This window comes from Streptomyces sp. NPDC033178 (assembly GCF_055577685.1).
In genome coordinates this window covers 284,374-325,188 of the sequence record NZ_JBVIPT010000015.1, presented here as the reverse complement: position 1 = coordinate 325,188, position 40,815 = coordinate 284,374, and the positions used below count along the sequence as shown (strand labels likewise).

Sequence of the window (40,815 nt, the reverse complement as noted above, 5' to 3'; positions counted from 1 at the left end):
TCGGGGGTCCACTGCATGGGGGTGCGCACGGCGTCGCGGTCGCCGAGCCAGATGTTGTCGCCCATGCCGATCTCGTCGCCGTAGTAGAGGATCGGGCTGCCGGGCAGGGAGAGCAGCAGGGCGGTGAAGAGTTCGATCTGGTTGCGGTCGTTGTCCAGGAGGGTGGCCAGCCGCCGTCGGATGCCGATGTTGGCGCGCATGCGCGGGTCTTTGGCGTATTCCGCGTACATGTAGTCGCGTTCTTCGTCGGTGACCATTTCGAGGGTGAGTTCGTCGTGGTTGCGCAGGAAGATGCCCCACTGGCAGCCGGACGGGATCGCCGGGGTCTTCGCGAGGATTTCCGAGACGGGGTAGCGGGATTCGCGGCGCACGGCCATGAAGATGCGCGGCATGACGGGGAAGTGGAAGGCCATGTGGCATTCGTCGCCGCCGGCGCTGTAGTCGCCGAAGTAGTCGACGACGTCCTCGGGCCATTGGTTGGCCTCGGCGAGCAGGACGGTGTCGGGGTAGTGGGCGTCGATCTCGGCCCGCACCCGTTTGAGGACCTCGTGGGTGGCGGGGAGGTTCTCGCAGTCGGTGCCCTCCTCCGCGAACAGGTAGGGCACCGCATCCAGGCGGAAGCCGTCGATGCCCAGGTCGAGCCAGAACCGCAGCGCGGAGACGATCTCCTGCTGGACGGCGGGGTTCTCGAAGTTCAGATCCGGCTGGTGGGAGAAGAAGCGGTGCCAGTAGTACTGCTTGCGGACGGGGTCGAAGGTCCAGTTGGAGGCTTCGGTGTCGACGAAGATGATGCGGGCGTCGGGGTATTGCTTGTCGTCGTCGGCCCACATGTAGTAGTCGCCGTAGGGCCCGTCGGGGTCGGTGCGGGACTGCTGGAACCAGGGGTGCTGGTCGCTGGTGTGGTTCATGACGAAGTCGATGATGACGCGCATGCCGCGTTGGTGGGCGGCGTCGACGAATTCGACGAAGTCGGCGAGGTCACCGAATTCCGGCAATACCGCCGTGTAGTCGGAGACGTCGTAGCCACCGTCTTTCAGGGGGGATTTGAAGAAGGGGGGCAGCCAGAGGCAGTCGACGCCGAGCCATTGCAGGTAGTCGAGTTTGGCGGTGAGGCCTTTGAGGTCGCCGATGCCGTCGCCGTTGCTGTCCTGGAAGGAGCGGACGAGGACTTCGTAGAAGACGGCGCGTTTGAACCACTCCGGGTCCCGGTCTTTTTGCGGGGTGTCTTCGAAGGTGTCCGGGACGGGCTCGTTGACGATCATGGTGTGGGTGACCCTCCGGTTGGCGGTGAGGACGGTCGCAGGACGGTCAGTACGTGCGCGGGCCGGCGGCCGGGCGTAAGGCGTACGTAGTTGGTCCTGCCCCAGTGGTAGGTCTCGCCGGTGAGCTCGTCGCGCACCGGCATCGACTCGTGCCAGTCGAGGCCGAGTCGTGGCATGTCCAACGAGACCGTGGCCTCCTGGGTGTGGTGAGGGTCGAGGTTCACGACCACCAGAACCGTGTCGGACTCGTCGTGCTTGCTGTACGCGATCACCGCGGCGTTGTCGGTGCCGTGGAAGTGGAGATTCCTGAGCCGGCGCAGTGCGCTGTGCTGCCGTCTGACACGGTTCAGGGAACCGATGAGAGGTGCGATGGAGCGTCCGTCACGCTCGGCCGACTCCCAGTCCCGGGGCCGCAGCTGGTATTTCTCCGAGTCGAGATAGTCCTCGCCGCCCGCCCTGAACGGAGTGTTCTCGCACAGCTCGTATCCGGCGTACATGCCCCAGGCCGGCGAAAGGGTCGCCGCCAGAACGGCCCGTACTTCGAAAGCCGGCCGGCCTCCGTGCTGGAGATACCCGGGCAGGATGTCGGGGGTGTTCACAAAGAAGTTGGGACGCATGTACGCGGCGACGTCGTCACTGGAGAGTTCGGTGAGGTATTCGGTCAGTTCTTCCTTGGTGTTGCGCCACGTGAAATAGGTGTACGACTGCTGGAAACCGACGCGTGCCAGGGCATGCATGATCTCCGGGCGGGTGAACGCCTCGGCCAGGAAGATGACATCGGGGTCGGTGCGGTTGATGTCCGCGATCACCTGCTCCCAGAACAGCACCGGCTTTGTGTGTGGATTGTCCACACGGAAGATCCGTACACCATGGCTCATCCAGAACCGCAGAATGCGCCCGGTCTCCGCGACCAGCCCGGGCATGTCCTTGTCGAAGGCGATCGGATAGATGTCCTGGTACTTCTTCGGCGGGTTCTCCGCGTACGCGATCGTGCCGTCGGAACGGTGGTGGAACCACTCCGGGTGCTTCTCCACCCAGGGGTGGTCCGGTGAGCACTGGAGTGCGAAGTCCAGGGCGACTTCGAGATCCAGCTCCGCCGCGGTACGCACGAAGGCGTCGAAGTCGTCGATCGTGCCGAGGTCGGGGTGGACGGCGTCGTGCCCGCCCTCCGGCGAGCCGATCGCCCAGGGGACACCGACATCCTGACGGCCTGCCGACAGGTTGTTGTTGGGGCCCTTGCGGAAGGTCGTGCCGATGGGGTGGATCGGTGGCAGGTACACCACGTCGAAGCCCATCTCCGCGATCGCCGGCAGCCGTCGCGCCGCGGTCCGGAACGTGCCGGTGACCGGCGGCCTGCCGTCCTCGACCACCGCGCCCTCCGAGCGCGGGAAGAACTCGTACCAGGAGCCGTACAGCGCCCGCTCCCGCTCCACCAGCAAGGGCAGCGGGGCCGATCGGGAGACCCGTTCCCGCAGGGGGTGGTCCGCCAGCGCCGCGTCCACGTCCGGGGTCAGGGCGGCGGCCAGGCGGGCGATGGGCGGCCGGGACTCGTCGCGCAGAGCGTCCACGGCGGTCAGTACCGCCGCTCGGCCGGCCTCGTGCGGGACTCCGGAGGCGGCCCGTTCGTACAGTTCGGCGCCCTCCTCCAGAACCAGCCCGACATCGATGCCCGCCGGAATCTTGATGCCGGCGGCGTGGCGCCAGGTGGTCACGGGGTCGGACCAGGCCTCCACCCAGTAGACCCAGTCGCCCACCGCTCCGGGGGTGACGTCGGCGCCCCAGCGGTCGGTGCCGGGGGCCAGTTCGCGCATCGGGGTCCAGGGGCCCGTACGGCCGTCCGGATCGCGCAGGACGACGTTCGCGGCGACCGCGTCGTGACCCTCGCCGAAGACGGTGGCGGTGACCTGGAAGGTTTCGCCCGGGACCGCCTTCGCCGGGCGGGTGCCGCGGTCGACGGCCGGTCGGACATCCACCACAGGGACGCGGCCGATCGGGACGATGGGCACGCGGCCAACAGGGGGGACACGGCCGTCGGCCGGGTTGTCGGTCATGGATCTCACCTCCGTCGTCTTCTGCGTTTCCTTCGCTGTGCTTGCGTTCTTCGCCGTTCGCGCTGTTCTCGCCGCTCCCGCGCCCGGTCCGTGCCGGGCGGCGGCATTGTCGGAGGCCCCGTTACGCCACAGGGCTTGCCGCGAGACCGTCCGACCGGCCCGACCTGCCGGACCGTCTGCCGTCGGCAGGGCCGCCTTTGGCCCGGTCCCGGCGGCGTCCGACCGGCCCGACCGACAGGTAACGCTCGGCGGCGTGGACGGCCTCCCGCGCGCAGCGTTTGCCCATCAGCACGCACAGCGTGTAGCCCGTGTCCTCGAAATTGCCCCGCGCCGCACGGTCGGCGGGGGCCGCGAGCATCATGCGTTCCCAGGCTCGGTACAGCTCCAGATGCCTGGCGACCTCGGCTTTGGCAGGCAGCAGCATTTCACTGGTCACCTTCCACTCCCTCGAATGCGCACGGTTCGCCCGGATCGTGCGTGAAGCCCGTGCGCGGAGGGGCATCGACCGACTACAGCGGCCGACGCCCTTACCCATGGTGCACGTGGTAACACTCAACGTCCTGTTGTCGCTTCAACTACATCCGGCGCGCTCTCGTGTTGCACGAATGGAGTACCGCTCCCACTCTGGGACTGACTCAGAAGCGATCACTGCTCACGCTTCGTGTTCGGGGCTCGGCCCGCAGGGGCGAGGAGGAGCAAGAGCTTCGCCGGTGAGGAGCCAACGACGATGAAGACCGTAGTGCCCTGCTACTACCACCTCGACGTGGAAGTCAGTCCGGAGCGGGTCGACCAGGTCAGGCGCATTCTGGCCGCCCATCTCCGGTACTGGAACCTCGAGAACCTCGTCGAGCCCGTCTGTCACTGCGCCGAAGTGCTGCTCCGCTCGATCGGGGAGTACGCGGCCGACAAGAACACCACCATCGAGATGTGGTGGAACGGCCATCACCTCATCACCGCCGTCGCCGACAGCGACGGCGGGTTGCATCCGGAGTCCGCCACGCCCGGCTGCCTGGCCCGCATCGCCGCGCTGAGCGACGGATGGGGCTGTTGCGGCACGGACACCGGCGGAAAGATCGTCTGGTTCTCGCGCCGGGCCCGCGCCATCGAGCGCGCCCCGCTGGTCCCGGCCGGTCCCGCGCCCAGTCTGCGCGAGGCCCGGCGGACGCCCCGCGAGATGCCCGTACCGGCGATGGCGATTTCCATGCCCGTGGGCTCGATCGAGGCCGAGGTCGTCGCGGCGGCCTCCGGGTAGATCCGGCCCTTGCGGAGAACGCCGCACCGGCCCGCAACCGCTCAGGCGGTCGCGGGCCGGTGGCGTTCCTCACCAGGGCTCCCCGACAGAGCGTTGCTCACCAGAGCTCCCCGACAGGAGAGGGGAGCCCGGAGATCCGTCCAGGCAGGCCCGGTCCGTCTATGTCCTCGGGCAACTCCGTCTGTAGGCGACGTCCTGGACGTAGCGGTCCCAGTCGTCCCGCGAGAGCCCTGTGGTCACGCGGCGGCAGACGGTCCGTGCCGCACGGTCCGGGGTGATCTCGTACGTCTGCAAGGGGGCGTGGTCCCCGGCGGCGTAGAGCGTGCCGCCGTCGGGGCCGAACGCCAGCGCGCGGACGGTGTCGCCCGGTGTGACGAGCGGGGATCCGATCCGTCGGCGGGAGGAGACGTCCCAGAGCTGCAGGGTGCCCTCGTCACCCGCGACGGCGAGCGTCCGGCCGTCGGGGGAGAAGGCCAGGGCCGACACGTACTGGTAGGTGGTCGTGTCAGGGTCGGCGAGGACACCGAGCCGTCGGCCCAGCCGCCCGTCCCAGAGCACGACCCGGCCGGAGCCGTCACCGACGGCCAGATGATCCCCGTCGGGGCTGAACGCCAGAGCGGTGGACTTGCCGGGGCTTCTGACGGACGGCAGCAGGGTGCCCGCGGGCATGCGGTACGCCTGCCCGCGCGCGGTGACCAGCAGGTCGCCGTCGGGATGCGAGGTGACCGCGCCGACGGAGCCGGGGAGCGTGCCGACCGTGGTCCGGCGGCGCAGGTCCCGGATACGGGTGGACTCGGGTACGGACCCGGGCAGCGGGGAGAGGAGCAGCGACCGGCCCCCGGCGTCGAAGGCGATGTCCGACAGCGCTTCGACGCCGACCTCATCGGTGCCGAGGGTGGTGGTGACGCGCCGTCGCGGAATGTCGTAGAGGGACACCTTGGTCGTGGGGGGACCTGACACGAAGTTCACCACGCCGTAGGCGAGTTCCTTGCCGGTGGAATCGATGGCGAGCAGGGCGTCGCAGCCTCCGAACGCCGCATCTTCCGAGGGGGCCGGGCACGGCAGAGGCGGAGGTTCGGCCAGCAGCCGTCCCGTACGTCCGTCGAGCACGCGGAACCGAAGGTGCTTCCCGTCCTCGCCGACGTCGGCGACGGCAAGAGTCCTGCCGTCCGGGGCGAACTCGACGGCCAGGGCGGGGGAGGGCTCCCAGCGGGTGTTCACCGCGCTGCCCACGTTCAGCGTGTGGACGGCCGGCCCCCATGAGCCCTCAGGACCGCCGAGGTACCGGACGATGCCGGCCTCGGTGTCCACCCTGATCTCCTGGACGGTCTCACCGGCCAACTGGTGCCGTACGACGGGGAAGTCGGGTGAGTCCATCCGCCAGACCAGGATCTCCTCGCCGTCCGACGCCACCAAGAAGGCGCCGTCCGCACTGAGTTGAGCGATCTTCAGACCGGGGTACGCGACCGCGGGAAGCTCCTTGCCCGACGCGACGTCCCACGCCCGGAATCCGGTGGCGTCGATCAGTCCCAGATAGCGGCCGTCGGGCGTGAACCCGATCCGTTCCTTGACGCACTGCTCGATGGTGGCTTTCGGCAGCCAGGGCGCGGGTATCCGACGGTTCTCGGCGACATCCCACAACTCGAACCGCTCGCCCGGGAGGCACAGGGCCAGCAGACGGTCGTCCGCGCTGACCGTGGCATCCGTGAAGGCGGGGTCGTCCGTCAGAGCCGTACCCCGGCCGTCCTTCTGCTGCCGGTTCATGTGCGCCGTGAGCCTCGCCCACTCCACTTGGGCGCCGGTCGCAGCGTCCGCCTTCGCGTCCGTGTCGCGCGCGATTTCCAGGAGCTTCCGCCGGGACCGGGCGTCCCAGAGCTGCACCCGGCGCTCGGACCCCTCGGCGTGGTAGACGAGGAGGCTGCGACCGCTCGCCCCCATCTCGACGCCGCCGTCGGCGACGCCCAGCGGCTTCCCCTTGCGACGTCCGGTGGCGAGGTTTCGCAGCACGACCCTTCCCTTGTCGAACTCGGGGATCCACGACGCGTCCGCCCGGACGAACCCCACGTCCTTCGCCGCGTCGCCGAGCCCCGGCCAGGTGGCCTCACGCCGACGCGTCTCCACGTCCCACCGGGTCACCTGACCGCTGCCGACGCTGAGGAGAGTGCGGCCGTCGGCGCTGAGATGCCGCATGGTCCCGTCGGTGCCGTCGGGATCGGTGAACACGTCCTGGCTGCGCTGCGCCGCGGCGCCGAGCAGCGCGGAGCGGGTCTCGGGAAGGTCGGCGACGCGCCACGCGGCGAGGCTGAGCCGCATCGCCGTGGCCGGGTCGGACAGGCGCAGACCCTCCGCGACTCCGACGAGCCGACGGGCCTCCGCCTCGATCCGCCGCCGCTCGCCGGACTGGTTCTGCTGCCAGGCGACGAGTGCCGCGACGAGGCTGAGCACCACAAGGACGGACAGGACGACCGTACGGGTCCTGCGGCCCCGCAGCTCACCCCGGCGGGCGTCGAGGCCGGCGTCGAGGAACTCCCGCTCCAGCGGGGTGAGATCGTCCGTGGCGCCGAACTGCTCCTCGACGGTGGACAGTCGCACGCCCCGGTAGAGGGAGCCCGCGTCCCGCCCGAGGTCCCGCCAGGTGGCCGCCGCCTCGGTGAGCCGGTGCTGGGACCTGAGCCGCTCACGGTTTTCGTCGATCCAGGTACGTAGCCGGGGCCATGCGGTGAGGACTGCCTCGTGGGCCAGGTCGACGGTGTCCTCGTCGAGCGTGATGAGACGCGCGCGGGCGAGTCGTTCGAGTACGACATCCGTGTCGGCGTCCGCGTGGCCGCCCAGCGCGGTGAGCTCCGTGCGCCGGGTCGGACGGCGCGTGTCCGCAGTCCCCTGACCCGGGCTCACCAGGCGGAGCAGGATGCGACGGGCGGTGTCGGCCTGCCGGCCGGTGAGGCTCTCGTAGAGATCCTCGGCGGTGCGGGCTATCGCCCCGTGGATGCCGCCCGCGGCGTCGTACGCGGCCTCGCCCAGTGCTCTGCCCCGGCGTCTGCGCCAGGTTTCCAGCAGGGCGTGCGACATGAGGGGCAGGCCACCGGGCTCGTCCTGGATCTCGGCGATGATCCGTGAGGTCAGCGTCCGTTCGACGATCAGACCGCCCAGTGCGGCCGGTTTCACGATCGTCTCGCGCAGCTCTTCCGTGCTCATGGGAGCCACCAGGAGCGTCGCCTCCTGTGCGGCCTGCGCGAGTCGGCGGTACCGGGCGCAGTGGCCGTAGAAGTCGGCGCGGACCGCGACGACGACACGAATGCCGTGTTCGGGGCGGACGGCGGTGAACAGCAGGTCGAGGAAGCCTTTTCGCTCGGCTGGGTCGGCGCAGAGGGTGAAGACCTCCTCGAACTGGTCCACCACGATGACGGTCCCGGAGCGGGTGGTGCTCGGATCCAGGACGTCGGCGTGGGTGCGGGCCGGGTGCGTTCCCGGGGTGAGGATCCGGATCGTCGCGGGCCGGACACGCGGCGGGTCGGTCTTCCGGAGGCGCGGGATGAGGCCCGCGCGCAGCAGTGAGGATTTGCCGCTGCCCGACGGGCCCGTCAGGACGACGAAGTCCTTGTCCCGGACCAGGTCGACGAGTTGGCCGACGAGATGGTCGCGGCCGAAGAAGCGTTCGCTGTCGCTCGCGTCGAAGCGGGCCAGACCGGGGTAGGGCGCCTCCGCGTCGTCGTCGGCGGCACGGCTCTCCTCGGCCGTGTCCTGGGCGGCCCGGTGCCACCGTCGCTCCCACTCGTCGCGGTCCCCGCCGCACGCCTCGACATAGGCGAGGGCCACCGGCAGCGAGGCCAGCCGCTCTCCGGCCGCCGCCTGCGCGAGCGTGGCCGGGGAGTAGTGCGCCTGCCGAGCCATCGCGCGGTAGGTGATCCCGCCCGCCTCCCGACGCAACTTCCGCAGCTCGTAGGCGAATTGCGCGACAGGTCCCTCGGCCGGGTCCAGCGGCCGCTCACGACGTCCCATCGCATCCCCCGTCGCCGTGTGCGTCTGTCGACCCGCACGCTACGAATCCTGACGGCGCTGGGGAAAGGGGCACGGCGAGAACGCACCACTCGCGCCACGAAATTGTCTGAAGTGGCGACAGGGGTCTGCCGGACAATGCCCCGACCGTGAAAGCTGAGGTCATGGCGGGCCGGCGTGATCCACGTGGACGTACGGGGGAGCACGGGGGAGCGTTCCACGCTGCCGGCCCGCCGACGCCGGACGGCGGACAGCGCCGGGCGAGCGGGGTCCCGGGAGGCCGGGTCGGGGGAACTCCGGCCTCCCGGGACACCACGGCGAGCACCTAGAGCGCGAGCGGACCGACGCGAGCCTCTCCGTACGGCACGAGGCGTACCGGCCCCATCAGCCCGTACGCCTGCCGTGCCAGGCCGCCGTACACCCCGGGGTCGCTGACCCGCAGCCGGTTGGCGAGCGGGGTCGCCACCTCGACCTCGATGACGTTCTGCCCGCGGCGGAGGAGACCGCCGAGGTCCACCACCGGGTGGATCTGGTCGACCGGGTCGAGTCGGTGGCCGTTGACGGTGACCCGGCAGGTGTCGGTGACGGCGCCCAGTTCGAGGCGTGCGCCACGGCCGCCCGTCCAGGCGTCGCCGAGTGTGACCGTGGTGCGGTAGCGGCCGATGCCCGAGACGTCGGCGAGTCCCGGGATCTGTGACCAGGACACCAGGGCGTCCAGGGTCAGGTCGTGCTCGACGACGGTGGTCCTGGTCGCCGTGGCGCCGGGCCGCCAGTCCTGTACGCGCAGGCGCCAGGAGGTGAGTTCCGTCGGCTCGGGGATGCCCTTGAGGGACGTACGCACCGTGCGTCCGTGGGACAGCACGGTCCGGTACGTGCCCGCCGCCGTGGCGCGGACGGTGAGTCCGGCCTCCGTGAAGCGCACCTCGTCGGCCTCGCTGCCGACCGCGTGGGGGCGGTGGCCGTTGCGGTCGCCGAAGAGACCGGGGCGCCCGATCGCCACGACGAGGGTCTCCGCGGGCTGGAGGGCGACCCGCACGGTGACCGTGTCGCCGTCCTCGGTGTAGCGGGCGACGCGCTCGGCTCCGCCGGTCCACGGATCCAGCAGATACGGCACTCCCTCGGCCGTGGTGCGATGCAGGGTGACGTCGTGGTCGACGGCGGCTACCGGCGGTTTCACGGTCTCGGCGTGCTTGCCGTTGCAGAGGTAGTAGTAGTCGACGCCGTCGGCCACCCGGTGGGTGTTGAGGAGGGTGGAGGCGGACGCGTACCCGACGTCGGGCCATACGCCGAGTTCGGTGAGGGCGGCCGGCACCGCAATCTTGTCGGTGACGCGACGGACCCGCGGCTGGGCGAGCAACTCCGCGACGACCGAACGCAGTTCGTCGGTCTCGCCGCTGTCAGGGATGCCGGACGGTACGACGGTCTCCCACGCTCCGAGCAGCACGATCGGCAGTCCGGCGCGGGTGAGCCGCAGCAGGGCGCGGGCGTCCCGCAGGGCGAGGGTCGCCGTGGAGCCGTAGAAGAAGTCGCCCTCGATGAACAGAGCTTTGTAGGCCGGGCCGTCGGGTGCGAGCCGTCCCCCGCGCACGGTGGCGGAGGGCAGGTCGAGCAGCGGGCCGCTGAGGAACTGATGGGTCCAGCCCAGGGTGATGCCCGTGGCGGTGAACCAGGAGGCGCCGATGCCGGTGGCGGTGTAGCCGGTCTGCCGGAACACCGCCACATCGGCCCTGGCCCGGCCGCTCTGCAGCACCTGATGGACCCGCCCCAGGTAGCCGGAGACGTCCGGCACGTGCTTCCAGGTCGGATGACGGGGTCCCCAGGACTCGCCGTAGCCGGCCGTGCCCTTGTACGGGGTGAAGGCCGCGTATCCAGGCCAGTTGACGCCCGGCAGCTCGGCGTAGGAGAAGCCGTGTACGACGGTCTGGTTGACCCCGGCCGCGTAGGCGCCGCCCATCGTGCGCAGGAACCGCTGCCAGGTGGTGCTGTAGGCGCTGCCGGAGTAGGCGCCGGCCTCGCACGAGAGCACGGTGTGCCCGGCCATGTCACGGCCGCCGGCCAGACAGCGGTAGTCGTCGAGGTTCTTGAAGCCGAGGGACTCACCCTCGGCGATGTCCAGAATCGCGGCCGAGGCGATGGCGTCGGTCTGCAACCCGTAGGGCTGGGAGCGCAGTTGGAGGCCGAGCGAGTGGGCCCAGGTGCGCAGAGCCCCCACATGGTGTTTGTTGAACAGAGTTGAGACCGTCTCCCAGAAGTCGTGCCGGATCTGGCGGGTGGCGGCGGCCTCGAAGGCGAAGACCTGGTTGCTGTTGTCGAGGATCACGGCGGGCAGGAGCGGCAGCAGGGAGCGGCCGGTGTGCTCGCGGAACGCGTCGGGCAGGCCCGGCGTCCACTGGAGCCCGTCGGTCTCCAGCTCGATGGAGTCCTCGAAGAGCGCGCCGCCGGAGACCTTCAGCAGACGGCGGATCGCCGGTGTGAGGAGGTGGGCCTCCCAGAAGTCGGTCACCGCTCGGGTGCCGGCCGCGCCGAAGTGGTCGACGACGTAGGAGGGCGGGTCGGTGTGCGGGCCGGCCTCCGGTGTCTGGCCGGAGCCGCGCACCCAGTACGCGATCAGGACCCAGGTGCTGTCGTCGGGCGCGGTCCAGCCGAGCGTGCCGTCGGAGACGGTGGGGGTGAGGTCGCGGACCGAGTCCTGGTCGAGGCCGGTCTCCTTGCGGGTGGAGTTCGCGGTGTTCACCCGCGCGGCCTGAACCAGCAGCAGCCGTCGCTCGGTGACGCCGGACGCCGCCTCGTGGACGGGCTCGGGGACAGGGCCGGAGTAGGCGGTACCAGGGGCCAACGTGACGGCCCCGTGGGCGAGTTCCTTGACGGCGGCCTCGCTGTCCGGGGTGATGCCGGGAACCGCGGCGGGCCACGCGGGTCCGACGGTGAGATCGATGGTGAGGCCGCGACGGGCCGCCTGGCCCAGCGCCGCCTCGACACCGGCGACCCAGGAGGGGCTGCCCCAGCCGTGGCGCTCGGTGTCCAGCACCGACGGGTCGGCGACGCTGTGGTGGACGGCGGCTATCTCGGCGCCGCCGAAGCCCGCGTCGGCGATCTGGTCGACCTCCCGTCTGATCTCGTCGGGCCGCACCAGGCCGTCGGGCCACCACCAGCGGAACTTCGGCCGCACCGCGCGGCCCGGCTCGGCGAAACCCGAGAAGGCAGAGAAGGCAGAGGAGGCAGAGGAGGCGGAGGCGGCCCAAGCGGCCGCGGCGCTCCCGGGTAGTGCCCCGGTGAGAGCACCCGCCGCGGCCGTCGTCGCCGCGGCGGCGAGCAGCGTACGGCGCGGAATGCCCGTCCGGTGAACTGCGGTGAGGTCGTCCATGGTTCCTGTCACTCCCGGAGGGCAGCACGAAGAGACCCCCCTGAGGGGCCTGCTGGTTGAATCGTTTTAATCGCTGCGAAAGTAAGTCTCTCGATCAAGAGGCGTCAAGAAGCGTGCACGACGCAAATTCCTGAGGAGAGCCGCCGCTGAAGGGCGCCGGGACCTACCGGCGGGTCTCCTCCACCTCGCCGAAGCCGTCCGTCCGGCCCCAGCGCAGCCGGGTCAGCCACTCGGTCGAGTTGCGGCCGAAGGTCAGTTGCTCGTTGTCGGCCGACGCCTCGACCTTCTCCCAGCCGTCGAACTCCTTGGTGAGCTTCGTGTCCCACTTCGATAGGTTGTTGGTGCCGACCGCGGCGACGGACTCCATCGGCGGTTCACCGTCGGAGCAGTAGGGACCCCAGTTCGCGATGGCCGCGACCGTACCGCCGTCGAACGCCTTGAGCGTGATGCTCTGGCACGGATCGGACTTGGTCGCGTGGACCAGGCTGGGCTTGCTCCACGCCCCACCCGCGGTGTCCTGGTGCTGCTCCATGAGCCCGCGCTTCGCCGCGTAGTACATGCCCACGCGGCGCCCGTCGGCCCACTCGATCTCCTCGACGAAGCGAGCGTGCGACGGCGAGGAGCGGGAGGTGGGGGAGGCCTGGGCGGTGTCGGGGCCGGGTGAGGCGTCCCCGGCCCCCGCCTCAGTGCTCCCACAGGCCACGACGGCCCCCAGGAGGACCGTTGCGCCGGCCAACCGCGGCAGCCGGACCCCGTGTACTCGTCGCATGTCTGTCTCCCGGACCTGACCACGTCAGGCGTCGTACGAATGGCTCAGCTGAACCCGGTGGCTCACCTGAAGACATTGTCCGCGTCGTCCCAGCTGTAGGGATCGGCGGTCGAGAGACTACGGGGGACTCGCGACGACGATTGGTACATGGCCTCGATCTCGGCGGCGTAGCGCTGCGCGATGGCGTCCCTGCGCAGCTTCATCGAGGGGGTGAGCATGCCGTTGGCGAGGTCGAACGCCTCGGGGAGCACGCGGTACACGCGGATCGACTCCGAGCGCGACACGGTGCTGTTGGCCGCGGCGACGGCACGCTTGACCTCTTCGCGCAGGGCGTTCTCCTCGCGCATCTCGCGGTCGTGCACCTCGCCCGGTATGGCGAGGACCGAGCGCCAGTGCGCCAGGAAATCCGGATCGAGGGTGATCAGAGCTCCCACACAGGGCTGGTTGTCGCCCACGACGACCGCCTGATGGATGAGCGGATGGACCCGCAGACGCTCTTCGAGGGCAGCGGGAGCCACGCTCTTGCCGCTGCTCGTGATGACGATGTCCTTCTTCCGCCCGGTGATGCTCAGATAGCCCTCGCTGTCGATCCGGCCGATGTCGCCTGTGGCCAGCCAGCCGTTGTGCAGTGCGGCCCGGGTGCTCGCCTCGTCGTTGATGTAGCCCTGGAAGACCGCGGGGCCCCGCACCAGGATCTCCCCGTCCTCGGCGACGTGGACCTCCATGTCGGGCAGGGGGCGTCCGACGGTTCCGAATTTCTCCCGGCCCACGGGTTGGGCCGTAATTCCTCCGCTGGTTTCCGTGAGCCCGTATCCGTCGTGGACGAAAATGCCGATTCCCGAGTAGAAGAGGGCGAGTTCACGGTTGAGGGGCGAGCCGCCCGACACAGCGCCGCGGACTCTTCCGCCCAGCGCCGCACGCAGCTTCCGGTACACCGTCTTTTCATAGAGGGCGTGTTGAAGGCGCAGATCGAAACCGGGGCCCGGACCCGTTCCCAGCCGGTGCCGCTCGGAGGCCGCTGCGAAGTCCTGCGCCGTGCGGACCGCACGCTCGAACAGGGCGCCGCGGCCCGCCTCCTGAGCCTTGCGCAGGAAGTTCTTGTAGATCTTCTCGAAGACGGACGGGACGGCGTAGAGGAACGTGGGGCGGAAGGACAGCAGGGCGGCGGACAGCGTCTCGTCGCGCAGATCGGGCACGTGCCCCATCAGCATCCCGCCGCGCATGCACAGCCCCTGGATCATGAGGCCGTACACGTGCGAGAAGGGCAGGAAGGCGAGGATGGCCGGCTGCTGCCCGGGAGGCGCCACCGTGTGGCCCCAGCCGGCCAGCAGGGTGTCGCAGGAACTCGCCAGGCTGCGATGGCTCAGGGCGCATCCCTTGGGAGGTCCCGTCGTACCCGAGGTGTAGGCGATGACCGCGGTCGAGTCGGGCAGCACGATCCGGCGCATCGACTCGACGGTGGTGACGGGCACCGACCGGCCCTGCTCCATCAGGTCGGTGAGGGCTCCGGAGTCCAGCTGCCAGACGTGCTGCAGGGTCGGCAGCGAGGCGCACACGGAGCCGACCGTCATGATGCCCTGCTCGTCCTCCACCACGACCGCGACGCAGCCGGCGTCCTTGAGGATCCAGCCGACCTGCTCGTGCGACGACGTCGGGTAGATCGGCACGATCTCGGCGCCCACCGACCAGAGCGCGTAGCTCAGCACGGTCCACTCGTAGCGGGTGCGCGCCATGACGGCCACGCGGTGGCCCGGGAAGATCCCGGCCGCGATGAAGCCCCGGGCCACGTCCACGACTTCGTCCCGCAGCTCGATCGCGGCCACCGGTTCCCAGGCCCCCGGAGCGGCGTCCGAACGGCGGGCCAGCTGGGACAGGGTGGGATCGCGTTCAGCCGTCTCGAAGAGACTGTCCGCGAGCCCTCCCTGCATCAATGGCGGAGCCGTTCTGACAACTTCCAAGGGGTGCATGTGCCGCTCCAGTAATTCCGCGCAGAGCGCCCCTCCGATGGAGTCCGGAATCGAGGCGTTCGAAATCTAGCCCACGGCGGCGGTGGGTGTAGCACGAACCGTCGAACGCCTGGCTTGATGTCCTTTCGGGAAAGGATGGTTCAGGTGGTGCCGAGCCACTTCAGTCCGTCGAGCAGGAAACGGTTCTGGGTCGCACTTGCGAACGTGGAGGACAGCGGGGTGTTGGACGCGTAGTCCATCGCATTGTGACCGAAGTTCGCATACAGCATGCGGTACTTCGCGTTCGTCCACAGGATCGGGTGGTACCCGCTGTACCAGGTCTGGTTGGGATCAGTGCCCAGCGGGAAACTGCTTGCGTCGACGGAGGCCAGGATCTTGATGTCCGGATTCCGCCGTAGGTCGTTGGACCAGCTGTACCACTCGCTGACCGACGAGGTGAAGGTGGCAGGAAGGTTCCTGGTCGAGGCGTGCGTGCGGTCCTCGGTCCGCAGGACGGCGGTCGTCGGACCCCAGGTGTTGGACCTGAAGTTCCCGCTGCCGAGGAACTGCTGGTGGTACCAGGGCCACTTCTGCGCCTCGGTCGTGAACGCCGAGACGTGGAAGCCCAGCCAGCCGCCGCCCCCGCGCATGTACCGCTCGAAGCCCGCCCGCTGGTTGGCGGTCTGTGGCAGTTCGTCGAGGAACAGCACGACCTGGTACGCGTTCACGCCTCCGTTGGCCAGCAGGTTCCAGTCGGTGCTCGCCGTGTAGGTGAAGCCGTTCTCGGCGGCCCGGGCGGGGAACCACTGGTTGGCCTCGCGGACGAAGCTGATGTGCGCGGCGTCCCACGTACCGCTGTAGAGGGCGAGCACCTTGAACGGGGCCGCCGTGGAGGCCGCCTGGGCGGGTGGCGCGGCGAGGCCCAGCAGAGTGGCCAGCAGTACGAGGACCCGAAGGGCGAGGACCCGCAGAGTGACGCGCGCCGGACCGGAGGACCTGATTCCGAGCATGGAACGTCCCTTCCTGTTCGCGATCAGTTCATGAGTGTGAACGTTGAGCGCATGGGTGGAACCTCGGCGATCGGTGAACCTAAAGGTCTGAACCAAGCTCGTCAAGATCTGAAGCGAAGACAGCAAGAAATCGCCCCACGCCCGAAAGGAGTTGAAGACGGCACGCCCGGAGGAGCCGCCGAGAAGCAGCCCGAGGGCGCCGCAGGGAAGAAACTGGAAAGCAGTCGGGAGAGCGGCGGACCGTCCAGCCGTGGACGGGCGGTCCGCCGCACCCGTCATTACGATGAAAGAGATCGTGGCGCCGCCCCGCGCGTCCGCGTGCGAGGGGGCCGACCGACGTCAGGAGGGCCGCCGTGAGCACGATCGCGGTGAAGTCCGCCCAGCTGCGGAGCGGGCCCGCGCTCCCCTATGCCGAGGCGGGCTATCCGGAGGGCCTTCCCGTGGTCTTCGTGCACGGCCTCGCGGACTCCTGGTGGACGTTCGAACCGCTGCTCAGGCAGCTCCCCGCCGCGGTGCACGGATACGCCCCCACGCAGCGGGGCCACGGCGACGCCGAACGGCCCGCCGACGGCTACCGGCCGGAGGACTTCGCCAACGACCTGGTGGAATTCCTCGACGCGGCAGGCATCCCTCGTGCCGTCCTGGTCGGGGCGTCGAGCGGAGGGGTGGCCGCCCGGATGGTCGCAGGCAGCCATCCCGACCGGGTCGCGGGCCTCGTCCTGGTGGGCGTCCCGGCGACGCTCGCCGACAAGCCCGGCATCACCGCCCTGTGGGAGAGGATCCAGGCGCTCGAAGACCCCGTGCCGCGCGCCTTCGTGGAGGACCTGCTCGGCGACCTCGCGTCCCGGCCGCTGGGCCGCGGGCTCCTGGCGACGATGGCCGAGGAGAACCTCAAGGTGCCCGCACGGGTGTGGCGGGAGACCATGAGCGGCCTGCTGGAGGCCGACCTCGCCGCGACACTGCGGGGAATCCTCGTACCCACGCTCGTGCTCTGGGGCGACGCGGACGGCGTGCTGCCGCGCGCCGACCAGCAGCGGATCCTCGACGCGATCCACGGCTCGGCCCTCGTCGTGTACGAGGGCGCCGGGCACCTTCTGTACTGGGAGGAGCCGGAGCGGGTCGTCCAGGACGTCGTCGGCTTCGCCGCCCGGGTCCTGCCGGCCCGCCCCGACGGCGACGCTCCCGGCAGGGCCGGGAGGTCGCCGTCCCCGGGTGACGGGGGCGGGCCTTCCGTGTGACGTCAGGTCAGGCGATGGGTCAGGCGTTGGGGTCGAACGCGATCCCGGACGGCTTGGCCGAGGACAGGTGCGAGTTGAACGTGCTGTCCTTGATGCCGAGCGTGGCACTGCCGAAGTTGTACGAGGTCAGCGTGTCGCGCACGCCTGCGGGATAGCCGGTCCAGCCGACGAGCGGCGGGTACTGCCAGGTCCCCTTGTGGTTCTCCGGCGGCTCGTCGCCGGCGGTCGCGGCCCGGAAGCAGTGCGTACTGATCCCGTCCTTGTGGTAGACGATCTTCGGGTGCGTCCCGTCCCAGCGGATCGCCGAACGGTTGTGAACCGTGAACGAGCCGTGGTTGGAGGTCGAGACGTACTGGGCCTCGTTGTTCTGCACCCAGACCACGACGTGCTCCCAGTCGTGCCGGTGCCCGCCGAGGCTGCTGCCGGCCAGCGCCTGGTCCTTCTCGAAGTAGAGGGCGTACACGATCGCGCACCAGCCGTTGTTGCACTTGGAGCGCGAGTAGCCGTTGGTGTTGTCGAGGTCCGAGGCGTCGCGGCACTGGCCGTTGAGGGCACCGCTCGGGTTGAGGCCGCCGTTGACGACGCCGCCGGGGCCGATCGCGGGCGTCGAGTAGCAGCCGTCCGTGTCGTAGTCGTAGGCGGGCTGGAACGTCTGGTCCAGTCCGTCGGCGTTGGCGGGCAGTGCGCCGGGCGGGGCCGCCAGGGCGGTGGACGGGAAGACGAAGACCAGAGCGGCGGCGCCCGCGAGGACGCCGAGTGACCTCCGGCGCACACGCCGGGATCCGGAAAGCTTCGATGCGGGTCTGCCGTTCAAAGTGTCCTCCTGATCGGCCCTGTGCAGGCCAACGCCCTTTGTGACATGTGCAGTTCAGGGTCCCGGGTTTTCACTCGCGTGCCAAGAGGTCGCAGGCGTCACATTGGTGAAGGACCGCCCAACACTTGGGCCCCGCGTCGGGAAAGAGCGCCACGGAGGGTGGGGTTGATGGGAAGGTGGGCCCCATGAGCGCGCCGCGAATCACCGGGCTCGACGGTGACGAGCACACCGCGCCCGACCTGCCCGTATCGACGGCAACGGGCGGGTGGCCAGGCCGATCCGATCGACTCAAGCGCTTTCTGCGGCACCGGCGTTCGCTGTACGTGCTGGCCGTCGTCGCGCTCCTCGCCCAGATGGCGGTCGCGATGGTCACCACGGCCGTCGAACAGATCCCGACCATCGACGAGCCCGTGTACGTGGCCACGGCCGAGGTCTACCTCAAGGAGCACAGCCTCCGTTACAACCCCGAACACCCGCCCCTGGGCAAGCTGATCATCGCCTCCGGGCTGGTGTTCACCGACGCGCACCTCGACTCGGGCTTCGTCGGCAGCCAGATGGCCCTGGGCCGCAGCGTGTTGTACGAGTCGGGCAACGACCCGGAGCGGCTCCTGCTGTGGGCACGGCTCCCGGTGATCGCGCTGACGCTGCTGTTCGGGCTCGTCGTCCTCGCGTTCGCCCGCGATCTCACGGGTCCGGCGGGCGGGTTGGTGGCCCTCGCCCTGTACGCGTTCTCGCCGGACGTCATCGCGAACGGATCGCTGGCCACGCTCGACGTCCCCGCGGCCGGCTTCCTGCTCACCTCCGTCTGGCTCCTGTGGCGGGCACGGCGACGGCCGTACCTCTGCCTCCCGCTCGCCGGGGTGGCGCTGGGCGCGGCCGTGGCCACGAAGATGAGCATGCTCGCGGTGGTTCCGGTCCTGATGCTGCTGGCCGTCCTGTCGTTCTGGTACGCCCGCAGGACACCCGGGCTCGACGCTCGCGAACGGACGAGGATCCTCGCGTACGGCGCCGCGGCCGCCGTCGGCATGGCGCTCGTGGCGGTCGCCGTCGTGTGGGCCACCTACCTCGTCGTCGACCCGCGGCTACGCTGGGCACAGCCCGAGAACGTGCCGGACATCCGCGGGATGCGCGGCCGCATCGCCGCGTGGCTGCCGTTCCCGGAGGCGTACCGGGACGGCATGCGCATCCAGTTCGGCTTCGAGTACGACATCTGGCAGGGCTTCCTGTTCGGCCGTCTGTACGAGGGATCGCTCTGGTACTACCTGCCGGCCGCGCTCCTGGTGAAGACACCGCTCGGCATGCTCGTCCTGTGGACCGCCGGCGCCGTCGCGGTCCTGGCGCTGCGTCGGCTGCGGCCCGCGGCACCGTACGTACTCGTCCCCGCGGGCCTGCTCCTTGCCGTGTCCATGAACGGCGCCCGCGACCTCGGCGTCCGGTACGCGATCTTCGTACCGATGTTCGCGGCGGTCGCCGCCGCCGGTGTGACGCTCCTGCGCCGCCGGTGGGTGTACGGCGTGACGGCCGCGCTGGTGTGCTTCGTGGCCGTCAGTTCACTGCGGACGTTTCCGTACTACCTGCCGTACTCCAACGAGGCGTTCGGCGGGCCGTCGAAGACCCATCTGCGGCTGCACGACTCGAACGTCGACTGGGGCCAGGATCTCGGCCGCCTGGGCGATCGCCTCCACCGTGACCATCCGGGTCAGCGGGTGTGGCTCGTCTACAAGGGCGCGGGTGTGCCCTCGTACTACGGAATCAACGCGGCCAACCCGCTGAAGGCCCCGCTGGGCGAGGTGCACGGGCTGCTCGTCGTGTCCAACTCCTCGGCGGCCAAGGCCGACGGCAGGCTGGCCGCGCTCCTCGACACCAGCACACCGTTCGACGAGGTCGGCCACTCGATCACGCTCTACCGACGCCGCTGAGCGCCCAACTGCCATGGGGGACTGGGCCATTCACATCTGGCACTCTGGCCTGACCGGGTCACAGGTTACGACGGTATCTTCGATGTCATGACAACGCGTCGTACGAGGAGACGCGGCGGGGCCAGGCCAATTGTGCTGGCCCTGTTGTGCGTTCTGGTGGCACTCCCCGCGGGAAGTGGTGCCGCACCCGACGCGGCCGCCGCACCCGACGTGGCCGCCCGACCGAACGTCACCCAGGGCCACTACGTCGGCACCTTCAACATCTACGGAAACATCGGCCATCGAGGCGATGCCGGCGACTGGATCAAAGAAGAAGCCGACGCCATCAGGAACCTCAGGCGCGGCGGCATGGACCGCTGGATGTTCATCGGCCTCCAGGAGGTCTGCGAGGCCCAAGGCGAGAGGTTCGCCCGGGAGTTGGGCCTGCGCAGTGCCTTCATCGATACCGGTACGGACTGCGCCGACGGCCAGCCGTACGGCAACGCCATCCTGTTCCACTCGGCCACGAAGATCCTGCCACCTGCCCTGCTGCCGAACCCGGACAACAGGGGTGGGGAACGGGGGATCATCTGCGCCGTCGTCCGCGCTGCCGGACACCAGGGCCCCTCGGGTCCCCAAGTCACCGCGTGCAGCACGCACTTGAGCGTCGGCGAAACAAAGGACCGCGAACGGGAGGCCCAGGCCGCGTTCATCCGCCACGGCTGGAAACCGGACGGCTCGCACACGCTGGGTGCGGACGGCCCGCTCATCATCGCCGGTGACCTGAACGCCCCGCCCGACGCACCGGAGTTGGACGTCATGTACGACGGCATCGAGGCGAGCGGCCCTCGTGAGTCCGGGCCGCCGTTCGCCTTTCCGACCTACGACGACGGCCGCAAGCTCGACTACCTGTTCGTGTGGGGAGAGCGGGGTGCCGCGCGCTGGGCCGACACCGGCACCCGACCGACCGGCCACTCGGACCACGACTTCTACTACAGCGAGTTGTCGACGGGGATCGGCTGAGCAGGGATCCGCTGTGCGCGTGAGCGCGCGGCTTCCGGGCGGTGGACGCCGCGCGGCCGGTAGTCCAGCCGGTCCGCCACACCCACCAGATCGGCCAGCAGCCAGATGATCGCCAGCCACATCTCGGTGCCCTGGAGACCCGGGTCCCGACCGGGACCCGAACCGCCCTCGCCGGGCGGGCCGAACCCGAAGCCGGCCGCGTCCCGCCAGCGCTCCACCGCCTGGGCCAGCTGTTCCTCGGCCCAGGCCCGCGCCTCGGCCGCACGGTGGCGGGTCTGCTGCCCGGCGAGCCACAGCGGGTGCGCCACGTCCAGCACGTTGCACGCGTTCTGCCGGCCCGCCGCGAACCAGCGCGGATCACCGCCGTGGGCGAGCACGGTGTCCACCACCCGTTCCGGATACGGCACGTGCAGCCCGAACTGCGCGAACGAGCCCCGCGTCAGGCGGTAGTAGCCGTTGACCAGTTGCAGCCGGCCCGCGGCGGGGGAGGCGGCCTCGCCCCACATCCCTGTCCAGGGATCGACCCGGGTGCCCAGCCAGCCGAACAGCGCCTCCAGCGCGCCGGGCGCGCCTGCCTCGGCCCCCAGTTCCAGGTTCCGGTGCGCACCGGTCGCCCAGCAGTCCACCCACGCACCGGCCGACCACGCCCGGGCCCGCCACGGCAGCGAGTCCAGGCGCGCGACGAGCCGATCGGCCGTCATGCGACGTACGACGTGGACCGGATGGGCGAAACGGGAGCCCAGCAGGTCCAGCGCGTAGCCCACGGACAGCACGTGGTACTCCGCGGTGCCGTCGTCGATCCAGCCGTCCGGCGCCGGGGCGGGCAGCACGCCGCGACCGCCGTCCGGGGCGAGTTCGGGCACGAGCCCGCTGTGGGGGTCCTGGAGCGCACGCAGGCGCTCGGCGTGTTCGGCGGCGGACAGCTGCGGTGGATGCGAGCGCAGGAGGAGATCGGCGATCTCGACGGCGTCGCAGTGGGCGCGGACGGTCTCGGGCGCTCCGGGCCGGTCGCTGTAGCGGCCCGTGTCCGCGTCCCAGCCACGGGCGAGGAGGTCGGCGGCCTGGCTCCGGGCCCGGTCCGCGAAGCGGGCGACTGCCTCCCCCAGGCGTTGCGGACCGCCCTGCCTCACCCCGTTTCCGGATGACGTGGAGCCCTGACCACGGCGGTCGCGCAGCGGGCGGGCCGGGTTCCCGGCGGCAACCGTCCACGGCGGCAGATCCTTGGTCACGACTGCGCCCGCGCCCACCACACAGTGGTCGCCGATCGTCACCCCGTCGAGGACGACGACGTTCGAGCCGATCCACACGTCGTCGCCGACGGTGATGCCCTTTCTGGTGAGGGGCTGCCGGTGCACGGGCCGGTCGGGAGCGAAGCCGTGGTTGAAGCCGAGCAGTGAGCTGTGCGCGCCGATCCGCACACCGTCCCCGAGGATGACGCGGCCCCGCACGGTGGCGTACGGATTGACCGAGCAGTCGGCGCCGGCCGTCACTTCGCCGGTGACGTACGCGTGCCCGGCGATGTAGGAGTTCTCGCCCAGCCGCAGGACGTCGGTGAACACCCCGGCGGCGGGGGAGACGTAGGAGGACGGTCCGAAGCTCGCGCCGCCGTCGGCCAGTCGCTTCTGCAGTGCCGCCTGTGCGGCGCGCTGCTCGTCGGACGCACGAAGGACGAAGTCCCAGGGGCAGTAGTCGAAGTAGGAGTCGTCCACCGAGCTTTCCGAGTTCATTTCCCGCGAGTCTAGAGAGCGCTTACTGGCCCCGGCAATCCTTCTGCCGTCGATCCGCCGCCGGCCCTGCCGGTCCCGCCGCCGGTCAGGGGCATGGCGGTCGTGTCAGCGCGGGCGTCGGCCGGCCGGGCCGTAGCGTGTCACCGCAAGGCCGGACCCCGAGTGACGAAACACCTGGTGGCGTGATGTGCTGGAGCGCGACGGCCGATCTCGTGGCGGGCTGCGGCATCGCCGCCGTCGGAGTCGCCTGCGTGGCGCGGACCCGCAGGGTGGGTGACCTTCCGCTGGCCGGGCTGCCGTTGCTGCTCGGGGCTCATCAGGTGGTCGAGTCCCTGGTCTGGCGTTCCGGGGGAGGCACGGGACCCGCCACCGTGGCCTGGGCGGCGATGGCGCTTCCGCTGCTGGCGGTGTGGGTACCGGTGGCCGTACTGTGCGCGGTGCCGCCGAGTGCCCGCCGCCGGCTGATGATCCCGCTCGCCGCCGGTCTCGCCACCGCCGCGACCCTCTCGTACAACCTCGCCACCCACTCCGTGACCGCCGATATCCGCGGCCACACCGTCGGATACGTCATCGATCTGCCTCAGGCCGAACTCCTCGTGACGGGCTACCTGCTGGCCACGGTCGGCTCCCTGCTGCTCTCCGGTGACCGGATCCTTGTACTGCTGGGCGTCCTGGTCGCCGTCGGCGCGGTGGTCTGCTGGGCGCTGTGGGAGCTGGAGTTCGTCTCGACGTGGTGCGCGTTCGCGGCGGTGTGCTCGGTGGTGATGTACGGCTGGGTGCGCGGGCGGTCCGTGTCACCGGGCATTCACAGCGTGTCGGCCGAACGGTGACGGCGGCCCGTGGCAGCGGCCTGTCAGGGACCGATGAGTTTCGGCGCGGCGCACAGTCGGTACTGGCCGGAGGCGGCGAGCGCCTCGAACCGACGAAGGGCAGTTCACCGTGAGACTGATTCTGCAGGAGTTCCTGTCGCTGGACGGCGTGGCGCAGGGGCCCGGGTCCCCTGAGGAGGACACCAGCGACGGGTTCACGCGGGGAGGCTGGCTCGTGCCGCACCTGGACGACGCGTACATGCGGATCGTCACGGGCTGGCTCGACGAGGCGGACGGGTTCCTGTTCGGCCGCCGCACCTACGTCAACTTCGCGAGGGACTGGCCGAAGATGAACGACCCGGACGACCCGATCGGCACCAAGCTCAACGGCCTGCCGAAGTACGTGGCCTCGCACAGCCTGACCACGGCCGACTGGGACCCGACCACCATCCTCTCCGGGGACGTGCCTGCCCAGGTCGCCGAGTTGAAGCGGCAGCCCGGCCGCGAACTCCAGATCCACGGCAGCGCCCGCCTGGGCGCCTCCCTACTGGCCGCCGGGCTGGTCGACGAGGTACGCCTGATGATCGCGCCGGTGGTCGTGGGCAGCGGCCGCCGGCTCTTCCCGGAGAACGGTGAGCCGTCCGGGCTGCGGCTGCTGCGCAGCGAGACGACACCGAGCGGAGTGACGTCCCAGATCTACGAGACGACGGGCCTGCCCCAGTACGGCACCTTCGACTCGGGCGCGTAGGGCCGCTGTCCGGCGGCTCACCGACAAGGAGGGGCTGTTTCGCTCTGCCGTCCGAGCAGCCGTCAGAGCCAGCCCCGGCGCGCGGCCTGCCAGGCCGGCTGCATACGGGTCGCCGCGCCGACGAGTTCCATCATGCGCTGGATGTGACGCTGCACCGTGCGGCGGCTCAGACCCAGTTGGGTCGCCACCGCCTTGTCGGCGACTCCTGCCACCAGCAGGGCCAGCAGCCGCCGGTCGATCGCGGACAGCGGGTCGGGTCCGCCGACTCCGTCCGTACCGGCGACCGCACCCGAGTCGTCGACGTCGAGCGGGACGGCGTCCTCCCAGTGGAGCTCGAACAGGGCGATGAGAGCGGCGAGCAGATTGCTGTCCCGTACGAGCGCGGCGGTGGGTTCGTCCGGGCTGCCGTGGGGGCCGCCGCGTCCGACGATCGACGCGACATGCGTGCCGTGCCCGAAGGCGTCCCCGGTCCCGGAACTGCCCGAGAAGTCCTTGGCCTCGGCGATCCGTCCGGCCAGATCCGGATGGGACTGGTCCGCGCCGGTGTCCAGAACGGCGACCTTCACGGACTCGCCCTGTTGGCCTGCCTTCCACACGGCCGGTGCGCCGATCTGCGGGACGCTGCGGTCCAGCGTGGCGTTCACCCGGCCGTCGAGCCACACCCGAGGGGTGCCGGCGGCCCGTGCCGTACTCACCGGGCCGTCGTCCGGGACCAGTTGCTTCCAGAACCTGCCGAGATCCTCCTCCGCGACCCGCACCGATCGCGCGCCGATGGTGTCCAGGCGGCGGACCGGCGAACCGTCCTCGGCGAGGCCGGCCAGCCGCCGCACCGCGGACGCCGCCGCGCCGTCGGCCCCCGCCATGATCAGCAGGAGCGCGTCACTGTGCGCCTCGTCGTACCGCTGGGCCAGGAGCGCGCTCACGTCGAACAGCTTCCGGTCCAGGCGCCCCGCCGAGACCAGATCCCCGGCGTCGGACGGCAGGACGGTCAGACGCCCGTCCTGTTCGTAGGTCCTGAAGAGGATGTGCCGCCGCCCGGCTCCGGGAGTGACCGAGGCGGTCCGCCGCCCTTCGGCGTCGGTGCCCACGGTCACCCGGTCACCCGTGATCAGGCCCACGGTGCCGAGGCTCCTCGGCGCGGGAGCGTCGGCCGCAGCCGTCGCCGTGGGTCCCGTACCGGTGCGAGCGGCCACCGGCGCCACGGCACCGGCAGCCAGGGCGAGTCCTGTCGGTATCGCCGCCACCAGGCGGATCCGTCTCATCAGTCCCGTGCCTTCCGTCGTACGCGCGGAGAAGTTCATGCGCTGGACAGAATCCGGTGGTACGGAATGCCATGTCACTCGATTCCGGTGGCACAGGTGGGACATGTCGCAACAGCGACACCAGTACGTACCCGTCGGGCGCGATGGCGGAGGTGCGTGGGTGAGTACCTGCCCGGCCGTTCTGAGTACGTGAACTCATGCCCCACCGGACCCACCCGAAGAGACTGGACCTCAGTGGGGCACCGGAGCGGCCGGAACCTCTCGTACGAGGGAGCATGCACGATGAGTTCAGTCACCGGGGGCCAGACGCTGGGCGCTCCTTTCGGCACCTGGCCCGCTCGTCTGTATCTCGCGGTGTCCGCCGCGCTGATCGTCTGGCTGGCCGTCGTGTCGTCGCAGCCTCAGGGGGACGCCTCCTTCGCCGCCGTGATCCCGGTCCTCTTCACGGCCCCGACCAGTCTGCTGGTCCTGGCGATTCCGGGCGGATCGGTGGCCTGGCTGTACGCCGTACTCGCCGCGTCCGCCGTGGCCAACGCGTGGCTCATCGACCTCGTCTGGCGGCGGCTCAGCAGCCGGAAGGGCTGACCGGAGGGGCTGATTCGCCCCTGCTACGGCCGACGTCGTGATGCGTATGCTCGCCCGATGACCGGACAAGAGATCACACGGGGGAGCCACCAGGGCCTGCTCGCGGGCCAGGTGGTCATGATCACGGGGGCGTCCAGCGGTATCGGCGCGGCCGCGGCACGTCTGTTCGCGGAGGAGGGCGCGGCGGTCGTCCTGACCGCACGCCGCGAGGAGCGGTTGAACACGCTCGAGGAGGAGATCGGAGCGGCCGGCGGGCGGGCGCTCGCCGTACCGGGCGACGTCGCCGTCGCGGCCGACGTCCGCCGCGCGGTCGAGGCGGCCGTGGAACACTTCGGCGGACTCGACTCCGCCTTCAACAACGCGGGTTACGCCACCGTCGGCACCCTCCTGCACGAGACCGACGACGAGGTGTACGACCGCACGATGGACGTCAACGTCCGGGGCGTGTGGAACTGCATGAAGTACCAGTTGCCCGTGATGCTCGCGTCGGGCAAGGTCGGCTCCATCGTCAACACCAGCAGTACGGCGGGCCGTTACGCGACCGGAGCCTCGGTCCCGTATGTCGCGTCCAAGCACGCCATCCTGGGGATCACCCGCGCGGCGGCGGCCGAGTACGGGGACCAAGGGATCCGCGTCAACGCGCTCGTCGTCGGTACGACACGCAGCGAGATGATCGAAGAGGCCGTGCGTCAGTACCCGGACCTGGAGCAGGCGTTCATCGCCCCGCAGATCCAGAAGCGCATGGCCTCGCCCCGGGAGATCGCCGAGGCGGCGGCCTGGCTGTGCAGCGACCGCTCGTCGTTCGTCACCGGTGTGGCGATGCCGGTGGACGGCGGCATCTCGGCCCAGGCCAAGGCCGGCTGAGCCCCGCGGATTCGCCCGGCCCGCCCGTCGTCCTCACCAGCGCTGCGGTTCGCTCCCCACGATCGGCGCCGACGGCTTGCCGTCCACGCCGACCGGGACATCGCCCGAGAGCATCACCCGGTGCATGACCCGGGAATGATCGAGGTGGGCTGTGTCGCTGGGAGCCAGGTGGATGGTGGCCCTGTTGTCCCAGAAGGCCACACTCCCCGGCTCCCAGCGGAACCGCACGGTGTACTCGGGCCGGGTCGCCTGCCCGAGAAGCATCTCCAGCAGCGGCGCGCTCTCCATGCGGGACAGCCCCAGGATCTGCTCGACGTAGTAGCCGTTGACGAACAGCACCCGCTCGCCCGTCTCCGGGTGCACCCGCACCAGCGGATGGTCGGAGGCGATCTGCCGGTCCAGCAGATGCCGTACGTACGCGTCGTCGCCGGGCCGTGGCTGATAACCGACCCCCAGCCGGTGCTCCGCGCGCAGCCCGTCGACGAAGTCCCGTACGGGCCCCGAGAGCCCCGCGTACGCGACTGCCAGGTTGGACCAGGTGGTGTCGCCGCCGTACGGGGGCACGTCCTCCGCCCGCAGGATCGTCGCGGCCGGCGGATCGACGCGGGCGCCGTGGTCGCAGTGCCAGCCGCGCAGCAGCGAGTGCCGGCGCCTGCGCAGCCACTCGTCGTGGTCCATGCCGTAACGCCCGCCGAGTTCCAGCCGGTCCGCCGTCGTCTCGACTTCGGGGAAGTCCGGGGGAGAGGCGCTGCCGCGTCTGCCGAGGCGGACCGGTTCGCCGAACCGCCGGGCGAACGCGACATGCGAGGAGTGGTCCAGGCACTGCCCCCGGAAGAACACCACCTTCCAGCGCAGCACAGCCGCCCGGATCCCGGCGACCACCGCGTCGTCCAGGTCCCCGGCCAGGTCGACGCCCGTGATCTCGGCGCCGATGTGTCCCGCGACCGGCTTCACCTCGACCTGTGTGTCCCTGTCCGTCGTCATCCGGGCTCCGTCGATCGCTCGTTCCGACTCGTCCGGGCAAGCATGACCGCTCCGTACGGAGTGCGACAGTGCGCCTCGGGGGAGCGGTTCACGTCCGCGCGCGCACGGCCGGGGCCCGGGCCGCCAGTGCGTCGAGCAGCAGGTCCACGGCCGGTTCGAAGGAACTCTCTGCCATGGCGTGCAGTTCGCCCCGCACCTCGCTCAGCGCGGGATAGGACTCCGGGGCGACCGACTGGTAGGCCTCCGTCCACGCCCGCTCGTCGGCCTCTCGCTGCTCCCGGGGGAGTGCGTGGCACGCGGCGTCCAGCGCCGCGTGACCGAGGACGGTGTCGATGAACGCCAGGTAGAGGCGGACGGCCTGGGCGGGCGGGAATCCGGCGGACAGAAGCAGACCCACGCCGGTCTCCACGGCGTGGAACTCGTGCTCACGACGGGTGATGCGGTACGAGGCCATGGCGGCCGCACGCGGATGGGCGAGGTATCCGGCACGTACCCGCATCGCCATCTCGCGCAGCGAGGCGACCCAGTCGGGACCCGGGACGAAGCCGGCCATGGCATCCCCGATGATCCGGTCGGACACGGCCAGCAGCAGGTCGTCGGTGTTGCGGAAGTAGCGGTAGAGCGCGCTCGGGTCGCAGCCCAGGGCCGCGCCGAGGCGGCGCACGCTCAGTGCCTCCGGACCGTGCTCGCCGATCAGCCGCAGCGCGGTCTCGGTGATGAGCTCCTTGGACAGCACGACGCCCGAGGCGGTCGGGCGGCGGCGTCGGCGTTCCTGCGGGGCGCGGGTGGGCATGAGGGCGGATCCCTTCGCACGGTCGACGGGCCTGTGCACGCTCAGTGAACGGCTCACCCCGGCCTTATGTCAACAGCATTGACGCAAGGTGTGCGGCCGTTGTTCCATCCTTCGCATCCCCCACATGGCTCTTCCTCCCGTCCCTCTCCCTCCTCGTGAGGAGCCCTGATGTCCTCCCTCGCTCCCGGCAAGTCCGCCCCGGACCGCCCGCCCGCCGAACTGCGCCGTTCGCTCGGCGTCGTCGACGGTGTCGCCATCGCCGCCTCCAGCACGGCGGCCACCACCAGCATCGCCATCGGCATGGGCGCCATCGGCACGATCGTCGGTCTCCAGGCCCCGGCCCTGCTGCTCCTGGCGTTCCTGCCTGTCCTCGGCATCGCCACCGCCTTCGCCCGCCTCAACCGCTCGGAACCCAACTGCGGCAACGGCTACACCTGGGTCGGCAAGTCCCTCGGCCCCTGGCCCGGATTCCTGGCCGGCTGGGTCACCCTCGTCGGCTCGATCATCTTCCTCGCCTACACGAGCGCGGTCACCGGCTCGGTCGTGCTGATCTTCGCCAACAAGGCCGGCCTGGACTCCCTCGCCGGGATCGCCCTCGACCCGACGTCCACCGCCGTGAGCACGGTCGTCGGTCTGGTGGTCCTCGCCGCCGTCACCGTCCTCGCGATCACCGGGGTGCGCAGCGCCACCCGGCTCCAGTTCGGCCTGCTGGTCTTCGAGTACGCCGTCCTGCTGGTCTTCTGCACCTGGGCCCTGGTCACCGGCCACCAGGACTTCTCCTGGGCGTGGTTCAACCCCTTCGAGATCTCCAGCGGTACGGCCTTCGCACAGGGCATGGTCCTCGCGGTGTTCTTCTTCTGGGGCTGGGACGCGGCGTTCAGCGTCACCGAGGAGACCAGGAGCCCCGGCGACTCGGCCCGCGGCGGATTCATCGCCCTGTTCGCGATGCTCGGGCTCTTCATCTTCGCCTCGGTCGCCTTCCAGCGGGAGATGAGCCTGCCCGAACTCATCGAGAACGGTCCGCAGGCCCTTCCGTACCTAGGCGCCAAGCTCGCCGCCGAACCCTGGGCCAGCCTCCCGCTGCTCGCCCTGATGTTCTCGGCCGTCGCCTCCGTCCAGTCCTCCGTCATCCCCACCGCCCGCGGACTGCTCGCCATGGGCCGCGACCGCACGATGGGCCCGGTGTGGACCCGTATCCACCCCAAGTACGGCACACCCGCCGCCGGAACCCTCGTCGTCATGTCGATCGCCGCCGCCATCGCCCTGCTCGCCATGGCCATCCCCAAGCTGAGCGACATGCTGCTGGCCGCCGTCAACGCCATCGGTCTCGTCGTCGCCCTCTACTACGGCCTCACCGCGCTCGCCTGCGCCGTCCGCTTCCGCGCCGCCCGGCACGACGGACCCCGCGAGGCACTGCTCGCCGTCGGTGTGCCGGCCGCCTCCGGACTGGTCCTGCTCGGCCTCGGCGGCTACCTCGGATACTCGTACCTGACCATGACCGACCACATCGAACTCAGCCCCGACAACGGCTGGTTCATGCTCTCCCTGCCCGTCACCATCGTGCTGAGCGGACTCGTCATGGCGGCCGTCGCCAAGTACGCCCGCCGCTCGCCGTACTTCACCACCGGGCGCGGCACCGACGCCGACTCCCTCGCACTCCCGATGGACCGCACCGCCGTCTGACCCCTTCTCCTCTGGAGCGTTGAACCCATGTCCCACCCCCAGGCCGCCGACCTCGTCTTCACCGGCGGACCCGTCCACACCGTCGACGCCGCGCGCAGCCGGGCCACCGCGGTGGCCGTGCGCGGCGGGCGGATCGTCGCCGTCGGCCACGACGAGGTCCACGAGCTGATCGGCACCGGCACCGAGGTCGTCGACCTCGCCGGACGGCTGCTGCTGCCCGGCTTCCAGGACGCCCACGTCCACCCCCAGGGCGCGGGCACCGAACTGGGCCTGTGCCACCTGAACGACACCGTCGACCCGCAGGAGTACCTGCGACGGGTGAGGGCGTACGCCGACGAGCACCCGGACGCCGAGTGGATCACCGGGGGCGGCTGGTCCATGGAGGCCTTCCCCGGCGGCACGCCCACCGCCGCTCTGCTCGACACGGTCGTCCCCGACCGGCCGGTGTTCCTGCCCAACCGCGACCACCACGGCGCCTGGGTCAACTCCTGCGCCCTGGAACGGGCCGGCATCGACGCCCGCACCCCCGACCCGTCCGACGGCCGCATCGAGCGGGACGCCGACGGCAACCCCACCGGCATGCTCCAGGAAGGCGCGGCCCACCTGGTGTCCCGCCTGATGCCCGACCGCAGCCCCGAGGAGCAACTCGCCGCGCTGCTGCGGGCCCAGTCGGTCCTGCACTCGTACGGGGTCACCGCCTGGCAGGACGCCATCGTCGGCGAGTACGCCAACATGACCGATCCGACGCCCGCCTATCACGAGGCAGTCGACCGCGGCCTGCTCACCGCCCGGGTCGTCGGCGCGCTGTGGTGGGACAGGAGCCGGGGCGGCGAACAGATCCCCGAACTCGCCGCCCGCAGGGAGGAGTCGAGCCGTGGCCGGTTCCGGGCCACCAGCGTGAAGGTCATGCAGGACGGCATCGCCGAGAACCACACCGCCGCCCTGCTGGGCCCGTATCTCACCGGCTGCGGCTGCGCCTCCGAGAACTCCGGCCTCAGCTTCGTCGAGCCGGACGAACTGAAGAAGTACGTCACCGAACTCGACGCGCTCGGCTTCCAGGTCCACTTCCACGCGCTCGGCGACCGCGCGGTGCGTGAGGCGCTGGACGCCGTGGAGGCGGCCCGGGCGGCCAACGGGTGGCGCGACACCCGCCATCACCTCGCCCACCTCCAAGTCGTCCACCCGGAGGACATACCTCGCTTCCGCGCACTGGGCGCGACCGCCAACCTCCAGGCACTGTGGGCCGCCCACGAACCGCAGATGGACGAGCTCACCATCCCGTTCCTCGGCCCCGAACGCGCCGCGTGGCAGTACCCGTTCGGCGACCTCCTGCGCGCCGGAGCCACCCTCGCCGCGGGCAGCGACTGGCCGGTCAGCAGCCCCGACCCCCTGGCGGCCCTCCACGTCGCCGTCAATCGCGTCGCCCCCGACGCACCCGAGGGCACCCCTGCCTTCCTGCCGGACCAGAGGATCGACCTCGGCGCCGCCGTTGCCGCGTACACGGCGGGCAGCGCCCACGCCAACCACCTCGACGACATCACCGGCAGCATCACCGTCGGCAGGCTCGCCGACCTCGTCGTCCTGGACCGTGACCCTTTCGCCGGACCGCGGGAGGAGATCGCCACCACGCGGGTGCTCCAGACGTTCGTCGACGGCCGCCGGGTGTACGCGGCAACCGACGCGTGACCGACCTGACCAGGACGGCTAGGTCGGAGGCTAGGGCCTGTCGGACGACTGCCAGTCCGAGGCCAGCAGGCCGAACAGCAGGTCGTCCGTCCACTCGTCCTTGAGCCAGGTGGCCTGGCGGAGAAGACCCTCCTGGACGAAGCCGAGCCGTCGCAGCAGCCGGGCCGAGCGGTCGTTGCGCGCGTCGCACTCGGCGGAGACGCGGTGCAGTCCCCGGCGCTCGAAGAGATCGCCGAGGACAGCCCGTACGGCCTCCGAGGCGTAGCCGTGCCCCTGCCGGTCGCCGGCCAGGGTGAAACCGAGCTCCGCCTGCATGCGGTTCTCGTGCAGGCAGACGCCGACGTCCCCCACCAGACAGCGGTCGGCCTTGAGCTCGATCGCGTACTGGAACCATCCCGGTTCCTCGGGCGACCCCGCGGCCATGCCCCGCACCATCCGGACCGCAGAGTCGAGCGACACCGGCGCGGTCCAGCTCTGGTAGCGGGCCACCAGCGGATCGGACCGGTACGCGGCCAGCGGCGCCGCGTCCTCGGCACGGAATCGGCGCAGTACGAGCCTGGGGGTCTCCAGCAGCATGGCCCGATCGTCCCACGACCGCGATACGCGCCCGGTTCCGCGGCGCCCGGGACGTCGGGCCGTGAACGGACAGGCGTCAGGACACGTACGAGGCGTTCTGCGCCGTGGTCACCACCTTCTGGCCGTCGGCCTGGCCGAGAAGGCCCGTCGACACCCAGGAGTTCACCGTGCTCTGGACGCGCGAGACCAGTGCTGCCTTGTTGCCGAAGGGTGCGCCCGCCCAGATCTCGTCGAGGAGCGTGGTGCCGTCGGACCTGGCCGGGTTCGTGACGCCGGAATCGGTGGTGCCGAAGACCACCTTGGGCTCGGAACGCCGGAAATAGGCGTGGGTCGGGTCCTCGGTGCCCTCGAAGAACGGGGCGAACTCCGTGCCGTTCAGCGTGTAGTGGAGCGGTTTGCCCGACACGGGGGAGAGGCTCGGCAGCAGGTCGCCGGAGAGCGCGGCGTTGCGGAAGAGCCCGAACTGCAGGTAGGCCGTTGCGGAGTTACGGGCGACCAGGTTGACCGGGCCGTAGAACAGGGTCTGCAGCCCCGGGTCGTCGAGGGCCTTCTCGACCCGGGCCCGGAAGGGGATGGCGACCTTCACCACGTCACCGCTCTGCCAGGTCCGTGAGACGGCGAAGTAGCCACCGGCGACCGGAGTCCCGCTCACCGCACCGCCGTTGACCGTTACCCGGAAGCCGCTCGTCGCCCAGGACGGCACCCGCAGCCGCAGCTCGAAGGCCGCGCTGCCGCCGCCGATGGTGAGAGTGGAGCCCTGCTCCCTGGGGTAGTCCGTGGTCTGCGTGACCGTGACGCCCTTCTCGGACCAGGTCAGGGTGGTCGGGCTGTAGAGGTTGACGTACAGCGCGCTCCCGTCGGCCTTCTTGAAGTACACAGAGTCCTGGTACTTGGTGGCGCTCTCCATGCCCGTGCCCTCGCAGCAGGTGGTGCCCTGCTTGGGGGTGTAGTCGCGGACATGACCGGGCGTCAGGCCTATGAAGTAGGTGACGAGCGGCTTCTCCGCATCGGCCTTGTCCTGCTTGGAGCCGAGGACCTGGTTGTAGAGGGCCCGCTCGTAGTAGTCCATGTACTTCGGGTCCTGCTCGTGGAAGAACAGCATCCGGCTGAGCTTGAGCAGGTTGTACGCGCAGCACGACTCGGCGGTGGTGTCGCTGATCGTGCCCGCGACGACCCCGCGCGCCTTCCAGAACTCGGCCGTGCTCGTCCCGCCGATGCCGTACATGCGGTGGGGCACGACCATGCCCCAGAAGTTCTTCGCGGCGGTGAGGTAGCGGGTCTCGCCCGTCGCGTCGTACAGCCGGATCAGGCCGGTGAAGATGGGGATGTGCTGGTTGGCGTGCAGTCCGTCGAGCGTGTCGGTGTTCGCGGCGCAGGCGTCGATGAGCTTGTCGAGGTCGAACAGCTTGGCCAGCGCGAGATGGTCGGCCTTGCCGGTGATCGTGTACAGGTCGACGATCGTCTCGACGATGCCGCCGAACTCCCCGCTGGAGAAGATGCCCCACATCCGCTGCAGGGTGGCTTCGGGCAGCTTGGACAGCCGGGAGTACATCCAGTCGCACATGCCGGACGCCAGATCGAGCGCCCGCGCGTCGTCCGTGGCGAGGTAGGCGTCCAGCAGGCCCTTGAGGATCTTGTGCGCGGTGTAGTAGGGCGCCCACACCTTGGTGTAGTCCGGGCTGGTCCGAGACTCCAGGTCGATGAACTGGGTCTCCGGATACGCGGCCAGGAACCCGGCGTGACTCGGTCCGCCCCAGGTGCGGCGCAGGGTGGCGGTCAGTCCACGGCCCGAGGCGTCGGCGAAGGTGCCGCCCGTGGTCTCGTCGAAGGTGTACGAGGCCAGGGTGCCGCGGCCCGCCGAGGAGGCGGCGGCGCGGTTGCTCTGCAGCGACGTGATCTCGGCGGCGGTCAGTGCCCGCGACCAGACGTTGAACTCGTCGTAGACGCCCGCGAACACCGGGTCGTCGAAGTTCGAGCGGCCGAGCCAGTTGTTCGTCAGGGCGCCCAGGGACGACGGGTTGAGCGTCATCGACGTGTTCTGGGCGACGGAGGTGCCGTTGACGTAGAGGGTGCCGGTGCTCCCCGAGATCGTGACGGCCACATGGCTCCACTGGTTCAGCGGCAGCGCGGCTGTGCCGTTGAGTCCCTGTTCCCCGCCGGGCCCGTTGGTCGAGATGGCGAAGCGCGGTACGCCGCTCGCGTTGCGGGCGGCCAGGTACATGTACCGGGTGTTGTTGTTGCCGAAGTCGAAGACCCGGGTCCAGTTGGCGTCGTGCGTGGGCTTCACCCAGGCCGACAGGGTGATGGTCGCGGAACCGTTGAGCACTGCGGCCGGCAGGCTGACGTACTGGTAGGAACCCCGCACGTTCTCGGCAGCGGTGCCGAACTTCCCGGTGACACCGAGCACCGCCGGGTCCTTGCGCAGGGCCGCGCGCACGTCGGTCAGAGCGCCGATCATGGTCCGTATCCTGTCGGCGTAGGCCTGGTCTCCGGTACTCGCGTACGCCTGGGACAGCATGGTCAGGAAGTGGCCGGTGTAGTGGCCGCGGAGATTGCCGTTGGCCTCACCGTCCAGGCCCTCCCAGCCACCGGGGGCGACCGCACCGCCGGTGGAGAGCCCGGCGTTGGCGCGGAACACCTGGAGCAACCGGTTCACGTCGTAGCCGCGGCCGTGGTCGAGCATCAACTGGCGCTTGGCGGCGAAGACGCCCTGACCGAGCTTCACGTCCTTGAGCTCGAACGGCCGGAGCGTCCAGGCGGAGGGCGCGGGCAGCGTGGCGGCCGCGGCCGAACCGCCTCCCGCCGCGTACGCGAACGTCGGGGTCGCCGTGGCGAACAGGGCGGCCTGGAGGAGTCTCCGTCTGGGGAGGGCGGGGGCCATTCGTTCCTCGTCTCTGCGCGGAGGGTCGGGACCGGGCGACCGGTGTACGGACGTCGGGGATGTTCGAAATGCCGTACGGCGTGCGGAAGTTCGACCAAAACATAGATTTGGGGTGGGTGCACGTCAACGCTTCCGGCGCGTTCGACTCCGGTTAATTTCGCGCGACCGGTGTCTGTCGTGGGTGTCGTCCCCCGAGTCGTGTGCGACTGATGGAAATCCAGTGGTGACGATCCGTTGACTTCCGTGTGGTGCGGGCCTAGCTTCGGCGTCCCATCGGTTCGACAACTCGTGCAGCGTTCGATATGCCGACCACTCGTGTGTGCTGGGTTACCGCGCCCCCGGAAGGACCCCCATGCCTTTTCACCAGTTCGTCCCCCGTGCAAGACGTCTGTGCAGAGCTGTGGTTGTCCGCGCCGCCGTTCTCGCCCTGGCCGCCGGCGCCCTGGTCGGTCTACAGGAACAGGGGACTGTCGATCTCGGCCGGGTGCAGCCGGTCGCGGTGACGTCGAATCAGATTCCGGTTCCGACGGCGCCGATGGGCTGGGCCTCCTGGAACACCTTCGCCGCAAAGATCGACTACAACGTCATCAAGGCGCAGGTCGACGCGTTCGTCGCGGCAGGCCTGCCTGCGGCCGGGTACAAGTACATCAACCTCGACGAGGGCTGGTGGCAGGGCACCCGCGACAGCGCGGGCAACATCACGATCGACGAGTCCGAGTGGCCCGGCGGCATGAGTGCCATCGCCGACTACATCCACAGCAAGGGCCTCAAGGCCGGTATCTACACCGACGCGGGCAGGGACGGCTGCGGCTACTACTTCCCGACCGGCCGCCCCGCGGCCCCGGGCAGCGGCAGTGAGGGCCACTACGAGCAGGACATGCTCCAGTTCTCGCAGTGGGGCTTCGACTACGTCAAGGTCGACTGGTGCGGCGGCGACGTCGAGGGCCTTGACGCCAGGACGACGTACCAGGCGATCAGTGACGCGGCCGCGCAGGCCACGGCCACCACCGGACGGCCGCTGACCCTGTCGATCTGCAACTGGGGCAAGCAGAACCCGTGGAACTGGGGCGCCGGCATGGCCGCCCTGTGGCGGACCAACACCGACATCATCTTCCACGGCAACTCCCCGTCGTGGGACAGCATGCTGGCCAACTACGACACGAACGTGCACCCCACCGCCCAGCACACCGGCTACTACAACGACCCCGACATGCTGATGGTCGGCATGGACGGCTTCACCGCCGCCCAGAACCGCAGTCACATGAACCTCTGGGCCGTCTCCGGGGCGCCGCTCCTCGCAGGCAACAACCTGGCGACCATGAGCACCGAATCGGCGAACATCCTGAAGAACCCCGAGGTCATCGCGGTCGACCAGGATCCGCGCGGCCTCCAGGGCGTCAAGGTCGCCGAGGACACCTCCGGGCTGCAGGTGTACGGCAAGGTCCTCGCCGGCACCGGCAAGCGCGCCGTCGTCCTGCTCAACCGCACCTCCAGCGCGCAGAACATGACCGTCCGCTGGTCGGACCTGGGCCTGACCAACGCGTCGGCGACGGTCCGCAACCTCTGGACGCGGGCGAACGTGGGCAGTTTCGGCACGAGTTACACGGTCAACGTCCCCGCCAAGGACTCGGTGATGCTCACGGTCACCGGCGCCACCGAGGCCGCGAGCGCCACGTACGAGGCCGAGGCCTCCGGCAACACCAAGGGTGGCTCCGCGGCCGACGCCACCTGCGCCAACTGCTCCGGCGGCACCAAGGTGGGCGGCGTCGGCAACGGCGCGGCCAACACTCTGCGGTTCAACGCCGTTTCGGCGGCCGACACGGGCACCAAGGTCGTCGACATCGCCTACACCAACGGCGACAGCACGGCCCGTACGGCGGTCCTCCAGGTCAACGGGCAGACGGCCACCAAGGTCTCCTTCCCGCCGACCGGCTCCTGGACCACGCCCGGCACCGTCTCGGTCGAGGTGTCCCTGACCAAGGGCTCGGCGAACACCCTGACGTTCTCCAACGCCTCCGCCTGGACGCCCGACCTGGACGCGATCGAGGTACGGCCGCTGCCCGGCACCAACGGCACGCAGTTCACGGGACAGCAGTCCAGTCGCTGCCTCGACGTCGACAACGACACCATCACCAACGGCACCCAGGCCCAGCTGTGGGACTGCGCGGGCGGCGTCAACCAGTCCTGGACGTACACCGCGCGCAAGGAGCTGGTGGTCTACGGCAACAAGTGCCTCGACGCCTACCAGGCGGGGACCACCAACGGCACGAAGGTCGTCATCTGGGACTGCAACGGCGGCAACAACCAGAAGTGGAACGTGAACGCCGACGGGACCGTGACCAATGTCAACGCCGGTCTCTGCCTGGACGCCTACAACGCCGCTACCGCCAACGGCACGAAGATCGTCCTTTGGACGTGTGGTGGCGGTGCGAATCAGAAGTGGACGCGGCAGTAGTGCGGTAGTGCTCCGCTGGGGCGCGATGTTTTGTCCGCGGCCCGGTGGGGGCTAATCGCGCCGTTCCCCGCGCCCCTTCGGGGGTGCGGGCTGTCCTCACCTGGTTACGTTTGTCGTCAGCAGGCGGAGCAACTGCTTGGCCGTGGCGTCCTGTTCGGGGGTCAGGCCCATGGCGTTGCCGATGGCGAGGGGGACGGTGTCCGCACGTTCCCTGAGCCGGGCTCCGGCGTCGGTGAGGCGGAGGGCGACGGAACGCTCGTCCTCCGCCCGGCGCTCGCGCCGCAGCAGGCCGTTGGCCTCAAGGCGCTTGAGGAGCGGGGAGAGGGTGCTGGACTCCAGCTGGAGCGCGTTGCCCAGGTCCCGTACGGAGATCTGGTCCTGCTCCCACAGCACGAGCATGACCAGGTACTGCGGATAGGTCAGTCCGAGTTCGTCCAGCAGGGGCCGATAGCGCGCGGTGACCGCGCGTGAGGCCGCGTAGAGGGCGAAGCAGAGCTGGTCGTCCAGGAGCAGGGAACCCTCCTGGGTCGGTTCGGCTCCTGATGTGCTCACGATGTCGCTCCCTGCTTCTTGCGCCTGTCGCGGTGCGCCGCACGGCGATCTCCACTCTACCGTTCGAGTCTCCTCGATTCTATCGGACCCTAATAAGTTGCGCACGACTGAATAGCGCGCTACTTTCGTGGTGTGCCGCCGCTCCGGCGAAAGACCGTCGACGGAGCCTGCACGCGGCACCGGATCCGAGGAGATCGCCATGACCGACACCACCGGCACCCGTCCCGTCCTGGAGCCCGCCGCCGCGGCCTTCGCCGACGCGACCGCGAACCCGCCGTACCTGTTCGACCTCGGCCCGGCGGAGGGCCGCAAGGCGGTCGACGAGGTGCAGTCGGGCGACATCACCAAGCCCGACGTCGAGGAGGAGTGGGTCACGGTCTCCGGCGGCCCCACCGGACAGGTCCGGGCACGCATCGTCCGCCCGACGGGCGCCTCCGGTGTCCTCCCGGTGATCATCTACATCCACGGCGCCGGCTGGGTCTTCGGCAACGCCCACACCCACGACCGCCTGGTCCGTGAACTCGCCGTCGGTGCGAACGCGGCCGTGGTCTTCCCCGAGTACGACCTCTCGCCCGAAGCCCGCTACCCCGTCGCCATCGAGCAGAACTACACCGTCGCCCGCTGGGTCGTCACCGACGGCGCCGGCCACAACCTGGACGCCTCCCGTATCGCGGTGGCGGGCGACTCCGTCGGCGGCAACATGAGCGCGGCCCTGACCCTGATGGCCAAGGAGCGCGGTGACGTCCCCCTCGTCCAGCAGGTCCTCTTCTACCCGGTCACCGACGCCGCCTTCGACACCGGTTCCTACCACCAGTTCGCCGAGGGCTACTTCCTGCGCCGCGACGCCATGCAGTGGTTCTGGGACCAGTACACGACCGACGAGACGCAGCGCGCCGAGATCACCGCGTCCCCGCTGCGCGCCACCACCGAGCAGCTCACCGGTCTGCCGCCGGCCCTGGTCATCACCGGCGAGGCCGACGTCCTGCGCGACGAGGGCGAGGCCTACGCCAACAAGCTGCGCGAGGCGGGCGTCCCGGTCACGGCGGTCCGCTACCAGGGCATCATCCACGACTTCGTGATGCTCAACGCCCTCGCCGACACCCACGCGGCCCGCGCCGCCGTCAGCCAGGCAGTGACCGTGCTGAGGAGCGCGCTCGCCACCGGCTGACCGGCCGTCCGGCCACCGACCCGGCCTCTCGACCCCGCACACCGCGCGCAGGGACGGGAGGCCGGGCGGCGTTCGGCCCCGAGCGGTCCGGGCAGGCGTGCAACGAGCGGGAGCCGGGCCGTGTACGACCCGGTTCTTCGGGTAGGGCCGACCTACATGACAGCTGCCCTGTCCGCAGTTCACTGAGAGAGCTCTTGTGGAGACCGACCGGCCCACGGGCCGCGACCAGGACCCCGGCAACGAGCCGGACACGCTTGCCCGCCACGTCGTCGACACGGTGGAGAGCCTGGTGACGCTCTGGTTCGCGGCGGCCGAGGACGTCGTCCCCCAGCTGTCCGCGCGTCAGCTGTTCGCCCTGCAGACGGTCCGCCGCCGGCCCGAGCTCAATCTCACTGCTCTCGCCGAGCACTTGGAGATAGGACTGCCCACAGCCAGCCGATTGTGCGGCCGGCTCGTGTCCGCCGGGCTGCTGCAGCGGACCGTCCAGCCCCACAACCGCCGCGAGGTGCGGTTGGTGGTCACCGCCGACGGACGGCGGTTCCTCGCGGACGTCACCGAGCGGCGATCCCTGTGTCTGGCGTCCGTGTTCGGGGCGATGACGCCCGGCGAACGAGCTTCTCTGCGACGAGGACTGGGCGCCTTCGAGCAGGCCCATGCGCGCACACGGCCGCGACCGCGGGGCGACAGGCAGGGCGGGGAGGAGCGGTGACCGGCGGCTGAGGGCCGTCAGAGGGGTAGTCCGGTGGGGGAGGGCCGTACCGTCTCCGACGCCTGGCTCGGGATGTGGCAGAGGAGCAGACACACGTCGTCGTCCCGCTCGGAGTCGCTCAGCAACGGATGCAGGAGACGGTCGGCCGAGCCGTCCAGGTCCGCGTCGAGGTCCTCGGAACGGAAGGCCCCGAGCGACGTGGCGAGACGCTCGATACCCGGGTCTATGCCCTGGGCGCGGCGCTCGACCAGCCCGTCCGTGTAGAGGGCCAGTGTCGAACCGGGGGTGAGGCGCACGGTGTGGTCGCCGATCTCCTGCCGCAGCGGGATGCCGAGCATGGCGCCGGGCTTGGCGTCGAGCGTGTGCACCTGCCCGTCGGGGGTGCGCAGCACCGGCGGCGGGTGGCCCGCCGCGGCCCAGGTGAGCGTCGGATCGTCGGGGTGGAAGCGCGCGATGACGGCCGTCGCGTACAGATCGGGCTGCAGATGGTGGAGGAGGATGTGCAGCCGGGTGAGGAGCTGGCCGGGGGTGCCTCCGTCGACGGCGTACGCGCGCAGCGCGGTGCGCAACTGGCTCATCATGACGGCGGCGTGCAGCCCGTGCCCCGTCACGTCGCCGATGACGGTGATCAGGCTGCCGTCGGGCTGGCGGAAGGCGTCGTACCAGTCCCCGCCGATGTTCAGACCGTGGGTGGCAGGCAGATAGCGGGC

Annotated in this window: 29 protein-coding genes and 1 pseudogene (1 of these 30 only partly in view); 13 read left to right on the top strand and 17 right to left on the bottom strand. The window is 70.3% G+C overall.

Annotated features, from left to right (window positions below; all coding sequences use genetic code 11):
* The 3 genes from treS to ACZ5VQ_RS33635 all read right to left on the bottom strand — a co-directional run.
* A partial coding sequence (treS, locus tag ACZ5VQ_RS33645; protein WP_469108254.1) for a maltose alpha-D-glucosyltransferase occupies positions 1 to 1,262 on the bottom strand: 1,262 nt, incomplete at its 3' end.
* Entirely contained in the window at positions 1,259 to 3,313 is a 2,055-nt protein-coding gene (locus tag ACZ5VQ_RS33640; RefSeq protein WP_469108253.1) for an alpha-1,4-glucan--maltose-1-phosphate maltosyltransferase, read from the bottom strand. The genes ACZ5VQ_RS33640 and treS, both read right to left, overlap by 4 nt.
* Positions 3,314 to 3,434: 121 nt before the next feature.
* Positions 3,435 to 3,737: a DUF5133 domain-containing protein gene (locus ACZ5VQ_RS33635; RefSeq protein WP_469108268.1), complete on the bottom strand. Its 303-nt coding sequence runs from the start codon at positions 3,735 to 3,737 to the stop codon at positions 3,435 to 3,437.
* Between the two features lie 303 nt (positions 3,738 to 4,040).
* On the opposite strand from ACZ5VQ_RS33635, the gene ACZ5VQ_RS33630 reads away from it, so the two are divergent.
* A complete protein-coding gene (locus ACZ5VQ_RS33630; RefSeq protein ID WP_469108252.1) occupies positions 4,041 to 4,565 on the top strand; it encodes a pep a2 in 525 nt (174 codons plus the stop codon).
* 159 nt (positions 4,566 to 4,724) lie between these two features.
* On the opposite strand, the gene ACZ5VQ_RS33625 is transcribed toward ACZ5VQ_RS33630, so the two are convergent.
* The 5 genes and pseudogenes from ACZ5VQ_RS33625 to ACZ5VQ_RS33605 form a co-directional block, all read right to left on the bottom strand.
* Positions 4,725 to 8,564 carry an nSTAND1 domain-containing NTPase gene (locus ACZ5VQ_RS33625; protein ID WP_469108251.1) on the bottom strand — a complete coding sequence of 1,280 codons (3,840 nt, stop codon included), beginning with the start codon at positions 8,562 to 8,564 and terminating at the stop codon, positions 4,725 to 4,727.
* A 322-nt stretch (positions 8,565 to 8,886) separates the two neighbouring features.
* The gene (locus tag ACZ5VQ_RS33620; RefSeq protein ID WP_469108250.1) at positions 8,887 to 11,925 is read right to left on the bottom strand and encodes a glycosyl hydrolase; all 3,039 of its coding nucleotides are present in this window, start codon (positions 11,923 to 11,925) and stop codon (positions 8,887 to 8,889) included.
* 163 nt (positions 11,926 to 12,088) lie between these two features.
* Positions 12,089 to 12,694, bottom strand: a complete 606-nt coding sequence (locus tag ACZ5VQ_RS33615; protein ID WP_469108249.1) for a hypothetical protein — start codon at positions 12,692 to 12,694, stop codon at positions 12,089 to 12,091.
* 62 nt (positions 12,695 to 12,756) lie between these two features.
* Complete coding sequence (locus ACZ5VQ_RS33610) at positions 12,757 to 14,622, bottom strand: AMP-dependent synthetase/ligase (RefSeq protein ID WP_469108248.1); 1,866 nt, start codon at positions 14,620 to 14,622, stop codon at positions 12,757 to 12,759.
* A 188-nt stretch (positions 14,623 to 14,810) separates the two neighbouring features.
* A pseudogene (locus ACZ5VQ_RS33605) lies at positions 14,811 to 15,650 on the bottom strand (ThuA domain-containing protein); the annotation flags it as partial.
* A 353-nt stretch (positions 15,651 to 16,003) separates the two neighbouring features.
* Between ACZ5VQ_RS33605 and ACZ5VQ_RS33600 the strand changes: the two are divergent.
* The gene (locus ACZ5VQ_RS33600; protein ID WP_469108247.1) at positions 16,004 to 16,888 is read left to right on the top strand and encodes an alpha/beta fold hydrolase; all 885 of its coding nucleotides are present in this window, start codon (positions 16,004 to 16,006) and stop codon (positions 16,886 to 16,888) included.
* 19 nt (positions 16,889 to 16,907) lie between these two features.
* Here the strand turns inward: ACZ5VQ_RS33600 and ACZ5VQ_RS33595 are convergent, their stop codons facing one another.
* On the bottom strand, positions 16,908 to 17,660 hold the full coding sequence (locus ACZ5VQ_RS33595; RefSeq protein ID WP_469108246.1) for an NPP1 family protein: 753 nt from the start codon (positions 17,658 to 17,660) through the stop codon (positions 16,908 to 16,910).
* Between the two features lie 227 nt (positions 17,661 to 17,887).
* Between ACZ5VQ_RS33595 and ACZ5VQ_RS33590 the strand changes: the two genes are divergently transcribed.
* Both ACZ5VQ_RS33590 and ACZ5VQ_RS33585 read left to right on the top strand, forming a co-directional pair.
* The gene (locus ACZ5VQ_RS33590; RefSeq protein ID WP_469108245.1) at positions 17,888 to 19,621 is read left to right on the top strand and encodes a phospholipid carrier-dependent glycosyltransferase; all 1,734 of its coding nucleotides are present in this window, start codon (positions 17,888 to 17,890) and stop codon (positions 19,619 to 19,621) included.
* Between the two features lie 87 nt (positions 19,622 to 19,708).
* Positions 19,709 to 20,623 (top strand): endonuclease/exonuclease/phosphatase family protein, encoded by a 915-nt coding sequence (locus ACZ5VQ_RS33585; RefSeq protein ID WP_469108244.1) that lies wholly within the window; start codon positions 19,709 to 19,711, stop codon positions 20,621 to 20,623.
* Here ACZ5VQ_RS33585 and ACZ5VQ_RS33580 read toward each other — a convergent pair.
* A complete protein-coding gene (locus ACZ5VQ_RS33580) occupies positions 20,593 to 22,350 on the bottom strand; it encodes an acyltransferase (protein WP_469108243.1) in 1,758 nt (585 codons plus the stop codon). The two genes, ACZ5VQ_RS33585 and ACZ5VQ_RS33580, sit on opposite strands and share 31 nt — an antisense overlap.
* A gap of 185 nt (positions 22,351 to 22,535) precedes the next feature.
* Here ACZ5VQ_RS33580 and ACZ5VQ_RS33575 point away from each other — a divergent pair, with 185 nt between their 5' ends.
* Both ACZ5VQ_RS33575 and ACZ5VQ_RS33570 read left to right on the top strand, forming a co-directional pair.
* Positions 22,536 to 23,180, top strand: coding sequence for a DUF6629 family protein (locus ACZ5VQ_RS33575; RefSeq protein ID WP_469108242.1), 645 nt, complete (start codon positions 22,536 to 22,538; stop codon positions 23,178 to 23,180).
* Positions 23,181 to 23,289: 109 nt separating this feature from the next.
* Positions 23,290 to 23,907, top strand: coding sequence for a dihydrofolate reductase family protein (locus ACZ5VQ_RS33570; protein ID WP_469108241.1), 618 nt, complete (start codon positions 23,290 to 23,292; stop codon positions 23,905 to 23,907).
* A 62-nt stretch (positions 23,908 to 23,969) separates the two neighbouring features.
* On the opposite strand, the gene ACZ5VQ_RS33565 is transcribed toward ACZ5VQ_RS33570, so the two are convergent.
* The gene (locus tag ACZ5VQ_RS33565) at positions 23,970 to 25,208 is read right to left on the bottom strand and encodes a helix-turn-helix domain-containing protein (protein WP_469108240.1); all 1,239 of its coding nucleotides are present in this window, start codon (positions 25,206 to 25,208) and stop codon (positions 23,970 to 23,972) included.
* Positions 25,209 to 25,451: 243 nt separating this feature from the next.
* Here ACZ5VQ_RS33565 and ACZ5VQ_RS33560 point away from each other — a divergent pair, with 243 nt between their 5' ends.
* Positions 25,452 to 25,754, top strand: coding sequence for an SCO4225 family membrane protein (locus ACZ5VQ_RS33560; RefSeq protein ID WP_469108239.1), 303 nt, complete (start codon positions 25,452 to 25,454; stop codon positions 25,752 to 25,754).
* Between the two features lie 57 nt (positions 25,755 to 25,811).
* Positions 25,812 to 26,618, top strand: coding sequence for an SDR family NAD(P)-dependent oxidoreductase (locus ACZ5VQ_RS33555; protein WP_469108238.1), 807 nt, complete (start codon positions 25,812 to 25,814; stop codon positions 26,616 to 26,618).
* Positions 26,619 to 26,651: 33 nt separating this feature from the next.
* On the opposite strand, the gene ACZ5VQ_RS33550 is transcribed toward ACZ5VQ_RS33555, so the two are convergent.
* Positions 26,652 to 27,602, bottom strand: a complete 951-nt coding sequence (locus ACZ5VQ_RS33550; protein WP_469108237.1) for a TauD/TfdA dioxygenase family protein — start codon at positions 27,600 to 27,602, stop codon at positions 26,652 to 26,654.
* A gap of 88 nt (positions 27,603 to 27,690) precedes the next feature.
* A complete protein-coding gene (locus ACZ5VQ_RS33545) occupies positions 27,691 to 28,395 on the bottom strand; it encodes a TetR/AcrR family transcriptional regulator (protein WP_469108236.1) in 705 nt (234 codons plus the stop codon).
* Between the two features lie 168 nt (positions 28,396 to 28,563).
* Between ACZ5VQ_RS33545 and ACZ5VQ_RS33540 the strand changes: the two genes are divergently transcribed.
* Both ACZ5VQ_RS33540 and ACZ5VQ_RS33535 read left to right on the top strand, forming a co-directional pair.
* Positions 28,564 to 30,078, top strand: coding sequence for an APC family permease (locus tag ACZ5VQ_RS33540; protein WP_469108235.1), 1,515 nt, complete (start codon positions 28,564 to 28,566; stop codon positions 30,076 to 30,078).
* A gap of 27 nt (positions 30,079 to 30,105) precedes the next feature.
* Positions 30,106 to 31,764, top strand: coding sequence for an amidohydrolase (locus ACZ5VQ_RS33535; protein WP_469108234.1), 1,659 nt, complete (start codon positions 30,106 to 30,108; stop codon positions 31,762 to 31,764).
* Positions 31,765 to 31,794: 30 nt separating this feature from the next.
* On the opposite strand, the gene ACZ5VQ_RS33530 is transcribed toward ACZ5VQ_RS33535, so the two are convergent.
* Both ACZ5VQ_RS33530 and ACZ5VQ_RS33525 read right to left on the bottom strand, forming a co-directional pair.
* Positions 31,795 to 32,340, bottom strand: coding sequence for a GNAT family N-acetyltransferase (locus tag ACZ5VQ_RS33530; RefSeq protein WP_469108233.1), 546 nt, complete (start codon positions 32,338 to 32,340; stop codon positions 31,795 to 31,797).
* Between the two features lie 76 nt (positions 32,341 to 32,416).
* Positions 32,417 to 35,221 (bottom strand): beta-L-arabinofuranosidase domain-containing protein, encoded by a 2,805-nt coding sequence (locus ACZ5VQ_RS33525; RefSeq protein ID WP_469108232.1) that lies wholly within the window; start codon positions 35,219 to 35,221, stop codon positions 32,417 to 32,419.
* Between the two features lie 352 nt (positions 35,222 to 35,573).
* On the opposite strand from ACZ5VQ_RS33525, the gene ACZ5VQ_RS33520 reads away from it, so the two are divergent.
* On the top strand, positions 35,574 to 37,676 hold the full coding sequence (locus ACZ5VQ_RS33520; protein WP_469108231.1) for an RICIN domain-containing protein: 2,103 nt from the start codon (positions 35,574 to 35,576) through the stop codon (positions 37,674 to 37,676).
* A 96-nt stretch (positions 37,677 to 37,772) separates the two neighbouring features.
* On the opposite strand, the gene ACZ5VQ_RS33515 is transcribed toward ACZ5VQ_RS33520, so the two are convergent.
* Complete coding sequence (locus ACZ5VQ_RS33515) at positions 37,773 to 38,228, bottom strand: MarR family winged helix-turn-helix transcriptional regulator (RefSeq protein ID WP_469108230.1); 456 nt, start codon at positions 38,226 to 38,228, stop codon at positions 37,773 to 37,775.
* Between the two features lie 199 nt (positions 38,229 to 38,427).
* Here ACZ5VQ_RS33515 and ACZ5VQ_RS33510 point away from each other — a divergent pair, with 199 nt between their 5' ends.
* Together ACZ5VQ_RS33510 and ACZ5VQ_RS33505 are read left to right on the top strand one after the other, a co-directional pair.
* On the top strand, positions 38,428 to 39,396 hold the full coding sequence (locus tag ACZ5VQ_RS33510) for an alpha/beta hydrolase (protein ID WP_469108229.1): 969 nt from the start codon (positions 38,428 to 38,430) through the stop codon (positions 39,394 to 39,396).
* A gap of 196 nt (positions 39,397 to 39,592) precedes the next feature.
* Positions 39,593 to 40,105, top strand: coding sequence for a MarR family winged helix-turn-helix transcriptional regulator (locus tag ACZ5VQ_RS33505; RefSeq protein WP_469108228.1), 513 nt, complete (start codon positions 39,593 to 39,595; stop codon positions 40,103 to 40,105).
* A gap of 17 nt (positions 40,106 to 40,122) precedes the next feature.
* On the opposite strand, the gene ACZ5VQ_RS33500 is transcribed toward ACZ5VQ_RS33505, so the two are convergent.
* Positions 40,123 to 40,815: the 3' end of a PP2C family protein-serine/threonine phosphatase gene (locus tag ACZ5VQ_RS33500; RefSeq protein WP_469108227.1), read on the bottom strand. Its footprint extends 1,071 nt past the window's final position; the window shows 693 of its 1,764 coding nt (coding positions 1,072-1,764); its start codon lies off the right edge, out of view — the gene reads right to left on this strand; its stop codon occupies positions 40,123 to 40,125.

Bases quoted from the DNA above. Each gene is read 5' to 3' on its own strand.
- ACZ5VQ_RS33640 (WP_469108253.1), bottom strand. From the start codon at position 3,313: ATGACCGACAACCCGGCCGACGGCCGTGTCCCCCCTGTTGGCCGCGTG.
- ACZ5VQ_RS33635 (WP_469108268.1), bottom strand. From the start codon at position 3,737: ATGCTGCTGCCTGCCAAAGCCGAGGTCGCCAGGCATCTGGAGCTGTAC.
- ACZ5VQ_RS33630 (WP_469108252.1), top strand. From the start codon at position 4,041: ATGAAGACCGTAGTGCCCTGCTACTACCACCTCGACGTGGAAGTCAGT.
- ACZ5VQ_RS33625 (WP_469108251.1), bottom strand. From the start codon at position 8,564: ATGGGACGTCGTGAGCGGCCGCTGGACCCGGCCGAGGGACCTGTCGCG.
- ACZ5VQ_RS33620 (WP_469108250.1), bottom strand. From the start codon at position 11,925: ATGGACGACCTCACCGCAGTTCACCGGACGGGCATTCCGCGCCGTACG.
- ACZ5VQ_RS33615 (WP_469108249.1), bottom strand. From the start codon at position 12,694: ATGCGACGAGTACACGGGGTCCGGCTGCCGCGGTTGGCCGGCGCAACG.
- ACZ5VQ_RS33610 (WP_469108248.1), bottom strand. From the start codon at position 14,622: ATGCAGGGAGGGCTCGCGGACAGTCTCTTCGAGACGGCTGAACGCGAT.
- ACZ5VQ_RS33590 (WP_469108245.1), top strand. From the start codon at position 17,888: ATGAGCGCGCCGCGAATCACCGGGCTCGACGGTGACGAGCACACCGCG.
- ACZ5VQ_RS33585 (WP_469108244.1), top strand. From the start codon at position 19,709: ATGACAACGCGTCGTACGAGGAGACGCGGCGGGGCCAGGCCAATTGTG.
- ACZ5VQ_RS33580 (WP_469108243.1), bottom strand. From the start codon at position 22,350: ATGAACTCGGAAAGCTCGGTGGACGACTCCTACTTCGACTACTGCCCC.
- ACZ5VQ_RS33575 (WP_469108242.1), top strand. From the start codon at position 22,536: ATGTGCTGGAGCGCGACGGCCGATCTCGTGGCGGGCTGCGGCATCGCC.
- ACZ5VQ_RS33565 (WP_469108240.1), bottom strand. From the start codon at position 25,208: ATGAACTTCTCCGCGCGTACGACGGAAGGCACGGGACTGATGAGACGG.
- ACZ5VQ_RS33560 (WP_469108239.1), top strand. From the start codon at position 25,452: ATGAGTTCAGTCACCGGGGGCCAGACGCTGGGCGCTCCTTTCGGCACC.
- ACZ5VQ_RS33555 (WP_469108238.1), top strand. From the start codon at position 25,812: ATGACCGGACAAGAGATCACACGGGGGAGCCACCAGGGCCTGCTCGCG.
- ACZ5VQ_RS33550 (WP_469108237.1), bottom strand. From the start codon at position 27,602: ATGACGACGGACAGGGACACACAGGTCGAGGTGAAGCCGGTCGCGGGA.
- ACZ5VQ_RS33545 (WP_469108236.1), bottom strand. From the start codon at position 28,395: ATGCCCACCCGCGCCCCGCAGGAACGCCGACGCCGCCGCCCGACCGCC.
- ACZ5VQ_RS33540 (WP_469108235.1), top strand. From the start codon at position 28,564: ATGTCCTCCCTCGCTCCCGGCAAGTCCGCCCCGGACCGCCCGCCCGCC.
- ACZ5VQ_RS33535 (WP_469108234.1), top strand. From the start codon at position 30,106: ATGTCCCACCCCCAGGCCGCCGACCTCGTCTTCACCGGCGGACCCGTC.
- ACZ5VQ_RS33530 (WP_469108233.1), bottom strand. From the start codon at position 32,340: ATGCTGCTGGAGACCCCCAGGCTCGTACTGCGCCGATTCCGTGCCGAG.
- ACZ5VQ_RS33525 (WP_469108232.1), bottom strand. From the start codon at position 35,221: ATGGCCCCCGCCCTCCCCAGACGGAGACTCCTCCAGGCCGCCCTGTTC.
- ACZ5VQ_RS33520 (WP_469108231.1), top strand. From the start codon at position 35,574: ATGCCTTTTCACCAGTTCGTCCCCCGTGCAAGACGTCTGTGCAGAGCT.
- ACZ5VQ_RS33510 (WP_469108229.1), top strand. From the start codon at position 38,428: ATGACCGACACCACCGGCACCCGTCCCGTCCTGGAGCCCGCCGCCGCG.